This is a genomic window from Pseudobacteriovorax antillogorgiicola (assembly GCF_900177345.1).
GTDB classification, from domain to species: domain Bacteria; phylum Bdellovibrionota_B; class Oligoflexia; order Oligoflexales; family Oligoflexaceae; genus Pseudobacteriovorax; species Pseudobacteriovorax antillogorgiicola.
The window spans coordinates 1-56580 of the sequence record NZ_FWZT01000014.1; the positions used below are offsets into that span (position 1 = coordinate 1).

The window sequence follows — 56580 nt, forward strand, 5'->3', positions numbered from 1 at the left end:
AAAACATTCAGCATTAGGCTATCTTAGCCCCATGCAATTTGAAATAAACTGCGCTGTTCAGTAAACATTTGTCCGCATTTTTTGGGGAATTCCACGTCTATTTTATCGCCCGTGGCGAACTAAAGCATATATAGCTATTAGAAAGAACTAATGTCAGTAACTCTCGGTCTGATTCTGCCGGTGCTAATTCTCAGGTCTTCTGGCTTTGAAAACCCCTATAAGAACTCACTGTGAGCATTTGTTATATCCATCATAGTAACTCTAATTTCAAGGTTTAATTGACCTAATTCGACTAGCAAGATTTTTAACAGACCTATGACTAATGCAGCATTTATTCCATGATGCTAAATCTCTAATATTACTTGAGATCGTAGAGCTGAGCGGGGAGAGACGCAGAGATAGTTCTAGGATTTAGTAAAAAGATTACTATGGTTTGAGAAGCCATATCGCCACATCCTTACATAGAGACTTCGACTAGGAATAGTTTTTTAACCTTCGATCAAAAGAAGCATTTGGGAAGAGGCATGGTAAGAACGTTATTCCTTTATCTTAACTGGTAGCAATTCTTGGACGAGACTTATCATTAAACTGGCCTGCTCGATATGAAACCAAACAGTCTGACTCTCGATTCCAAGAAAGGTGCAATATCGGAAATGAACACTTCTATTCAATGGCAAGGTAGTATCGATGTCAAAAACTAAGAGTCCATTCTAGGTCGATATTCAGCTTCATGTTTTTAAGAAAGCTGAGCTTCTTCTCTTAGCGTGACAAATCTCAAATAACTGATGGGTAGGGATAAAAAGGCGCGAACGCAAAAAAGCCGCTAATCAAATAAATTAGCGGCTTTTTTGATGTCTCTCAATGGTCGGGGCGACAGGGATCGAACCTGCGACCTCATGCTCCCAAAGCACGCGCGCTACCAACTGCGCTACGCCCCGTCGAGAGATTAAGCTTGTAACAGAATTTCAATTTGGTAGTCAATGGGTGATGTGAATTTTTTTGTATTTTTTGGGGTGAAGGATCATGAAGGGCGATAAAGAACTCGGTGTGTTAGTAAAAACGGCGGATGGGAGCCTGACGATTCGCAACCCTGACATAGATGAAGAGTACCACTCAACTGCCGGCGCTGCCTTCGAGTCGTTGGAACTTTATATCAGGCAGTCGTGCTGGCTCACAGCCATTGAAGAAGCCCAAGATCTCCGAGTCCTCGATGTGGGACTGGGGCTTGGCTACAATGCCCTAACCACAATTGATAGTTGGATGTCCGGTAGTGGCATATGCAATGTAGACATGGTTAGCCTAGAGGTCCAAGAATCCCTTGTTCGGCATTTGGCTAGTGGCACGGCGCCATGGATCGAGGGCTGGTCTAGCCAGTGGCTGACTTGGGCTCAATCCCTAAAAGAGCAAGGTGATGGCACCTGGGTGGCTCAGATTCACCACACATCAGGTAAAGTTTGCCATTGGACGGTGATCGTTGGTGATAGCAGCAAGATGGAACTACCTGCTAAGGGCTTTCACTTTGTTTGGCAAGATGCATTCTCTCCAAAGAAAAACCCTGAGCTTTGGTCTGCCCATTGGTTCTCCAAGCTTGCTGCAGTGTGCGACAAGAGCGTGGAGCTGTTGACTTATAGTGTGGCTCGGGTCGTGAAGGATGGGTTGACTGAGGGGGGCTGGGACTTTGAGAGAATCCCAGCTCCGGGTAAGAAAAAACACTGGCTCAAGGCTCGCCTGTCCCCCTGATCGATGGCTTGGGAGTCTCCCTATCAAGCGTGGAGACTCCTCAGTAGGCCCCTAGTACCACTTAAATAGGCGGTTTGATACCACTGTGCCCACAACCAAGTAGACGGCTAGGACTCCAAGCTCAAATCCAACTTGGGCCAGTCCTTGCCCCTCCAATGCAATCTTGCGCAGGGCATCGTTGAGAGCGGTTAGGGGGAGAAAGTCGATAATTGTTTGGAAGCTCTCAGGGAAGTTGTTCTTAGAAAAGAAGACTCCCGAAAGCATCATCATAGGCAAGGTAATAAGGTTCACCACACCACCAATGGTGGGAATGCTCTTGGTTCGTGCTGCACAGGTGAGAGAGATGGCGGTGAATGCCCCGGCTCCCAGTATGGCGACGAATAAATAAGACCCTAGGTTGCCAAAGACCTTGAAATCGAACAGCAGAAAACCGCAAATCATCACGGCAGAGAACTCAAACGCCAGCACCATATACCGGCCAAAGATATGAGAAACAACATATTCCCAGGGGCGCATAGGAGTCGCGATATATCGCTTGAGAAGGTTCTCCTTGCGGTTAGAAACAATCGTCATGCCCACCCCAAAAAGGCTGGAGGTCATGATACTTAAGCCTAGGAGGCCGGGTATCAGAAAATCAACATAGCGACTCCCCTTGGCGATGATCTCCTCGTTGGCAGCGGGCAAGGGGTCGGTGCGTCCGGCTTTTTGCTGGACGATATTGTTGACGAAGTCCCTGGCTCGTTGAGCTTCGGGGTTGCGAGGATCGAATTGATAGACAACCTGCTGGCCATCCCATTTGGCGATCAGTGACACGTCACCTCGTTTGATCAAGGTCATAAGAGTCGCTTCATCAAACATCTTGAGGCGCACCTGAGGGTGATCGGCAATAGCCTGTCGGTACTCTTCGCCGCTTTCAGATTGGGAGTTGGTAGACCAACCCACACCATAGACTTCAGGTTTAGGCTCTGAAAATGCAAAGCCTAGAGCTACCATCCAGAGAATGGGCATGAACATGACCCAGAAAAATGCCGAAGGTTCCCGGCGAAACTCCCGCCACCGGCATTTAATTTGTTCTTTGAGGCTAGGGCTAAGCATCGCGAATGCTCCTTCCAGTGAGGGTTAAGAATACATCTTCAAGAGTCGAACGGCGCATTTCAATGCCAGCTAGTTTTAGTGAAAGTTTGCTTGTGGCTTGGGTCAAATCGTGGATGGCCGATACCAGATTTTGAGCGATAAACTCATAGCGGTTTTGCACCTTCTTGACCTGTTTAAACCAAGCAAGGTTTTCTTCAAGAAGGTTTTCATGCCGGGCATCGGTATCCTCGAAAGAAAAGCTCAGCACCTGCTCACCACAGTATTGTCTGATCAGCTCTTCGGGGCTACCCTCGGTGATAATCTTGCCGTGATCGACAATGGCCACGCGATCAGCCAGGTATTCTGCCTCGTCCATATAGTGGGTCGTAAGCAAAATACCACGGCCCTTACCCTTTTCCTTATCTAACAAGTCCCAGATCATGCGACGGGATTGTGGGTCTAGCCCCGTGGTCGGCTCATCTAGAAATAGTAGCTCCGGCTCGTTCACCAGAGCACAGGCCAGAAAAGCCCGTTGTTTCTGGCCACCGGAAAGCTCTTCCAATCTAGCGTTTTGCTTATCCTCTAATTGGACAATCTGAATCGCTTGTTGAACGTCGAGGCCCTGCTTAAAAAAGCTTCGAAACAAGCTTAAGGTTTCCTTGACGGTGAGCTTTTTATAGAGGTTGGTTTCTTGCAACATGACGCCCACCCGTTGCATCAAGTCTCGTTTCGAGCGCGGGGTCATATCTTGGCCAAACAACTTTACCGTTCCAGAGTCGGGAGACTGAAGGCCTTCCAATATCTCTACAGTTGTCGTCTTGCCGGCACCATTGGGACCAAGAAGGGCGAGACACTCGCCAGGAGCAACATGAAGTGATATATCATCAACCGCCGTGAGGGTCTGAAATTTCTTTTTTATATGGAGTGCTTCCAGTAGAGGTTTCATCCTAAGTCCTCAAGTGATAAAACCCCATTCTAGCGGGGCTTGTAGCAGTTTTCAACGGCCGGTATCAGCACTTTTTCCAGAACCGAGAAAATTGACGTGCCTAAGGAAATTGCCTAATATTCAGTGTTAAGGAGATCCGCCCATGGAACAAATATATGACATAGCAATAGTTGGCGCAGGCTTGGCTGGCTCCTTAATGGCGTCTCGCCTTCACGAAGATCATCCCGAGTGGCAGATCTTGCTTCTTGAAAAAGAGCCCGCCCCAGGAGGGCGACTGCGAGCCACCGACCGCAAAAAAGGTCTTTGGTCTTACGGCTTGAATGCTGTTAGTCAGGAGCTTTATGAGTTTATTGACCATTCTCTGCGGATGAATCCAGAAACTCCCGATCTTGATGATTTGCTCGCCCATCATCGCAAATCCCTAGGCGTCCTAGCTGCAAATAAGATCAGTACCACCCCCTTGGCGGAATCTTTTTCAGAAAGTGGAGCCAGGGCGATCGCTGGTGCCGCAGCAGCCCGTGACTGGACGCTAATCGATGAACTGGCGAGTCGCGTCAAGGATGGCAAGAAGGGTGAGCAGGCCTTTGCTAGCAGCTGGAAGGGAACTCGAAAAAATCCATCTGCCATCGCCTTGGAGCACCTATCTCGTCTTTATGGAATTCCGGATGTGTGGTCGACCGCTGCGAAGGATGTGGTTGGCAAGGTGGATGAGTTCCATAAAACAGCAACGATTGGTCATTGGGAAAGGGTCTGTGAAGAGTTTCTACAAAAAGGTTTGAATGCAGAAGCCATCGACTTTCGCACCCAATGCCGGATAGCTGATGCCAGTTTTAATGAGGATCAGTGGCAGCTTACGAGCACGCAAGGTTCGTTTGTAAGCAAGCGCCTGGTGGTGGCTCAGAATCCTTGGGATGCAATTCAGTGGCTGCCAAAGCAACTCTGGCCCTCGAAATTGGTATCGGTGCCGTCTAAGGCCAAGCCAGTGAGTGTGGTGTTGCTCACCGATGAAATTGAAACCAAAGCCGACTTGCCAGATGTTATCATTGTGCCTGCTGAGGGCGTTCAGATTTTTGTTGATGATTCGTCGATCACGATGCAAGCCACGTTGAGTTTTGAACTAACCCTGAGTGCTCCTGAAGTTGTAAAGGCTGTGAAACGCCTGAGGCGAGCTCGTAAAAAACTTCTAGCGGCTGTACCCGAGCTTAAAGTTGATGGCGATCACATCGCGCTCCTGCCGGTGGCATGGAGCCAGCCCCTAGCGCCTAGTGAGCGAAAAATGATGGCTAAGCTGCAAGACTACGGCTTCCAGGGAGACCAGCTCGTATTCTGTGGTGATGCCTACGGACCTCACCTGCAAGGGGATCAGAATCTGATTGAGTCAGCCATTAAGGCATGCGAGGCCCTCTCCTAGGTTGCAGAAATCTGCAGCCTTCTCAATTCCCAATTGACCTTCATCGTAAAAAGCACTATGGAGTCCCTGCAATCTGCATCACGATGGGGAGCTTTTCTTTCTTGAAGCATTCGATATCACTTCGAACAAGCTTAGCCAAAAAAGGCATGATATCCCGCTGCGCGCTCCCACCCACGATACCAAAGACTTTTTCAACCCTATATATCAATCTCTTATGAGGACTTAGCCATGTCTGCCAAGGTCATTGACGGAAAAGCGATCGCTCAAAATATTCGGCTCTCTATTAAGGAGCAGATCGAAAAGATTCGAGAGGATGGCAAGCGGGCCCCGTGTTTAGCGGTCATTCTAGTGGGGAACGATCCTGCTAGTGAAGTGTACGTGGGTCACAAGAAAAAAGCCTGTGCTTCCATTGGCATTGAAAGTCGTTCCCTTGAATTACCGGGCGACATTAGCCAAGACGAGCTATCGAAGCATGTGAAGGCTTTGAATGATGATCCCGCGATTGATGGGATCTTGCTCCAGTTGCCGTTGCCAAAGCACCTGATCCCCGAAATTGCGATCGATCTCATCGATCCTGATAAGGATGTGGATGGCTTAACAGCTATGAACCAGGGGCTTTTAGTATGGAAGCGGCCTGGGCTGGTATCTTGCACACCTGCTGGAGTTATGGAGTTGATTCGCTCAACCGGAGTTAAGGTGGAAGGTGCACGGGCGGTGGTCATGGGGCGCAGCGTCCTAGTTGGGGCTCCCATTGCTACGATGCTTTGTAACGCCGGTGCGACGGTTAACTGTCTCAATTCAAAAACGGTCAATGGCCCTGAGCTGACCCGGCAGGCAGATATTCTAGTAGTGGCAACGGGTGTTCATAGATTGGTAAGAGGCGATCATATTAAGCCAGGCGCGGTCGTTATCGACGTTGGGATGCATCGTCATGATGGGAAGCTATCCGGGGATGTCGTTTATGATGAAGCGAAGGACGTCGCTGGCCACATCACCCCCGTTCCCGGTGGTGTGGGGCCTATGACAATTGCTATGTTGATGCGCAATTGCTTGACGGCTTATTCTAAAAACAATCTTTAATTATACCAAGCGGCGACAGCCGCTTACTTCTTTTCTTCCTCGTGAAGGCAGACAATCAGTTCCGGCTTCAAGGCCTTGACCTTGTAACAGTTCTCTTGACCAAGAAGATACCACTTGCCGTCATTGAGGGTGGCAATCCCTACTTTACCGAGAGACAAAACTCTTTGTAAACCTGGGCTCACGTGGATCACCTGGATCTTAGTGCTATTGGGATCGCGAAAATAATAGGGCACACGGCCACCAGTTTCCGCTTCTCCCTCGGAGTATACAATCGAGGTCGCCTGATAGCTTTTTTGATACTCCACCAGTTCAAGGTTACGCTGGCGATCAAGCTCTTTTTGTCTTTGCTGATCCTCTTCGATTTTCTTTTGAATATCGTCTTTTTGCAAAACTTCGGCGTCAGTCTCGCCCTTCGCCTTGGCTTTTTGCTTCTTATGTTGATTCTTCTTTGCGGCTCGTGCAGCCTTTTTGGCCTGCTGCTTGCTGGCGAGGCCTGATTTCAATAACTGATCTCTTAGACTCATTTACATTCCCCCCAATCCAAAACCCTACCATGTATAGCATTGCTCAAAACATTGATGAAAGGGTATTTTTTACTAGGGATTATTGCCAGTTAATGGAGTATCGCGCTTCGCGAAGACAAGTACAGCCAAGGATTTTTGCGGGGTTGTCTGAGTCGCGAGGGAAAAGTGGGTGGCTCGGGGACTCATCAGCAGGGATCGATGGCGGGGAGAATTCCATAAGAGCCAGGCCATATCATTGGTGGAGCGGGCTTGCACGCGATTCTCACCCAGAAACTTGATCTGATTTTTCTTAAGGAAGGTTTTCTCTCGTTTGATAAGCCTTCGATCGTGGCTTACGGTCATCTTCTGGCTCAGTCGCTCTCCCGTTTCTTGAAGCGCATCGAGCTGGTCGCTAAGGGGTGGCAAGCCCTCTCGAATACGAATCTCATTGACCCAGGCTTTGAGGGATGAGGGGCTTTCTTGGATCAGGTTTCTAGCAGGAAGGACTGGCTTCATATTGTGAACAGGATATAGCGCCCATAGCTCGGGCCCACGGTATTTATTCTTGGGCTTACAGGTAACCGACAGTGTTCCTGGTGGTAAAAACTTTGGCTCGATAGTTAGCGTGGGGCTGATGGCTTCATGTTGAGGCCATCGGTAGAGGGCTCTTGTGTCGCCGCCATAGGTGGCTGCAAAGTCGATCCGAACGGCACGGCAAGCTTCGGTGAGAGGTGTGAGTTTTATCTGCACAGAATGGTCAATGGTTTCCATAAGGGGTTGAGGTGCGGGAGTTGTGATCACCCAAGCCACTCGATTCGGGCAGATTCCAAACGCATAACCCTTGTGCCCAGAGCGGGTGGCAATCTTCTGGGCTGCTTGGGACAGCTGCTTGATACTTACAGACACATTGGTTTTAGGGCTCACACTTTGTATCTCAAGAGAGGTATCAAATAAATCCGCTTGCCAGATCGCTTGACGATCAGGGATCTGCTGTTTCGGGCAGAATGTTTGGTTCATAAACTGTTGAAGTTCGGGGCGTAGGTGAATATCTGGGGCTGCAATAGCTAAAGAATGGGAAAGAAGGAGCAGTGCTCCTCCTGCAATAATGTTAAGAGTATTCTTTTTCCATGAGCTTGAAGATTGTTTGTAGCTGCATGTTAGACGTGCCTTCATACAGCTTGCCAATCTTGGCATCGCGGTAGAATTTTTCTGCTGGGAATTCTTTGATGAACCCATAACCACCATAAATCTCTAGGCCTTGAGACGCGATTTTTTCGGCAATTTCCGACACATAATACTTAGCGATCGCAGCTTCTCTGATAAACGGTTTGCCGGCATCTTTTAGTCTTGCGGCGTTGTATACGGAAAGTTTGGCTGTTTCCAGCATCACTTCCATTTGTGCCAATTGGAACTGAATCCCTTGGAAGCCTTTGAGAGGTGATCCGAACTGTTCCCGTTCACCGGCATACTTCATTGCTCCCGCTAGAGCACCACCTGCGAGTCCAAGCATTTGCGATGCGATGCCGATACGACCTTCATTCAAGGTTTCGATCGCAATTTTATAGCCTTTACCAATTTCGCCAACGACTGCATCTTTAGGTATTTTAACATTATCAAAGATAACTTCACAGGTGGAAGAAGCGCGAATGCCGAGCTTAACTTCCTTCTTGCCGAGGCTTAATCCAGGGTTATCCTTTTCAACAACAAACGCGGTGATGCCTTTGTAGCCTTTTTCTGGGTCTAGGTTTGCGAAGACCACAAAAATTTCAGCTTCTTTGGCGTTGGTGATAAAGATCTTTTTGCCATCGATACGGTAGTGGTCGCCTTCATCATAGGCTCTTGTTTTCAAAGCGAAGGCATCAGAGCCTGAGTTGGGTTCAGTAAGGCAGTAGCAACCGACCTTACTTGTGCAAAGCTCCTTCAGATACTTTTGTTTTTGATCCTCCGTGCCCCAGTTGAGGAAGATGTTATTCACCAAAGTATTCTGGACATCGACCATCACAGAAACGGATGGATCAACTTTAGCGAGAGCTTCAATGGCGAGAACAGCCAGGGTAAAGCTGGTGCCCGAGCCGCCGTATTGTTCAGGGACTTCGATGCCCATAAGGCCCATTTCAAAGCACTGTTTGATGATTGCGGGGTCCATCAGCTCGGCCTCGTCCATTTCTAGGACTTTAGGGCCGATTTGGCTTTTAGCGAATTTTTCGACTTCGTCGACGAACATCTTTTCATCGTCGGTGAGAAGTGTGACTGGTGTTACCATATTGGCTCCCCATGTTTCTATTGATCGATTTTATGACACATGTCCGGTCGTTGTTTTAACCTGGCTGCTGTTTTTTTTCAGCAAAATTGGTGACGATGCCTGGCTAAGAGGCATAGCTCTCAATGCCAATTTAGATGCGGTGGATTCCAAATGCCTTATTTTTTTTAAAGAATCTTTGATTCTTCGAACTTTACCGGGATCAAATTGCGGCCGAGCCAAGCGATCGTTATGCTCCATCAATGCGCGGCATTCGTCCATAATGGATTGCGACTTGCGATTGAAGTCTCGGCTAAGGATTTTTAGCTGGGTGGCTTCCTGAATTTTTGGGTTCGCCTTGAATGCAATGCCGAAAATGAGCTTTTCGATCTCACCGAGAATAGGGTTTCTCTGGGCTTTAACAGCTCCGATACCCCACTGTTTTTGTAGTGAGTGGCCAGCGAGAAAGTTTTGCTCTTCCGTTTGTAGTTGGTCGTAGGTGAGTCTTAGCTCTTTCTCAGCTTGTCGTAATTGAAAGTTCTTCTTATGAAGGTAGCCTTCCATCTGTTTGAGGGATCGGTAGCGCTCGCTTAGAGTTTCAAGTTCAAGGTCATCGATAAGATAGGATTTGCTTTCAGTGCCGTCGCCGAGGAAACGAATTTTGAAAAGTTGAATCCACATGTACTGCCGAAGGTATGCTTCGTAGTGGTTGAGTAGCGATTGGCCTTGATTCGAAAGCTCGCTGGCCCAGTACACTAAAGCTTTGGCCTTTTTTGGCTCTTGAGGCATGCTTTCGCCGAGCCGCTTATACCTTGTCTGGAGTCGATCGACATAGTCTTGAACTTGATGGACAATTCTATATTTTTTTGCAACCTGGCCAATAAAAGTTTGTGCTCTGACATTGATTTTCCCTTCCACGGCTTTGATATCTTGGCAAATATCTTGAAATTCAATGTCCCAAAGATCAATCTCCATCGGCAACTCCTTGCTTGGCAAGGTGGTCCCACTGGGCGTATTTTTTAACGTAGGAATGAACATAGACACTAGCTAAGGTGAGGCGCTCCTTCGATCGATTGAGTTGGTCGATACCATAGATTTCCATGTGACTATTCAGTTCTCGAAGGGAGGAAAACTCAGGTGGTGGCTCAGGAACCTTTCGCCTGATATTGGACCGGGCTTCTTGGAGCCAGTTTTTCATATAGTGAATTTCCTGTTTTTTCTGGCTAATCTTTCGCTCTAAGCTTGATATTTTACGGCGCAGGGTGTCTGCACCATGAAAGGCATCCGATATCTGGCGAGTTAACGATGCTTTGGAGTTAAAGCTTGGCCCCAAAGTTATCTGGGCGAGCTTTTTAAGAAGCTTTCTCTGGAGCTGAATATCCAAGTGAACCTTGCGAGTCTCGTCCTTCAGTTTGTTGCGATAGCTACGAATCCGAGCAAGGCGAAATACCCCTTTAAAGCGGGCTTTACCAGCGACTGCATCCTCGACCCAAGGAGCCATCTTTGCAATGTTTTGATACATATCTCGGGCGGTCATGAAGCGGCCGTTGAAGTAGTCCTCAACAGCACCAGCCTCCAGAGGGGCAAGGCTTTCAAATTGAGGAAATCCCAGCCCTATGGCATCTGATGATATCTTTGATTCATACTCCAGCTGCTGCTTCATAGCTCGGATTTTTTGCTTCTGATTTTTAATAGCCGCAGCGCGACGATTGAATTGCTCGCGGCTAATTTTTTTGAAGGACCGAAGCTCTTGTAGGGAGATTTCCAACGCGCTGATCTGCTGCCATATATGATCGAGTTTGCGTCCCAAGCTGCGATGCTCTTTTTTTGCCTCGCTAATTGTCATGAGCACGACCTAAGAATAGGGTCTTCGGGATTCGATATTCTTTTCCTCGATTTTCTCATGGTAAGCTTGTACTTGTCTAGGCAAGGGCTAGGCAATTATGTATGATGCGTCGGCGGTCGCCAGGCCACTGCAAACGCAGCTTCCCGTGATCCAAGAAGGGCTCTGGCCGGGACGGAACCCAATGAAAAGAGGAGATCGATCAAGATATGACCACAAAACCTATGATAGAAGCGGCATTCGGACGGCCAACAAAGCGTAAGCCCATCTGGTTCTTGCGGCAGGCAGGTCGCTACCTTCCTGAGTATCGCGAGGTCCGCAAAAATGTCGAGTTTACCGAACTCTGCAAGACTCCGAAACTGGCTGCTGAGGTCACCCTGCAGCCGTTACGGCGATATGATCTGGATGCCTCCATTATCTTTTCCGATATATTGGTGCCATGCATGCCAATGGGCCAAGAGCTCACTTTTGGCAAGGGCCATGGCCCTCAATTGAATCCTCCCATCCAGTCGGGAGCAGCACTGGCCAAGCTCAAAAAGCCAGATGCTGAAAAAGACCTAGGCTATGTAGGCGAGGCCTTGCAGCTGGTGAAGGATCAGCTTCAGGATCACCAGACGATGATCGGCTTTGCAGGGGCGCCTTTCACAGTAGCGAGCTACATGATCGAGGGTGCTGGCTCGAAAACATACACCGAGTTGAAAAGATTGAGGTACCAAGAGCCGGAGGCGTTCAAAGGGCTTTTAGACCTGCTTGTAGAGACTACTATTGATTACTTGATCATGCAGGTCAATGCTGGTGCCGATTGCCTGATGTTGTTTGATACATGGGCCAATCAAATGACGGCCGTTGATTACAAAGACTTGGTCTTTCCCGCTGTTAATAAGGTGATTCGAGAGGTCAAAGACCGTTGCGATGTGCCTCTGATCTACTATCCGGGGCAGGGCACAGATCTATACTTCGAGCTGCAGGGATATGCTGGAGACGTGATTGCTGTGGACTGGCGGACGAGACTGTCTCGGGCTATTAGTTTTCTTGATAATGTGGGCCTTGATGTGAGCGTTCAAGGGAATCTCGATCCTCAGGTGCTCATCGCATCGGAAGATGTTGTTAGGGAACACACGCGACAAGTCTTGCAAGAGGCTGGTAAAGCTCGCGGACACATATTTAATGTTGGGCATGGACTTCAGCCCCACTTAAACCCCGAAGCGGTCAATTGGGTGATCGACGAGGTTCGAAAGTCCGAGAAGTCCTAAGTAGAGAACACAATGAGCGAACATTTATACACCTATGATGACCCTCCTTCACAACGAGATTTGGACAAAGCTTGTGCGGTCTTGGAGAAGGGTGGGGTCATCGGGGCTCCCATGGGGCCTAACTGGTCATTTTGCTGTGATGCAGCGAACCGCAAAGCCTTGGATCGTATCCGAAGGCTGAAGCCATCCCACCCCAAAGACCGACCTTTTGCGTTAGTTTGTAGCGATATGGCTATGGCATCCACGGTCGGCAATATCGATCATCAGCTTTATCGCTATCTAAAAAAGGCTTGGCCAGGCCCGTTCACGGTCATTGTCAAACGCAACCGCTCTTTACCCCGGCAGATCAAGGACAAGCGGCAGGTGGTAGGGATACGAATACCTAAATGTGACATGATATTGGCCCTTGTAAGTCAGTTTGGAAGGCCGCTGGCTTCCAGCTCAATCCCCGACCAAGCGGATGGCGCGAAGCTCGGGATGGGGTATCAGATTTTCGATACTTACGGTCACGGGCTTGACTTATTGCTGGATCTAGGCGAGGAGTTGCCTTGTTTGGAATCGACAGTTATCGATTTTAGCGAGGGCTTTCCGGTGCTAGTCCGGGAAGGCGAGGGAGACCCATCGTTGTTTGGTGAACTTGCTGAGCCAGAAGACTAGAGCCCAGTTTGAGCGATTATTTCGAGAATAGCGCGGAGACTTTGTTTTCGAGAGTCTCTCAATTAAGGCAATGACCTGATGACACATAAAATTGTCCATGAAGACTTTCCGTCTATTGACTACCTGCGGGCGCTGGAACGTCAGCACGAGCTTCATCAAATGGTGCTTGCGCAAGATATTGATGCAGCTTTCATGACCCTTCAGCATCCCCCGGTGCTGACTCTTGGCAAGCATGCAAGCTCTGAGAATTTTCTAAGAGATCGCCAGGCCATTGCCAAAGAGGGTGTGGCAATTGTAGAGACGGATCGCGGCGGTGAAGTCACAGCTCACATGCCGGGGCAGTTGGTTGTCTATCCCATCGTTCCATTGAAAGCATTTGGATTGGGGCCCAGGGCATTGGTTGATGATGTGCTCCTAGGATCTGTGATCAGGACTCTGAGAGCTTATGGAATTGAAGGTCGTCTTGATTGTGACAACCCAGGGGTTTGGGTAGAGGATCGGAAAATCTGTGCCGTTGGCGTTAGGATTAGCCGACGAGTTTCTACCCATGGAATCGCATTAAATGTTGATAATGACATGTCACTGTTCGATTGGATCATTCCCTGTGGAATTTCTAATAAAGGAGTCACATCCATGAGCTTGGAAAAGAAGCAAGCTGTGTCTCTTAACGAGGTCCAACAGGACTTATTGTCAAACATCTACGAAAGTCTTGGTATAACAACCTCTGAGGCTTGAAATGCTCAGATGAACTTCGTATGATCATCCTGTTATCTTATCTGACTCTGGAGGAGCTATATGGACGTTGTTGAGTCCACAGATTTTCGTTCACCTACACCTGGTCCTGCTGAAACTGGGGAACCACAAAACGGCCAACTTCTGAGTTGTTGTAAGCACACTATTGATATGCATGCTGCATACAATTCAATGATGGTATGCTCTGATTGTAAGCAAATTATAAAATGTTTTGATGATGAGAAGGCTTTTAAAAATTATCAACGGTTCTGTGCGTCACGTCATAGAAAGATTCTAGCCACAGAGCATAGCGATCGATTTGTTGTAGTATTCAGCTCCTACGACACGTACTCTACCTAATCAGCATGCATCGACGCCTCGTGGCTCATATAGGATAAAATCACTGTGATCCTGAGCTATGAGGCTGTTCCCTTCTAAAGCTTGTTATCAATATCATTTTTCGATTTGATCCGTTTCCAACCTCGCAGGTAAGTATAGGCGACTTGCAATTGGCGATCGTTGCGGAAGATGTAAGGCCACTGGCTGAATTCTGACTGAATACCGCTATCGCGAGCCATATCGCTCAAGTCTTCGCCCTTGATATGCCCCTTAAGGTCGGATTCTTTTTTCATACGTGGCTTTTGATCGACTGCTGCTGAAACATAAACATCAGGTGCGATGCCCTTAGCCTGGATGGATCGATCCTTGGGCGTGAAGTAACGGGCTACCGTAATCTTCAGGCCAGAGCTATCAGGCAGTGACACAAGGGTTTGAACAGAGCCCTTGCCAAATGATGTTGTTCCCATGACGAGAGATCTTTCATGGTCTTGCAAAGCACCTGCCACGATTTCCGAAGCACTGGCGCTTCCGCCATTAATGAGCGTCACGATAGGGAAGCTGCTAAAGGTCCCTCGCTTGTGGGCAAATTCCCGCTCAATATCCTTCTTGGTGCGGCCTACGGTAGAAACGATCAATCCACTTTCGACGAACATGTCTGTAATCCGCACAGCTTGGTCCAACAAGCCCCCAGGATTATCCCTAAGATCAAGGACGATACCTTTGATTTTATCTTTGTTTTTTGTCAGTGTGCCCTGCATTTCATCGGCCGTGTTGTCTTGAAAACTTGCGATGCGGGTATAAAGTATACCTTGGCCCAAAAACTCAGATCTGACTGACTTAACTTTGATAATTTCACGGATGATCGTGAACTCCAGGGGCTCCTTTTGCTTTTCTCGCTTGATGGTCAGATTTATTTTTGTGTCGGGCTTGCCGCGCATCATCTCAGTGGCTTGGGAACCTTTCATATCTTCTACTTTTACGCCATCAATGGCGATGATCTCGTCTCCTGACTTGATCCCTGCCTTGTGCGCTGGAGTATCCTCGATCGGCCGAACAATGATGAGCCTTTTGTTTTCAGTGGACACAATGATCCCAATTCCACCAAATTTCCCTTGGGTGTCGATCGTCAGCTGCTTGAAGGCCCGGCGCGGCATCACTACCGTGTGAGGGTCTAGCTGTGTCACGACTCCTTTCATCGCCTCATAGACCATATCTTCATAGACGACTTTATTGGGGTCTACATAAAGATTTTCTAGGTAGAATAGACCTTTTGCTAGGGTCTCTATAGACTTATAGCGATTCCCTGAAGGGTTTTTTTCCGCGGCAGAAACGCTCAACGCAAGGCCGAGAGTTACTGCGAGGCTCAAATTCTTAAACATAAGTTACTTCGCCAAAAAATGATGTCATCACGATATTGCTATTGGGAGCAAAACCTATAAGACAAGGCTTGCTCAAAAAACTGTGGGAAGATTGTACAAATCGTCTAGAGACGATTTTTTTGAGCGTAACGAAGTGTGATAGGTTTTGCTCCCATAGATAATTATATACATCTAAAACGATTTTGGGGATGATTTTTGCTTGCCATTATTTTCAGCGCGGTTTTTCCGCGCACGAGCATTGGCCATGTCACGCTTGGCCCGGCTGCGGGCGATCTTCTTTACCATAGTGATCAGTTTTTCAGCTTTTTGACGACCATCGTCTGGGATTTCTTTCTTATTAAGGTATCGGCGGAGAATGATGTATGCTGACTTGTGTTTTCCAGATGCAACAAAGCCCATGGCAAGGGCATTCACCGGATCGAAACATTTGGGGCATGCAGACTTAGCTTTACTAAATGTTTTCTGTGCGTCTACCGGGCGTTTGGTGCGTTCGTAGAGCTGGCCGAGTCTCATCAGTGATAAATAGTAATTGGGGTTCTCGCTCAGCGCTACTATGTAGTACTTTTCCGCCATGCGATTGTTTTGGTTTCGCTCTGCAGCCAGGGCGATATTGTGGAATATCCGCTCAGGATGTTGATAGTTCTGAGAAACTGGATCATCTTTGACTTTTTTCAAAACTTGAATCGCCTTGGCAAAGCGACCGGCTTCTATATAGGCAGAGCTAAGATTTAAGGCTACGGATGTTCGGGGGTGCACTGTATACGCCCGGCGAAAATATTTGATGGCTTGGTTGGGGTTTTCCAGTGCTAACTGTGTGAGTCCCATAAGGTTAAGGAAGTCTGGGTCTTTGGGGTGAAGTGTCAGCAAGCGCCGAAGTTCCTTGAGAGCCATGTTGGGAACTCCTTTGTTGAGAAAGTTTACAATCAAACTCTTTTGTGAGGCTAAGATCGCTTGCTCTTTCGACTGCTCTTCCTGGTTTTTGTGGATGGTTTGACAGCCAAAAAGAGGTATAATAAAAGTAAATATGACGCATAGAAGACGATGTTTCATGTGGTTTCCTCGCTTGGAATGCTGAGTAGACTTATTAATAGTTTAATACTCTTCAGGTTCTGAGGAAAGGTAACCCCAAAGAGAGGTAAGAATATGACGAAGCCGGAAGACAAAGGTCAAGAGCCTGCCGAAGAAAAAACCCTTTCTCCTGCTGAAGAACTTGCCACCAAGCTCTTAGAGTATCGTCAGGATCGAGGTCTTTCAATAGAGCAAGTTGCGATGTCGACTAAGATTTCTCTGCCGTTTATCGCAGCTCTTGAAAAAGCGTCAACCAAAGATTTGCCTGAAGAGGTTTTTACAAGAGGTTTTGTAAGAAACCTAGCGAAGCTCTACGATAAAGATCCCCAAGAGCTGTTACATCTTCTAGACAAAGCTTTAAAGCCTCAATCCACTCCCAAGTCCAATCAAAATCATGACAGAAAACCTTCTTTTGCAAAGTCTGCTAAACGGGCTAAGCCTCGCACCTTGGGAGTGGCAAGATCACGTTTTTCAGGGGTTAAACTTCTCAAGCCTGTACCCTTTGCTTTGCTCGCCGTGGGCTTGCTACTGGGAATTGGTGTTACCTATTGGGGAGTGACGCAGAAAGATGATGGAGCAATCACCACAGAATTCAAGCCCAAAACCAGCCCTAATACAGCAGCAAAGCCTTCTGATAGCGAGCCTGTCAACCCATCAGCACCTCCGGCTGCAAGTCCGCCACCACAAGAGTTGGTAATTTCGAAAAGTAAGCAGAAAAGCCAGGTGAAAAAAGTCTTGAATAAAGACAAGTCCGATCCCAATGGGCAGGTTGTGGAAGTTACAGTTCGAGAGAAAGTTCGTCTTCGGATTGCTAAGGATGGTGGTGCTTGGGTCACAGAAACATTAGCGCCCGATTCCTATAAGTATCGATTTCAAAATCAAATGCGGATGTTTATCTACGACGCGGGAGCTGTCGACGTCTCTTACAACGGAGATCCTCTAGGAAAATTAGGTGTCAAGGGTGATATTCGCCGCCTTGCATTTAAATCAGACAAGAGCAAAGGTATCGAATAGGCCCTCACTTTTTGCAGGGATTGTGTTGTTTCCCAAGTTTGATCTCGCCTGAAAATTGACGCTCAGACTAAAGGTTTGTCCCCAGTAGCCGAACAGAAAAATGAAGATACACTCTTCAATTACGAGAAGGACGAACCTGCTGGGGTTCATACGGAGTCGAGGGAGTGTGCAGGCCCAAGATGGGTCCCAATTGCCAAGAGGGCAGTTGCTCTTTCTCCTTACCTCTCTTTTCCCTATGTCGAATAGCCTTAGAATGCCTGTCTAAATTTTTAAACAGCTAGAATAATTAGAATTTTACTTCCTGACTTTGATTGCCTGCATTTTGGAATGCGTGTAATACTAGTGGTCTTGTGATTTATACACCGGGCCGGAGGAAAAATTTGTCCATTCGAAGCTTTATCGATCCCGTCGAGCTACGGCAGGAAATTGCAAATCTCAAGAAAGCAGGGGGGAAGATAGGGTTTGTACCAACAATGGGCGCCCTTCACCAAGGTCATCTTTCTCTTCTCCAGCAAGCGAAATCTGAGTGTGATTACGTGGTGGCGAGCATCTTTGTCAATCCCAAACAGTTTGGGCCAAACGAGGACTTCTCTAGCTATCCACGGATGATTAAGGAAGACTTGGAGAAGCTTGAAGAGCAGAACGTTGATGCTGTGTTTTTACCCAACGCAAGGGATATGTATCCCGAGGGCTTTCAAACCTATGTGGATAACGAAGAGATGTCCCAGGTGCTGTGTGGAGCAAATCGCCCAGGGCACTTTCGCGGGGTTTTGACAGTTGTGATCAAGCTTCTGAATCTCGTTAATCCAGATCTCGCCATATTCGGTAAGAAGGACTACCAGCAGCTCAAGGTGATTCAAGCGATGGCCCGAGATCTACATCTGCCGATGAGCATTGTGGGTGGTGAGATTGTGCGGGAGCCAGATGGCCTGGCGATGAGTAGCCGAAATCTTCGCCTGTCAGCAGAGGAACGGCAGCAAGCACCTCGATTGTACCAAGCTCTAGAAGGTGTTAGAGAAAGCTTCAACACAGGCAATCGCGAGCCTAAGTCCTTGCTAAGGAGCTTTCAAAAGCAAATGGAAGGGACTGGGTTTCGCTTGCAGTATGCAGAGATTCGCGACCAGGAGCACCTGGTCGAATTCACAGCTGAAATCGATAAGCCTGCAGTGCTTGCGGTGGCAGCGTTTTTAGGCTCAGTAAGGTTGATTGACAATATCGAGTTAGGAATATGAGAATGAGTTTTGTTCGGCACCAAATATCCCAGCTGTGGACCCTGTTGCTAAAGCCTATGATGCTCTGGATTGTCAGTCGTGCTAATCCGGAAACCCCCGGCAAGGAGTTCGATTCTAAGGAAGCCTTGATTGTTTATATTCTGCCGAAGAAGTCCTATCTCGATCGGATGGTGCTTGAGAACATGTGTCGCAAGCATAAGCTACCCATCCCAGAATATACCCTAGACGTGAAAAAGAAGCGCTCAGCGACCGTTGCCTTTCTATCCAATCCTGGTTTGTTCCGAAACCGTGTCACCCGTAAGTCCGGTCAGGATATCAAGACGATTGTTGAGCTTCAAAAGAAGTTTCCAGATCGCAAGATTCATTTGGTTCCTGTGTCCCCCTTCTGGGGTAAAAACCCAGGCCGTGGGGAAAATTCCATTTGGAAGCTCTTGTTTAACGATGACGAGAGTGCTGGTCGCTTGCAACGATTTTTGATCGTATTATTTCAGGGGCGCAACAATGTTGTCTATTTCTCGACGCCGTTTTCCTTTGATGATATTGCTCGTGGGGAAACTGATGTTGAGCGCCTGAGCCGTAAAACCAGGCGTGTCCTCCGGGTGCACTTCCGTAGGCAGCGCAATACAGTATTGGGCAAAGAGTTATATATCCGTGAGCAAGTGGTCACACGGGTGGCCAAGGGCAAGATGGTGCGCACCGTCATCGATCATGAAGTCAAGACCAAGTCCAGCCGCTCAACGGCACGGTCTTTAGAAACCAAAGCGCGCCGCTATACCCGAGAGCTTGCCGCAGACCAAATGTATACGATGGTCAGGGTCTTCGAGATCGTCCTCGGAAGGCTCTGGAACAAGCTCTTCGATGGCGTTGAAATCCAAAACTTGGAAAATGTGCGAACTCTCGCTGAAAAAGACTTTGAGATCGTGTATGTGCCGACTCATCGAAGTCACTTAGACTACCTCTTGACTAGCTATACCATCTACCAAAGTGGGATGCCTTCACCCCATATTGCGGCTGGGATCAATTTGAACTTCTGGCCTTTGGGGTGGTTTCTCAGGCGTGCCGGGGCATTCTTTATTCGTCGCTCATTCAAGGGTAACAGGCTCTACACTGCAGTAGTGAATGAGTATATTCACTACTTGCTGACCCATGGCTACCCGATGACTTTCTTTCCAGAAGGCGGGCGTAGCCGCACCGGTAAGCTATTGCCTCTGAAGACGGGCATGCTGGCGATGATTGTGCATAGCTTTGTCAGAAGCTCCCAACGGCCTGTAGCTTTGGTACCTGTTTATCTTGGCTACGATAAGGTGATGGAAGTTGGCAGCTATATGAGCGAACTCAGTGGTAGCAGCAAGAAAAAAGAATCGATTTTTGCGCTGCTCAAGGCCAGGAAACTCTTGCGATCTTACTATGGCAAGGCTTATGTCTCCTACGGTGAACCCATTGTGCTTTCAGAATATCTCGATCAACACCAACCTCAGTGGCGTGAAGTGGGTGACGAGGTGGAACGCCCTGACTGGCTTCCCCGTTTAGTCCAGAATCTGGGCTATGAGCTATCGGTTCGTATGAACCAGACAGCAGTGATGAGCCCCATTTCAATGGTCTCTCTCAGTTTGTTGTCGTCTTGGCAAAAGGCCTTACCCAAATCTGGAGTGCTGAGCTTTATCGATACCTTGATGGAGCTTCAGAATCATCATCCATACCATAGGAATCTCAAGTATCCGACCATGACGGCAGAGCAGGTTCTAGAGCAGGTGGGTAAGCTTAAAATGCATTCAGAGTTCAAGCACGCCGGCGGTGATGTCTTGCACTTGAGCGAAACGGAAAGCATTTTGATCTCCTACTACAGAAATAATGTGGTTCACTTGATTGCGATTCCGTCGTTGATTGCTCGGTTTTTCAAGCATCAGGAGCGTGTTCCACTTACTGAAATTGCTGAGGGGTGCTCTGAAATATATCCCTTCCTGAAGGAGGAGTTTTACCTTTCTTGGCCAGAATCTGAAGTTGTCAGCGTTGTTGAAGGGTATGCGGATGTGATGGTGAAGGTTGGGCTTCTGATGCGCGATGGTCCAGTGTTGGTAAGGCCGGTGCCGAGTTACGATCAGTCAGAAAACTTGAGCATCTTGGGTAACTCGTTGGGCCTCACCTTTGAGCGCTATACAATTACAGCAGCTCTTCTCGCGAGACATACCAAAGAGGGTTACGTGGATTCGAAGGCCTTTGAAATGCAGTGTCAAAAGATGGCGCAGAGGCTGGCGATATTGAATGGAGTTAATAATCCTGAGTTTGTTGAAAAGTCTTTTGTGGCCAAGCATGTGGCACTCCTTAAAAATAAGGGGCTTTTGAAACCCCAGGAAGACGGTAAGCTTCTCATCGATCCAAAAGTTTCTACTTTGGCTAGAAACGCGATGAAGCTGCTTAGCTACGATGCTCGGCATAGCATCGATCGTATTTTTGCAGGAAAGTAGATGGCACGTTGGAAATATAATAAAAATCGCGACGACGAGTACTTTCGCTATGACAAGATTCGCCGTGGCAAAGATAAGCGGAAGAAGAAGCAAGACGGCGAAGAAAAGTTCGTTCTCGACGAAGTGCAGTGGAAAAAGGAAGATGGTTGGTTCCGAGCCCGAGTGGTCGAGGTCCAGAAGCGATATGCCTTCGTTGCTCCTCAAGATGATGATGGCACGATTGATACCAAAGATGTTTGGTTGGGCACCGTCGCGAGAAAGTATCTTCAATCGAAGCGTATGGAACGCAACTCAGTTGCTGTAGGGGACGTTGTTCTGTGTCGCCCAACCGATGATCGAGAAGCTGATATCGAGACTGATATTCCCTGCTGTGTGATTGTAAACCTCGCTCCCCGGCATTCAGAAATCTCTCGCCGTGATCCTACCTCTCAAGAACGAAGTCATGTATTGGCAAGCAATGTGGATCAACTGCTCGTAGTTGCTAGTTATCAGTCCCCCCTTGTGAAATGGGGCTTGGTTGATCGCTACCTCGTGCTAGCTGAAGAGCAAGGAATCGAGCCGATCATCGTTCTCAATAAAGAGGACCTTTTAAAAGAAGAGTCTGAGGAATTTCGGCAACGGTGTCGGGAAGAAATCGAAACCTACCGGCGGTTGGGCTACCGGATCTTTTCCCTTTCCGTGCTTACTAATTCTAAAGACCCTGCCATCACGGAGATTGGTGAGTTAATGAAGGATAAGGTGACGATCTTGAGCGGCCATTCCGGGGTTGGAAAGTCTTCCCTAGTAAATATGTATCGGCCGGAAATTGTTCAAGAGGTGGAGCCGGATGCTGATATCTTTTACAAAGGTCGCCATACCACCACCTATGCGAGCTTTATAGGGCTCGACACCGGGGGTTATGTGATTGACACTCCTGGCATTCGAAGTTTTTTGCTGGGTGATCGCAGTAGCATCGACCTTTCCTACAGCTTTCGAGAGTTCCGGCCCTATATGGGGGCGTGTAAGTTTCGCGAATGTCGGCACATCGATGAGCCTGGCTGTGCAATTTTGGATGCCTTGCAGAAAGGTGAAATAACGAATAGAAGATATCGATCCTACAAAGGATTACTACTGGGTGATACAGGGCGAGAAGGGCGTACTCGCGATGATGAACTAGAAAAAGGATAGAGGTGAACTATGTCATACTCGTTTGCGGATTCTGAAGAAATCAAGATGTTGCGTGAGTCAGTGCGAGACTTTGCGGAAAAGGAAATTGCACCCAAGGCACACGATCTCGATGAAAACGAAGAGTTTTCTGTTGAGCTTACCAAAAAGATGGGTGAGCTAGGACTTTTTGGAACTGTAATCCCTGCCGAGTACGGTGGCCAGGGGATGGACTACATCCAGTATGTAGTAGCAGTTGAAGAATTGGCCCGTGTAGATGGCTCTCACGCGGCGACCATTGCTGCTCATAACTCTCTGGGAGCAGCGCCCCTTTACTACTATGGTAACGAAGAGCAGAAGAAAGAATATCTGCCAAGCTTGTGTGACGGCAATGGGCTTTGGGCTTTTGGGCTTACAGAAGCTGACGCCGGTAGTGACGCTCAAGCAAGTAAGACCAAAGCTGAGTATGACGCAGCCAATGACGAGTGGGTCATCAACGGCTCTAAAATCTGGATCACCAATAGTGCCAGTGAGCTGACCAAAGGGATCACTGTTCAGGCTATTACCGGAAAGCGTGATAATGGCAAGAACGAGTTATCCTGCTTTATCGTTCCGGCAGATGCCAAAGGGCTAACGCGCAAGGTCATGCATGGTAAGATGATGTGGCGAGCTTCGAATACAGGTGAGCTGTACTTTGATAACGTTCGGGTGCCTAACTCTGCTATGCTAGGGAATAAGGGGGAAGGCTTTAAGCAGATGATGGAAACTCTCGACAATGGTCGCCTTTCCATCGGTGCTATGGGGCTTGGGCTTGCAAAAGGAGCCTTGGATCTCACGATTAAATATGCCAATGAACGACAAACTTTTGGGAAACCGATTGCCAAGCATCAGGCAGTGGCTTTCAAATTGGCTGAAATGGCAACTCGTATTGAGGCAGCAGAAGGCCTGCTTTACAAAGCAGCCTGGCTTAAGCAGGAAGGTCGCGACTTCCAAAAGCACGCGGCGATGGCGAAGCTCTACTGCTCAGAAGTTGCTGAATATTGTGCTCGGGAAGGCCAGCAAACCTTTGGTGGCTATGGATTGATGAAAGAGTACCCGATCGAACGACACTATCGTGATGCAGCACTACTACGGATTGGTGAAGGCACTAGTGAGATTCAAAGACTTGTTATTTCGCGATATATTGGCTGCTAGCTTTAAATGGAGCGCATGGATTGCGCTCCTCTATACTTTGCTTGGGTGCAGTCACTTTGGTGTTGGAACCCAGGCAAGCTACGATGATCGTTCGATCTCGGTTCTTACATCAAGTCTTTTCAATCAGCGGCTCTCCCCGCGCTACTCAAAACAGTCTTGGAAAGGTGATTGGCTTTTCCGTCGAGAACGATTGGAGCTGATCGATCGTGACTTGCAGGCCGTGCGGCCGGATTTGCTGGTTTTCCAGGAACTCCTTGCCCGACGAGGGAGCCCATCGGAATCTGATCGTAGTATCCTCTCTTATGGGGCTCTAGATGGCTATCAGTGGGAGATGCAGCTTGCTCGCTTTTATGAAGACACCCAGGAAGAGCAGTTTTTTGCTTTAGCTATGGGCTTACCGTTGCGACCTGGAGATCGATCGAAGTCGTCGGTTTTCAAATTAGGGGTCGATGGTGCTTTTTCTATTAGCCAAATATTCCTTGAGGATGAGCCCATTTGGGTGGTGAATGTTGAGATGCCTCAGGACGCTCAGAAGGTCGACGTCTGGTATGATGTTCTTACCAAAAAGCTGCGCGAGTATGGAGCTAAGGAATCGATCTGCGAAAAGCGGCTGATTGTTGCTGGCTATCTTCCAGGGCGGCTATCGTGGCCATTCTACCAGAGGTTTCTTCGTCAATTTAATCTGAAAGATACCTCCACTGGTTTCTGCGAAGTAGCGACTGACTGTCAAACGGGAACCCCAAGCAATGAAATTTTCCTCAATACCTCGGAAGGAAAGTCAGGAACTCAGGTGGATCGAATTTTAGCTCACGCCGAGTCTGTGGTGTATGCGAGCAGCGCCGAGCTAGATAATGCTGATAAGGTTACAACCCGCGGAGAGGTTTACGGTCTCCATAGTCATTGGCCCACACGGAGATTTGCTTGGAACTCAATTTTGCGGCTTCCAAAATGCGTAGGAATTCTTTGACGTTTTAGCCCAAGTGAGGCTTAAGGGTTGCTATGAGATCATCTGGATCGAGAAACGGCTTGTGCAGTGCGGCCTGCGCGCCTATCGACAGGGCTGTTTGCACTTTGGGGTGCGCATGATCGTGACCCGTGCTGATGAAAATAGGGATGTTGTCATTGTTTTCGCGAACGGTCTTGATGATATTGATCCCGGAAATGTCAGGCATCTCTAGATCAGTAATGATGGCCGAATACTGATTCGTCTGAATCTTGTTGAGCCCTTCCTCGCCGCTGACAACATACTCACACTCGAATTCGTCTTCCAGAAGAGTTGCCAAGATCTCGGCAATATCCCCTTCGTCATCGATAATTAAAAGTGATTTCTTTTCAGTCATTTGAAGCCAGTCCACGCAATCCCAATTGAGCCTTATTATAGCGGAGTCTCTAGTAAATATCGCCTATTTTTTGAGTCTATAGCTAATACCCACGGCAACTTCAAAGCCGTGAAGCTTATTGGTTTTGGTGCCGCGCCAACGATCGATACGTAGGGAATAGACAAATGGGCCTTGGATGTGAGCCAAACGAGCCGCGACCCCCACCCCAATTTCGGTTTCAAAATCAGGCTCCTTGACCAGAGGAAAACGGGATTTTTCATTGGGAGTCATGTAGATAAATTTGGTTCCCAACATCAAGTAGGTGGGGTGATACAGGCGAATGACATAAAGCGAATGATTGGATACCGAAAGGAGCGCAAGCTCCTTATTCAAAGCATCACGATAGTAGCTTTTGAAGCCAAGGCTGATACCCACGTTCCAGTGTCGATTGAGATAGTGATCGTAGCCGAGAAACCAAGTTTTTTTGTAAGGAGAAAATAGCTCCTGCGATCGAGCGATGGGAAAGTTTCCAGCAAGTTCTAAGGTTACATAGTCTTTGTCGAAGGGATTCAGTGGATCTGGTTTGCCAGATTTCCCGAAAAGGTTATGGTGGAACAGAAGCCCCCATAGGAAAAAGCAGAGGTATATTCGATAGGATCGCGAGGTTTTCATGTCCAATTCATCTTTCTCTAGTCATAAGGCCTGTGCGTCTGTGCCTTTGGCCCCCTGGGAAAATATTCTACTAATTCTTGCCGTATTTTCCATGGTATTACCACCTGCTTTTCAAGCAATCTCGACGGGGTTTGTGGCACTCTGGTGGCTATTTAGGCGTGGTTGGCGCCAAATTTTCCCCGAAGGTGAAGGGGTTGAGTCATCCGATCGGGTGCTCCACCTGATTCTAAAAGTGCTCCTCATAGGTCTTTTGGTATCCATCGCCTTTCGCTTGGCGTCGATGGTTGCAGAAATCCACCAGTACGGATGGAGCAATGCAGCGACTATTATTCAGCAGAATCTGAAGCTTATGGGAAAGTACGGCATTTGGGGGAGTTTTTTAGTGCTAGCCTTCCAGTATGCTGTGAGTCGCGGCTGGTCGATCGACGGCATCGTCAAACCTTTGGCGGTGTTACTCTCCCTGCTAGCCATCTACATGATTGCGCAACGCTACACTGGCATTCATTGGGTTCACGGTTTTAGTGGAACCTTGCCGGAGAATCGCTTTGCCTATGGGGTCTATCGAGCCTCGGGCTTTATGGCTCATCCCTTAACACTGGCCTATAACTTGATGCTAGTCATTTCTTTGTGCTTCGGCCTCGCCACTTTCCACCCTCAACGCCACACAGCTCGATACTGGTATCTTTGCGCCCTGATGGGGCTGGTTTGCCTATTTTTGACCAATTCAAGATTTCCGGTAATTCTGACCCTGGCTATGATTGCCATATATTGTGGGATCGGCCTCCGGCGCTCCATGCGGCTCTGGGCCATTGGAGGCTTTATTGTGCTTAGCCTTCTCGCTTCTTGGAGTATCAAAGATCGGTTTGGTGAGATATTCGATGAGCAAAGATCCTTGGAAGACCGCATCCCTCGTTTAGTTTTCTGGGAAGTCCACTGGCAAATGTTCAAGGACCAGCCTGTTTTCGGGGTTGGTTATGTCTTCAAAGACCAGCAGACTGTGGCCTACTACAACAAGCTTGGGTACAATGATCTAAAGAGAAAGTATTCGGCTCACAATATCTATCTGCAAACCTTGGCGGACTCGGGTATTACAGGTCTTCTTTCAATGTTCTCAATGATTTTAGCCCTTGTGATCGTCGCTTGGCAGCTATGGTATCGGTGGCACCTGCCGACACTAGGCATCATTGTCCTCTCCATGCTCCTAGCCGGTATGATGCAGAATATACTAAGGGACAGTGAGTTTCTTTCCGCGCTTTGGATGTCCTTAGCGCTCCTTTTAGTTTTCTTTAGGGAACGTATCTTTGCAGCAGGAAGTCAAATCAAAGATATCCAATCCTGACCGAATCATTCGCATCTTTATGCGAATGTGCGAAGGGGGAATGTATGCCTTAATTCGCACCAAAGCCAATTCGAAGGTAGGGATTCGCTGCAACTTCAATACGGTTGATCCTGGTAGAAGCCCTCCTCAGGTGTTTTTCTCGGGTGTATCAGAATTTGGTCTTTCAAAACTCAGAGTTGGTGAAGTCGTCCGCTTTGAGGTGATTGGAATGCCGTCGAAGGTTATTTTTCAATCGAAAATTAGCGGAATGGGCAGCGGCTCAATCTGTTGCGATCTACCTAAATCTCTGGTGAGCATTGAAAGACGTTCGGCGGCTCGGTCGAGTACGAGACGAAATTTGATGGCTTATATGAAGCTAGGCATCTGGAACCCAGCCCAAAACGAAGCTGGCGCGCCGCCAGTATTTGATCACCATCACGAAATATTTAATTGGATTCCGGTGTTTGACATTAGCATTGGTGGAGTTTGTCTGCGCACGCACTTTCCATCGGTTCTGTCTTCATTGATGGCCGTCGACAGCGATCGCAATGCCCAACTTATCCTGCCTATGAACGAACCACTTATGATACCGTCCACGTTCCGTTGGCAACGACGAATCAAGAATCGCTTTGTAGAGGCTGGTGAGGAACGGTATCAATTAGATTTTCGTATTGGAGTTGAATTTAATCATCTGCGTGATGAGCAGCTGATGAAAATCAAACAATTTATTCGTCAACTCAGTGTGGCTGATGCCATTTAAAGGGAGGTCGCTATCTTGCAAAAGCTAGCAATCATAATCTTCAGTATCATCTGGAGTGCTCCAGGCTGGGCTGGCGATGACCTTGAACTCAAGCTTGCCAAACTTTGGGGTAAGATTGACGAGCTAGAAATTAAAGTTCAGAGGCAGGAAGAAAAAATACGGATTCTCGAACGAGGCTTAATGCTAGGGGTGATCCCGGAAGAACTACTAAAAGGCAAGCTTAACTTTGAATCTGAAACTAGGCCCCCTATTGCGTGGGATGATCACCATGATAGGCAAAGCCATTCGGTAAAACCAGAACCATCGGAGAGGACGGATAGCCCTCCTCAGGCGCAGAAGCTTCTAGACCAAAAGTACACTGAAGCCGACTATAGTCGTATGATAAAGGAAGCGCAGAGCTTGTTTAGTAGTGGCAAGTATGGACAGGCAATTACCATTTATCAAGAGATTGAAAGGAGCTTTCCTGCTCGTAATGGAGAAGGACAAAGCTTCTATTGGATTGGATTGTCTTGGTACTATCTCAAGGAGTATGACCTCGCTGAGGCGAGCCTGCTCAAATTAATAGCTCACCATTCCGATAGTCCTTGGATTCCTAGTGCCCGCTTGTTTCAGGGTAAAATCCTTGTTCAGAGAGGGCTTCCTGAGCAAGCTCTGCAAGCCTTTCGTCGAATCATCGACGCCTACCCTGAAAGTGATACATCTGAGATGGCCCGTCACGAAATCAAGCTGATTCGTGAGAGGATCTGATCCATGGCTAAGCTCATAATCTTCCCTCTATTGCTTCTCATCACCACTCATGAACTCATGGGTCAGAACCAAGAGATCAACGTCGGTGAGCTTGATAACTTGGAGCAAGGGTTTGATGACGATCAACAGTTTCAGAACCAGCAGGAAGGGCAAGATCAGTTTCAGAACCAGCAGCAAGAACAGTTTCAAAATCAAGGGAACGGCTTTGAAAATAATGGTCCCATTAATTTCGGCAATCAGGCTAATTTTGGTGATGGTAACCCTCTGAATTTTGGTGTCGAAAATGGAAGCCAGGGAAATAATCTAAACTTTGGCAATGGCGACGATTTTCCCGATAATTCTCCTGCTCAAGCTGCATCGGAGCAAGGGGCAATGGATGAAGGGTTTAATCAAGAGATGAGCGAACAGAACTTCCTCAATAACAGCTTGAACCAGCCAGCTGATCAAATGAATATGAATACGAACAACACGATGATGAATAATCCTGCGTTGGATATGGAAGATGTGGCCACTTCGGAGTCTCCTATGAATCAAGCGACTCCTTTTCGCTTGCGGGGGCCTCTCATCAAAAAAGTAACGGAACCGAATCTATTCTCAGGGGCGCCTCCTTTGCCAGGAACGATGAGACAAATGGCTGTGGGTGAAGCGCCCGAAGAATATCCGGTGGAGGTTGGTGATACGCTGTTCGATATCTGTGACCAACTCATTGATGAGCCAGGCTACTGGCCAAAACTTTGGGCATTGAACCCGTATATCCGAAACCCGCACTTTATCTATCCCGGAATGAAACTGCGATTTTACCCAGGCGATGAGTCAAATCCTCCGTTTTTGAGGGTTGTCACCGAGGATGATGTGGTGCCGGTCGACCGGGGAGCGATAGTTGAAGATGAGCTTCTAGCTGAAGATGTCACCCCGCTGCTAACAAAGGCTGAAAAGCCCAATAGAACGCCGGTGATCTCGCCAGATGAATTGCGGGAGTTTCCCGAGCTTGACGAAGCCTTCATCCGTGAGGGAGATGTCTTTCGAACAGACCACCAGAAAGTGATTATCCCAGCCTTTGTTTTTGAAGAGGAGCAAAAAGCACTGGCAACCATTCGAGGTGGAACAGCGGGCTCTTTTCTCCTTGATAAGGGGCAAGATATCGTTATTGAAAAGGAAGAAGGTGTCGAAGTAGGAGCGACTTTATCAGTGATTCGTCCCTCAGGAGCAGTGATCAATCCAGCTACCGAGGAGAGGGTGGGGTATCGCTATGAATTTGTAGGTCATATCAGAGTGTTTCGCCAGTTCCCTGATGATGAGGATCTCTATGGAGCTAAAGTTGTCTTTAATCGCACAGGAATTAGGCCCATGGATCTTGTGGTGCCATTCCTATCGGTGAAACGCAAGGTTCCCTACGACTTACAATCAAGGGAAGCAGGAGACCACTTAGTTGTTGGCTTCGACTTCCCCTACTCCTTTTTGGGAGGGCGTGGTTCATTTATCTTTCTAGAACAGAAAAACGGAAAACTTGAAGTCGGTGATACGATCAAGCTTTTTCAGGACGTAAGGAAGGCGTCATTGGGAAGTGAGGCTAAGAATCTTCCATTGTTTCAGAAGTTTGTTGCCGAAGCGCATATAGTCGACAATCGTGGCACCGCAGCGACAGCTTTTGTGATACGAGACATGTTCGAAGTGCGTCTTGGTGATAGCACCAAAAGTCAGGTCCTAGAGCAATAAGTCTCTCGTGACGATAAAACTGCTTTGATATTCAAGCAACCAGGAGGTTGCTGATGAATATTCTTGATACAACCCTTTGTCACATTGTTTCACAGCTCACATATAAATGGATTCCGATCGGTGATGAATGGGAATCGACGTCAACGGATGTGCTTCACACAATACCCTGGTTGGAGTGGAGGCGTTATATTCGTTGTGAGCAGAATCGAGGGACCCCATGGGGACAGGTTCTTCATAAGCACCTTGACGGTGCATATGATGTCGTATTGAAAGAACTAGAAATCCTCATGACTTCCATAAAACAAGGGTATCACTATTTATCCATATGCGATCCGCGCTATCCCTACTTATTACGTCAAATTAAAGATGCCCCTTTTGGGCTCAGCTATCGAGGAAATCTTGATGCGTTGCATAACCCATGTCTCGCTATTGTTGGCTCACGGAAAGCGGCAGTCGATGCTGTTCGTGAGGCGCAGGATTTGGCAATGCGCCTTGCCTACGAAGGAGCCACGATTGTGAGTGGTGGCGCCATCGGTTGTGATACCGCAGCCCATCTTGGAGCCCTTTGTTCTGGTGTAAGACCGAGTCCCACGATTGCCGTGATGGCTGGTTCCATCGATAAGCTTTACCCCCGTTGCAATGATGTCCTGTTCCATAGAATATTGGAGTATGGCGGAATGATTATCAGCGAGCGTTTAACAGGGACGCAGCCAAGACCGATGGACTTCCCCATTCGGAATCGCATCATTTCGGGCATAGCCAATAGGGTATTGTTGATGCAGGCAGCGAATCGATCTGGAGCGATGTCTACTGCAAATCTAGCATTAGCCCAAGGACGAGATGTCATGGTGTATGAACCCAGACGCACAGACGTGCGTTTTACAGGTAATCAGGCGTTGATGGAGCAAGGCGCACCTTGGTTCTCTTCGGCAGATGATTATTTTCAATTGAAATGGGAGTGATAATCAAACCTTGATTATTTTATTTTGCTTTCCGTAGGACAAAGCTTTAGTCTTATTAAGAGAGTATTTCCAACTAGGCACATATCGCCCAATGTCTTTGAGTCTAAGCTCGAAGTTCCTTGGAGGAGATCCAGATGAAGAAGGCTGCTGGTAGCCATCCCCATTGGTGGGCTGTTGTAAAATCCATGGCTGATTTGGTCGCCTCTGGCTATGACGAGCTTGAACTTACTGAGCACTATGTAAAGGATGAACTCATTGGCAAAGGCTTTGACGAATCTCAGATCAACTTAGCGGTTACATGGGTTGAGAAAGCTGTTAATTCTGGAACGGTGAACGAATGCTTAGCCATGTTGCAAAAGCAGTCTGAAGGTGTTCGAGTGATCAACCCTTTGGAGAAGGTTTGTTTTTCTTCCTCGATCTGGTCGCGGCTTGAGATTTGTCGCCAGAAGGGCTTGATTTCTGATGAAGCCGTAGAACGGATTTTAGAAGGAGCGAGGGTCATCGACACAAGAGACTGGGAAGATGATGAAGTTTCTAATCTTCTCGCTGAAATGCTATTCACCTTCAATCCGAACAATACAGAAACAGAATATTTGGAAATGCTGCAACGATGTGTCCCACAATTCTATTGTTAACAACGAAATATTTGACTTTAAAAGTCTTTATCACAGCCTGACAGTAGGATGTCCTTAGGAAAGCTTCCCTTACGCAAATCTAAAAGGGAGCTTGATGCGAACTATCCAAACATTGATTGATCGTATGATCGATGAGTCTTGGCAAGAACTTTTGGTCAATGGCACAACATCCATGACCTTGATTGCCCAGGATCAGAAAGCGACATGCACGGCATCGCCGTTCTCAGACGCGTATGATATGAGTCGTTTGATCCAAGATTTTGCGAGAAGTCACAAGGTGCGTGTTGATCCTATGCGACCCGCCGGCGGCGGCATCATTGACATCGATGGCGATTGCTCGGTTCGCTGGCACGTGATGATGCCTCCGGTGGCATCAACAGGCCCTCAATTAAGCCTTCGGCAATTAAGCTGGAGTCACATCAGTTTATCTAGCTTCCATCACCTGCCTGAGAATCAAAAAATGCTTGAGGAACTAAGGCACAGAGGGTGTGTTTTTTTCTCTGGTCCGACTGGCTCTGGCAAAACAACTCTCATGACAAAGCTCATTGACAATAGTTTTTCTGAGGAACGATTATTTATTCTGGAAACATTGCCAGAGATTCCCCTTTTATCAGACCGCTGGGTGCGGTTGGTGGAGCAGTTGCCTAATATGGAAGGGCAGGGTGCGTTTAGCCTGACAGACCTTCTTCGTGAGTCTCTCAGGATGAGGCCTGATCGCTTTGTGCTGGGCGAAATCCGTGGGCAGGAGGCCCTAGCTCTATTTCAGATGCTGATGGCATCTCATGAGGGGGTCTGGGCTACCATTCATGCTTCCGGCCCCGACATGCTAGTGCCGCGTCTTTCGCAATTGAGTGGGGTCCATGAAGCCGAATGGCAACAGCTTTTTGAAGGACTGAAGCCTTGCTATGTGCAAATGCAAAGAAAAAAGCCCCGCGTGGCGGGGCTTTTTCAATTTGAAAATGGAACGTTTCATCCTATTTTTTTCGACCAAAAACCAGCTTGAGGAACTTTTTGACCACACCACCCAATGACTGGTTTTGCTTGGCTGCTACTTGTGGCTCTCTGGTTTTTTCTTTCACCCTTTGGCGATTACGTTGTTGGTTGCCCTTCTTACCATCCTTTCGGTTGTCGTGGCGATCCTGAGGCCGCTTGCGCCCCTTATTCCCTTGGTGGGTCGATTTTTTCTTACGGGTATCTTGCTCATCCGAGCGGCCTTTGCCGCGGCTATGTTTCTTACGGCTACGATCTTGGCCGTCTCTGCCTTTAGCAGAGCTAGCGCCTTTGCGATTGTCTGGCTTTCCGCCACGCTTGTTGCCGCCCTTGCGGTCCTTGTTGCGATCACCGGAGCCAGCTTTTGTGACTGAGGTAGTGCCTTTGAATTCAGGGTCTTTATATGGATTCAAAGCCTTGTCTTCAATGGCGAGGTGCTCCTCATCAGCCATAGTGACTTTTATGTCTATCTGGGAGCCTAAGTACTCCCGTATGGCTTCCAAGTTGTGGCCATAGTCTTCGCAGATGAGAGAGTAGGCGGAACCCTGAGCGCCAGCACGTGCCGTACGTCCGATACGGTGAACATAGTTGGCAGCCTCTCCTGGGAGGTCGAAGTTATAAACGTGGGTTATGTCCGAGATGTGTAGCCCTCGACTTGCTACATCAGTGGCAATGAGTGCCTTGACCTTGCCCTCTTTAATTCGCTCGATCAGATTGATACGCTTACGCTGAGGTAAGTCCCCTGTAATCAAATCTGCTTCAATGCCGTTGTTGACAAGTTTGTAGTGAACCCATTCGGCAACCAGTTTTGTATTGGTGAAAATGATCGAGCACTTGGGTTGGTGCTCCCGAATCAGCCCAAGTAATACTTGCAATTTTTCCGTGGATTCGCAAACGATCGCCTTTTGATCAATGCGTTCTGGAGTCATGACTTCAGGGTTGACGGAAATGTATTTTGGATCTTCTAAATACTCAAAGGCCAGCTCTTTCACCTGGTCATTGGTGGTCGCTGAGAATAGGAGCTTTTGGGTTTCTTCACCGAGGTGGCGTAAAAAGAACTCCACATCTTCGATAAAGCCCATATCAAACATGCGATCAGCTTCATCGCAGACAAACTGAAGACAGTGCTGCAAAGACAGGATCTTCTTCTGGCGATAGTCTTTCAGTCGGCCTGGTGTGGCAACGATGACGTCTACACCATCCTTGATGGCTTTGGCTTGCTTATCGTAGTCGACCCCACCATAGACGGCCATAGACCTAATATTGGTAGCTTTGAAAAGCTCTTCCGCATCGGAGTGGATCTGTACTGCGAGTTCCCTTGTGGGAACCAGAATAATAGCTAAGGGATCACGACTTTTGATTTCGCCCTTTTTAAGCTTGCTGATCTCATTGGCAATGGAAATCAAAAAGACTCCGGTTTTGCCTGTTCCGGTTTGGGCAAAGCCAGCTACATCGCGACCGGGGATCGTGTACGGCAAGCATTTGCTCTGCACTGGTGTAGGGGCTGTCCAGCCCATCTGGCGAATGGCGTCGAGAACCGTTGGCTCTAAGTTTAGGGTCTCAAAACTGCCTACCTCTTCCGTGCCCTCGTCAGAAACAAGCTCGGCTGACTCATCCTCGAAATCGGGATCATCATCCTTGTCGGCAAGATCTTTATCGGCAAGATCTTCATTGTCGAGTTGGGTTTGCTTAAGGTTTTCGTCGGTTGCTGTTACAGTTTCTTGGGTGGTTTCGTCATCTGAAGCGATGCTTAAGCCGGTGTCGTTATTTTCTTGGTTTTTATTCATATACTTCTTTTACTCAATTCGAACATTTTTGAAGCCCGAAGCGCTTAATCTTTGCGAAATCGATCCGATAAAACTGACAAAAAGTCAGGTGTGCCATGATAGACAACGAAGACCAAAATCCTAGTGACGCAATCGATTCCGAGGAATCGGAGTCTCCGCAGCTTGATCAAAAGACTACGGATGATAACCCAGAATCGGCTTCTCTCCAAGGAGAAGAAGCTATAGCCAGCCGATCTGAGCCCACTGAGACTGCCAGTCCTGATGAAGATGATAACAAAGATGACGGTAGAGTCCACGACAATGACGAAAATTTGGCAATCGATGAACCTGCTGACCTACGGGATGTCTTGTCCGAATTGGCGCAGTTTAGTCATGCGACCGAGGACTACCTTCGTTGGAAAGAAGAGTTGAAGCTATTGACCATGGATGCAGTCTTGAATCTTCCTTACTACGAGCTATGGCGTGCTGAAGCCAACGATTGGTTTAGACGATCAGTTATACTAAGATCTCGAAGACGAAAATTGGAGAAGAAGAAAGGAGCCTAGTTTGTTCGGTTACAAAGCGCAGTTGTTGGTTGTGGTTTTCGCTCTTGTTGGGTGCGTAACTCCTCAAGAGGAAAGACAAATCAAAGAGGATATCGCTCGGCTCCAAGCTCAGTTGGTGCAGATGCAGAACGACTTTCAAGACTCAGATTCCAGCCTTAAGTCGAGCACCAATAAGCGTGCTGCCAGCACCAACTCGCGACTTGAGCGGATGACCATTGATATTCAGAAGCTTAAAGGTGAGGTTGATGCTCTAAGAGTGGGGGTGATTACAGGACAGTTACCAGGTCAAACCGACGATGAAGGCCCCTCCATGGCAACCAAACTCTTGGCGGTGATCGAGCGTCTTGAGGCTCTTGAGGAGCAACAAAAGAAGATCATGACGGCGATCGAGAAGGCAGGTAGCCCTTCTAAAAAAGTAGAGTCGAAACGTTCGAGCAAGGTGGCCACCAATATCAAAGGCTTGCGTCGGGCATTTAAGGAAAAACGCTACCGACACGTGAAAGAGGATGCCCCCGCTGTGATTAAAAAGCTCAAGAAAGGCACCAAGCTCCGCAAAGAGGCCCAGTTTTTATTCGCGGAAAGTCTTTACAAACTCGGCGATATTAAATCAGCGGCTCTCGAATTTGACGAGTACCTCAAGTCAGATCCGGACAACAAGGTTGCCCATGCTAATTTGCGCCTGGGAGACTGTTTTCGTCACCTCGGAGACTCAGCTACGGCCAAGATTTACTATGACGAATTAGTGAGTCGGTATAGCAGTAGCGAAGAGGCTCGCATTGCGAAGCAGCGACTTGAAAAGCTTAGTATTTGAGTCGAAGCTTTCTGTGTTATCCGACAAGCTATCCTTCCAGCTTGATAAAGCTTGATCCATCTCCTATAAGTACTGTGTAGTTTTGTAGCGTCAATTATACGTGAATCGAACATGCTAGTACTAGGAATTGAGTCAAGCTGCGATGAGACCGCAGCGGCAGTTGTTGAAGATGGTCGCAAGGTTTTATCCTCGCAAGTCTTTTCCCAAATAGAGACCCATAAGGTCTTCGGCGGTGTGGTGCCAGAGATTGCAGCGCGGGAGCATCTGAAGGTTATTCAACCGATGGTGCAAGCTGCCTTGGATGAGGCTTCGTGCACCTTGGAAGATATCGATGCCATCGCAGTGACCCAAGGCCCAGGCTTAGTTGGAGCCCTTTTAGTCGGCATAACCTACGCCAAGGGTCTGGCATTAGGAACAGGAAAGCCACTGATTCCGGTGAATCACGTTCATGCCCATATTCACGGCGCTCTCTTGGGCCTCGATGCTCCATTGGAGTCGCTATTTCCAGGCTTAGCGCTGGTGGTATCCGGCGGGCATACCAACATCTACTATATGGCAAACCCAACAGACTTTGAGCTTCTAGCGCAGACCATCGACGATGCCTGTGGTGAAAGTTTTGATAAAGTCGCCAAGCTTTTTGGTCTTGGATATCCTGGTGGGCCAAGGATCGAAGCCCTCGCAAAACAAGGAAATCCAAACCACTTTCAAATGCCGAGGATGGTCGAAGAGAAGAAACGCTTGCTGTTTAGCTATTCTGGATTGAAGACACATATGGTAAACTTACGTCACAGGAACAAGGGAGTTTTTACCGATGAAGAAACTGCCGACCTGTGTGCTGCGTTTCAGGAAGAAGCTTTAGGGCAGCTTGTTCGCAAGCTGGAATCAGCCCTTGCTTTGAAGCCAGCATCATCCATTCTGGTCGCTGGCGGCGTAGCAGCTAATCAGCGGTTCCGGGCTATGGTGGATGAAGCCATCAATGTTCCGGTTTATTTTCCGCACCTGCGGTATTGCTCTGACAATGCAGCTATGATCGCAGCTCTGGGATACCATCAATTTAACACTCAAACCCATCCTCAGTCAGTCTTCAGTGACTACGATTGGGATGCATTTTCCCGCTACCATCGGTAGTGGCAGGCGCGGTTGATGAACTTCTGAAAACGAGGAAAAATGGGCTATGGGTCGGCGACAGCATTCGGGGCTGGTACAGAAAAAATCGTTAGGACAGGTGTTTCTCAACACCGATTGGCCGGTGCAGAAGGTCGTGGATCGCTTGCAAGAGTGGGGGGTGCGACGCACCATCGAGATTGGACCAGGACCAGGTATTCTTACGCGAGCGCTTCTTGAAGCGGGCTTTGACGTAACAGCCGTTGAACGTGATGATCGCTTCGTCGAACGTCTAGCGGACTACAAGCGTGCCCGGGGTGATAACCTCAAAGGCAAACTCGAAATCGTTGGCGAAGATGTTTTGAAATTCGACTTGGAGGCTTGGGTGGGCTCGTCCCACGAGCCCGCAGCGGTCTGCGGAAATATTCCGTACAATATCTCATCGCCAATTCTCATGTGGGCCTTACCCCATTTGCCTCAGCTGAAAGGCATCAATTTTCTCACTCAGCTAGAGTTTGCCGCTCGCCTAGCAGGTCAGGTAGGGACCAAGGCTTATGGTAGTTTAAGCGTGTTTGCTCAGTTGCGAGCTAAGGTTACCATGGACTGCAAGGTTGATCGCAGTTGCTTCACGCCGGTTCCGAAAGTCGATAGTGCTCTTGTTTCTCTCAAGCCCAAATCTATTGGGATCAGTGATGAGCTACTCAAGCAGGTTGAAACCCTCACGAGGGGCGCATTCACCCAGCGTCGTAAAATTCTAAAAAATGCGATCAGTCAGTTTCTAAGTGAAGAAGATTTGATCAAAAACTGCCCAATCGATTTAAATCGTCGCCCCGACTCTTTACGTCCGGAAGAGTATGTGCAAATCGCAAAGTACATTTTCGACAATCGCTGATACATCCCGTTGAGGAAGGGGTTTTCCCCTTTCGATCTGGATTCGGTACACTATTATAGCGGACTGAATTCAGGAGGTGTTCATGCCAAGGGTAATATTCAAGCCAAGTGGCAATGTTTCTGAGGTGCCCGAAAATACAAAAATACTGGTTGCTGCCAATCGCATCAAGCAAGATATTGAATTCGGCTGCGCTTCATGTCGCTGTGGTACTTGTGGGGTTCGTATTCGCGGCTCCTTAAGCCCAATGAAAGCCAATGAAAAAGATCTACTGGAAAAGATGCATCTTTCCCTTGATGGTACGATTCGCTTGGCTTGCCAGGCGCGGGTATTGGATTCTGATGTGGAAGTTGATCTTGATTTTCAGAGAGAGTACAGCCCAGACCAAGGCTCCTGAGGGACTCGAAAAACTCTTCGTGTGCTGCGTTATGCCTCGCTTGTGAAATCCTCACGCACCTTTGTGCGCTGCGTTTTCATAATCGAGCCATGCCTTGCCCCCGAAGTTTTTTCGAGCCCCTCAAACCTGAGAATCTTCGTGTGCTGCGTTATGCCTCTATACGGAAAGGGCGAATTCCCTTAGCACATCGTTTAGTGATGTTTTGAGGTCTGTGGACGGCTTCCGATCGCCAATGATGTAGGCACAGGATGTGTAGATCTTACCACCTGGAACCTCTTTTTCCTTTGTCCCTGGAACTACTACAGACCGTGCTGGAATACGGCCTTTGCTCTCTTTGATCTCGCCACCACGGATGTCGATGATTGGAGTCGATGAGGTGATCGTGACATTGGCAGCGAGAACCGCCTCATTGCCGATTTCAACACCTTCTACTACGATCGCTCGTGAGCCGATAAATGCACCGTCACCAATGATGACTGGTTTTGCTCCGGCTGGCTCTAAAACACCACCAATGCCGACGCCCCCTGATAGGTGAACATTTGCCCCGATCTGGGCACATGATCCAACTGTTGCCCAAGTATCAACCATTGACCCTTTGCCAATATAGGCTCCAATATTTACGTAAGAAGGCATCAACACTACACCCTCTTCCATAAATGTGCCGTACCGTGCAGTAGCTGGTGGCACAACCCGGACCTTGAGGTCTTCGAAATTGGTCTTCAATGGGATCTTATCAAAGTAGGTAAACGGCCCCACCTCGATTTTTTCCATCTTGGTGATTTTGAAATATAGTAAGATCGCTTGCTTGATCCAGGCATGGGTGGTCCACTCATCGCCATCACGGGTGGCTACTCGAATGGCACCGGTATCGAGGAGCTTGATTGCCTCATGTACATACGGTTCCACCTGCGACAGAGCATCCTGCTGACCGCCTTCTAAGGCTGCAACGGCATCTTCAATTTTGGCTTGAACGGTTGAAATTTCCATTGTTTGACTCCTAATATCTCTTGGTAACAAAAGTTTCCATAATGTCCATAGCTGGTTTTAAATCTTGTTGGTCGGGGACCATTGCAAGGCGAACATAGCCCTTAATGCCTTCACTCAGCCATTGAGAAGGGCTAGTAATAACGCCATGCTTAGCAAGGTCCAAGCTGAAGGTAATATCGTCGTCATCCTCCCGCAGGGGGCACCACAGATAAAAGCCAGCCTGAGGTCGATCTTGGATCATGTTCATTTTTTGGAGGCGCTCGAAGCAATAGTCGAGGCGCTCGGTAAATATTTTTCGCCTTTCGGCTACATGCTCGTCATCATTCCAGGCAACCGTCGCAGCGGCTTGAATGGGCAGGGGAGTACCCACTCCGAAATTAGCCCGTGCCTTGCGGATCGAGCCGATCAATTTACGATCACCCAGGATAAATCCACTGCGATAACCGGTGAGGCCGGATCGCTTTGAAAGGCTCATGAAAGATAAGATATTTTTGTGACCATATTTTAAGATGTGATGAGGTCGCTCACCGCTATTATCCCAAGAGCTATGATAAATATCGGTATAGCAGTCGTCGGAAAGAAGGATCACATCTCGCTTTTGGCACCAAGCAATAATCTCTTTCAGGTATCCCTCATCGGCAGTAGAACCCGTAGGGTTATGGGGGTAATTAATCCAAAGTGCAGCTGCATCAGCTTGAACGCTCTCTGGCAAGTCCCAAGGCTTGATTTTGAAGCCGTCGTCGGCATCTAGGTTGATGGGTACCGGAGTCCCTCCTGAAAAAAGGATTGAGCTTTTGTAAACGGGGTACCCCGGATTGGGATACAGGATACTCTTGCGGCCACCGGCACGACCAACCAAGGATAGAGCTATATGGAACACAGCCTCCTTGCTGCCATTCGTCGGAATCAAGTCGAGGTCATCGCTTTCCTGGTAAGAAAATCGTCTCTCGCAATAACCCCAGATACTTTTTCGTAGCTCCGGGCTACCGTTGATACTTGGGTATTGACTGATTTCCGGAATACTATCTTTCATGGCCTGTTTGATAGGGGCCCAAGTTGGGATACGGGGGTCTCCGGTCCCAAAGTCAAAAACTCTTGTCCCGGCATCCACCAGGTCCTGACGAATTTTGGCCAGGGCTTCCATTGGGTAGGTCGGTAAATTCATGGTGACATCATTGAGGGTCATGGGTGATCCTTTATCAATTGAGCAGGAGGTCGTCTCGACCTATTTTTTGACACCGAGTTGATTACGAACGTTCCATATTTCGGGGAACAATGTTTTCTCTAAGGTCGTTGCGAGGTACTTCGCCCCTAGAGAGCCTCCCGTGCCCGTTAGAGAGCCGATCATCCGGGAAACCATTAACATATGACGATAACGCCAGATTGTAAATTGCTCATCGAGGTCGACTAAGGACTCTAGAAAACTATATATTTCGTAATGGTTTAAGTGGTTTCTGTAAATGTCTTCGAAAATATCTACGACTTTGGGATTCGCCTGGTGAGGCTGGGTAAGATCTCGCTGGAGAACCTCTTCGGGGACCTGATATCCTTGGCGTGCTAGAAATGCAAAAAAGGAGTCGTAAAGGCTTGGCTCCTTCAATGTCTTCTCTAATTTGGCCAGAGTGTCAGGCTCATGTTGGTGGTATTTGAAGTAGCCCTTATTTTTTAGCCCTAGCTTGTATTCTAAGATTCGAAACTGATGAGATTGAAAGCCACTGGCCGGATTGAGTCTATCACGAAAGCGATTGAATTCATCCGGTGCCATAGTTTCTAGGATGTCAACCTTCTGTATGAGGACCTTCTGGATGGTGTCAATCCGCTTCATAGAACGCAATACTGGCAGTATCTCATCTCGGTCAAGGAGGCTTTGGCAACGGAGGACCTCGTGTAGAATTTGCTTAAACCACAGCTCATAAGATTGGTGAATGATGATGAAAAGAGTCTCATCATGCTCCTTCGGCTCGGAAAGCTCCTGCTGCAAGGACAAGAGTTCGTGAATTTTTAGGTATTTGTCGTAGGTCAGTGTTTTTTCGTCTGGTTGGATCAGACGATCTTCATTCGCTCGTTCCATAAGCATCCCCTTGTCATGATTTAGTCTGACATTCATACGAAGTCAGCGCTCAAAAGACAAGGGGAGCCTCGCAGAAGGGAGTCGGCCCTTTAGTTTAGGACCGCAAGCCACTCCATCTTATCGGTGAATGGAAACATATCGAAGGCATCGAGCTGAACGACACGTTTGCCGGTGCTCTTGAGGTCGTCGAGGTCTCGAACGAGGGTGTTGATATCGCAGGAGACATAAATAAGACGGGATTGAGACCGAGCCATGGTTGACTTTAGAAACTCTCGAACAGAATCCGATAGCCCTTTTCTCGATGGGTTGACTACAATCAGGCGAGGCTCTTGAGCCCAGCTTGGAAAGTTTTCTGTAATCTCTTCGACGCGCCCAGCTACGAACTGAGGGGTATTTTCTACGCGGTTCCGCACCACATTTTTTTGAGCATCGCGGGTCGCCTGTGGGTTCTCTTCGATACCAATGGTACGATACCCGGCGTTGGCGAGAAGCATGGAGATTTGGCCAGTGCCACAGTAAAGATCCCAGGCAACCGAATGACTGCGATCGGGCCCCGCGATTTGCTCCACACGGCGATAGACATTTTCAGCCTGCCATGGGTTCACTTGAAAGAATGACGTTGGGCCAATCTCAAAGCTCAGATCACAAAGCTCTTCACGAAGGCGATCACTTCCTGCAAGCCGTTTGGAAACGCCACCAAAAATAGTATTAGTTTGTTCCCCGTTGACGTTCAGATGAGCGGCGCTGATGGTGTGGCCTAAGTTGCGAAGCTGAAGAATCATGCTCTTCAGTTCGAGCCTCTTGCTATCGTTCATGCAAATAAATGTCACCATCACTTCTTCAGTGAGATGAGAGGCACGAATCGCAATGTATCTTAGATCCCCAGTATGGGTTTCTTCGTCATATGGAGTAAGGCTAGAGTCATTGAGAGCTGGTTTTAGATCCCGAATTAGGCGATTGATGCTGTTTCGATGCAGTGGGCAGAACGAAATATCAACTACCTTATGTGACTTGGGCTGGAATAACCCAATCGCGAAGCGACCGTCTTTGGCATGAGGAGTTACAGATTTGGTCGCCGGTCTAACAGCAAGCTTTGCATGGGTTCGGTAGGCTTGGCTTCTTGGCGATGGAATCGGGGACGTTACCTGGGTTCCCTGGAGAAGCGTCTTATCCGTGAGCTTTTCTAGGCCAGCCCTATATTTGATATCCAAACTGTTCTGATAATCCCCATTGATGAACTGGCAAGTTCCACATACATCCTTGATACGGCAGGTCTTTTGCTCAATGGGTTTAACGCTGCGACTATGGTCTTTCTTCCAACGCTCACTTCGGTAGACAATAGTCTTTGAATTTGGTCTGTTACGTTCTGCCATGGGTTGATTTACATCCTATCGTGGGATTTGACGGAAAATGCCAAAGGAAATTGTAAATACCATCCTTTTTGGCAGAACAAAAGGCTTAGTTTACATTCCCTTAAAAAACTGATTTTATTGCTGATTTAGAAGATCCAATCCGTCAAATCTTCTGGGGTGGACTTAATTTTCCGGCCGTGGGCACGGCGGAAGACTCGGACGCCTAGATTTTTGGTATAACGCTCCCAGGTACCCCACTCTTCATTGAGTGTTTTTACGGTATAAGGGGTATTGGGTGATTTACTTCCTTTGGAGAAGGTGTATTCATCAAAAAGGTAAGTTGCTGTGTGGCGAATCCAACGGAAGTTGACCTGGCTAGGATTTTCTTTTGGAATATTGAAAAAAACTAGCATATCTCCATATTTAAGTTCGGACTTTTTAGGGTCGACCTCATAGAAGTGGCGATTGATAGCCCGCCATAGCTCATCATAGTTTATCATCGCCCGGTGGTAGCCTTTTTCCCGTTTGACATTGATCGACGATGAGCGAGTCAGGCTCTGGCCGTGGAACGCTAGAGCAGCATGAAAACAGTTGGGTCCACGAAACACGATAAAACGCTTTGCCATCTTCCGCGCAAATCGGGGAAGAAGGTCATCGTGGACGATAAGGTCCTCGTCTTTTTTTAGTTTTCGGACGATACGGATTCGCTCCCGTGTGCTTAGGAACAGCTTCATCTGGCTTAGAAACTCTCGCCTTTGCCTTGGGTTATCATTGAGCTTTTCAGCGAGGACTTTGACATTGTGGTGGCCGCGACTCATTTCATGGGCGATTGCTTTGAGGCGCATGAACTTTAAGATGCTTAAGTCAAGGTCGACAAGAACCCTCTTTTTGGTGGGTTTCGCTTCACTTAATTTTTTGCGGTAGAACTCAAGAACTTCTTTGGCTCGGCCTCGCTTAGCTGTCTTCTTTACCAGTTCTATAAGCTTATCTTCATCACGATGAACGTAGATCTGAACGGGATCAATTCTCTCGTCGCGATCGAAGTTACGGGCTCGTACACGAAGTTTCTTAAGTGGAATTTCTAAATCTTCTGACTTAGATTCAGTTTCGATGCTGAGTGATGACTTTAGATCCTTGAGTGAGGTGGTAAACCTTAGCTCAATATCCTTATACTCGGTAACAGCAGATGCTGACCAAGGTGATAGCAGAATGTATGCAGCAGCTAAGAAAATCAATTTCGGAGCTAAGGTCATATGCTTCCCAAAAACATAAGCTCAAACAATTTGGATTGTGATCTGTAAACCAGCATCCTCATCGGCCCAATTTCGCTTTGCTTTAGCTTGATACTAGCAAAATAAACTAGGCAAATACTTCGTATTGAATCGGAGTATAATAGCTCTAGGCACTATCAAAAGCTTCGATCCCATGATCGCTAGTGTAAGGAGACCTTGATGACTACCGTACTGATCGTTGATGCATGCAAACCCAGTCTGGTGATGACCTCTGAAATCTTTAAGGATAAGATGTCTGGTACCATTGTAGATGTGGCACAATCTGGGAAAGAGACTCTTGAATACCTCAATGATAAGAAGCCAGACCTTTGCGTGATCGACTTTGATTTGCCGGATGTTGATGGCCCTGCTTTAGTAGAAGCCATGCGAAAGGTTTTTCAAGGGCCGATTCTCATGACCGCATATCCCGAAAGAATGGTGGAAGAGGCAGTTAGCGATCACTTGTTTGCCTTCAATGATGCGAGTGCTTGGGTTTCAAAACCAATCAAGTCGGAAGAATTAGAGCAAAAAATCGATAAGTTTCTACTCGATGGCTATCGGTTGGGAAAGCGATTTGCCAGCGACATGGAAACCCAGCTCGTTGGCAAAGCAGCAGGTCGTGGCAAGAGAGCCCCGAAAGCCAGTGGTCGCATCATTAATCTGAGCCTTGGGGGGGCTAAGGTTAAGCTCGAAGGGGCTCTCAAAGTTAAAAAGTCCCAGGAGCTTACACTTACTCTGGCTTTACCCGTAGCCGATCCCCGCAAAGGTGGGAGTCGCGTGGCAGCGGGAGAGACCAAAATCAAGGCTACCATTGCCTGGACCAACACCAGCCAAGGGGAGTTGGGTCTCAAGTTTCTCCGGCTAACTGAAGTTCAGAAACGGGGTTTAGAGAATTTTTTTCGTGATAAACAACCGGTTTAAGGTGGGAATATCATCGCAATAGTTCTGACCTTCAAAGCCTTCAGCTATTTTTCCGTAGTGCTTCATCAAGTTCTGCCAGGTAGATCCGAAACCCCAAGGGAAACGGTCGCGTTGAAACATGGGTGAAAATCCTCCTGGGATAATAACGGATGATGAGCAACAATCGAGATCTCCTGAACCAGTTTGAAATTGGCGGTAACTTCTTCGAGCTGATTGAGTTTTCGCTAGTCCGTCGCATCAGTTCCGACAAGGTGTATAAAGGCACTTATGGAGTGAACGTTGCGAAAGTTCGTGAGGTCGTTCATATGCCTTCCATCAACCCTCTTGCCTCGTCTGTTTCTGGTGTTGCCGGAGTATTTGAACTTCGTGGTATTCCAATTCCGGCAGTGAACTTGTGTCAGATTCTGGGGGATGTTGAAGCCCCGATCACCAAAGAGCAGCAAATCATAGTCACCGAGTTTAGCCAAAAGCGTGCTGGATTCATTGTCAATTCCACACATCGGATTCGCCGCGTTTCGTGGGATAAGGTGTTGCCGCCATCATCGGACTCCTCGTCTTGTATGACAGGTATGATATTAATGGATGATCGTGAGTTCTTGTTCATCTTAGATCTTGAAAAGATTCTAGCCAATATTGAATCACGTGGTTCTGGTCAGGTATCGAACATCTATCGTGGAGTGCCCAATCAGGAACAGGGCAGCTTGGGTGCTAGCCTTAAAGGTGACCCACTTGCACCTGGAGTATTGGTCGTCGACGATTCACGTCTCATTCTAAATAATTTAGAGCGAGTTTTGACGAACAAGGGCTACCGCGTTCTTACAGCAGATAATGGCCAGAAGGCCTTAGAGCGGGTTCTGGAAATTCACTCCGGGCGAAATCGCAATTTTGGCCGTGTTCATGCCATCATTACCGATGTGGAGATGCCCCAGATGGATGGTATCACATTCGTTAAGAAGGTCAGAGAGATCCGAGAGCTTCAAGAGTTGCCGATTCTGCTTCATTCGTCACTGGATGGCGATGCAACTAAGGAAGCGGCTCGTAAGGTTGGGGCCAACGGTTATGTCGTTAAGAACGACATAACCAATATCATGCAATCTCTAGAAGATCTGATTTCGAAAGCTCCTATGGTGCTAGGTGCCTAGCCTGCTCTCTTGGGCTGACTATACTTACGTAGCCATTGCAACTCTTCCCAAAGCATGTGCTTTAGAGACTCACTCGCTCGGTATCCATGACTCTCATTAGGAAACATGACAAGACGAACGGTACCTCCCAAGCCGCTGATGGCATGGTAGAGTCGCTCGCTCTGCATGGGAAACGTTCCTGAGTTATTGTCATTGGCGCCGTGTATGAGCAAAAGTGGTTCGTTGATTTTGTGGGCATTTTGAAAGGGAGACATGGTGTTGTAAATGTCAGGAGCTTGCCAATAGGTTCGTTCTTCAGCCTGGAAACCGAAGGGGGTAAACGTACGATTGTAGGCACCACTTCGTGCGATCCCACCCACAAATAAGTCGGAATGAGCTAGAAGATTTGCGGTCATAAAGGCTCCATAAGAGTGGCCTCCTATAAATGCCCGTGAAGTGTCGATGACTCCGCTCTCAGCCGCCGTATCCAGAGCGGCCTTTGCGTTGGCAACCAACTGTCGGACAAAGGTGTCGTTGGGTTCATCACCACCTTCTCCCACGATAGGCATCGCGACCCGATCCATAACTGCAAAGCCTTGGCTTAAGAATGGTAGTGGCCCCCAGTAGGAAACGCGGTTGAATTGGTGAGGAGATGTTCTGATCTGCCCAGCGGCTTTCTTAGATTTGTACTCTCGTGGATAGGCCCATAGAAGAATGGGAAGCTTTTGAGAGGAGCTTGCGCCCTTAGGCAAGTAAAGGGTGGCGGATAGATCAAGTCCATCATCACGCTTGTAACGCAGTTCCCGTCTTTCGATGTCTTTGAACTCAGGGTAAGGGTGTGGAAACTCGGTCATGGCCAACATTTTGTCTTTACTGCGGTTCATGCGGAAGTAGTTTGGTGGCTCTAGATTAGTTTCCCGGCGAACGAGAAACCTCTGGCCTTTCTGGTCGAGAGGGGCGACGACACGGCTATAGGTTTGTGCTGGGGTTTGCCAAATTTTCTCTAATTCACCTGACTTGAGGTCAAGCGTTTGGAGGAACGGCAGATTCCCTTCTGATGAATAACCAATACTACTTAAAAATATTTTTCCATCAACCACGGGAACTAGTGACTCACCTGAACCAAGATTTATTTTCGTAGGATTGCCAGGATCGGTATAGACATCCTCATAGGAGCGCTGCCAAAACGTTTTCTTCTCCAGGCTCTTCAGGTTTAACAGATAAGCTGCCTCTTGTCGGGAAGACCACCAGCGGTCCTCGACGTATGCCTGCATACCATCTAGCCAGGAAACGTCAGAAAAGCGGAACTTAAGATCAAGTGCAGCTTCTGGCTTTTTGTGAAGCCCTCGCAAAATCATCACTTGATCTCTGACTTTTACGTTATTCTTCGGATCCCCCTGATCGCGCGCTTCCACCCATAGCAACCAGTTGTTTGATTTGGGAATCCACTGCACCGATCTCGGGCCTTCGTAGGTTGCAGAAAAGCCCTGTGGAATATCATCGCTAGCCTTCAATCTTGCGATATTTCTCGCCACTTTCCCGTCGCGATAGACATTGATAACTTTGGGAAAGCGATAGTAGGGGACAAGATATGAAAAAGGCTCTTGCAGGATCGTAGCGAGGATCTCTTCTCCTTGAGGGGCAGGGTAGAAGCTTTGGTAGAGATCTGGTTTTAGGAGCTGTTGATCGCGACCCTTGAAGTTGACTTGCCGAATTTCAGATTCAAATAGGTAAGTGAAATAGGCTTCATCTGATGGAGTTTTAAGCAGGTCTTGGTAAGTACGGACAGCCGTTTTAGTATTCTTACTTTCTTGGATCACGGGCTGAAGTTTGCCGGCTTCTTGGTTGAATTTGTTTCTGACTCGGGCCATGTAAAGCAGGTGTTTGCTGTCTGAAGACCAATGATAGCTTCGTTCTCCATGAAGGGCATTTAGCTGCTTCGTCTTTAGCAGCTTGGTCTTAAATTTAGGGCCTTCTGCTATGAACAAGCTTGCCTTGTTATCTTGTACGAGGATATAGGCCAGTTTTTTACCGTCATGAGACCATTTAGGGTAGGCGATCTTAGATTTTTGAGGAGCCTTGATTGTTGCTAAAGTCTTGTTGCTCTTAATATCTAAAACACTCAATTCCTTGTAAGACTGTCGAATCCGACTTGGCGTAAAATTTTTGGGATTGATGCGCATGCCACCAAGTCGGACTTCATTCTGAGCGAGGTCCTCTACGGATGGATTGGCAACGCGAGTCATCAGCAGAAGGTAGGTCTCTTGTGGTGAAACGAGTTGGTTGGGAAGCCTGGGGGCGTCGATCAGCTTTGATAAAGCAGGAGGGGGTTCTTTGTAGGCTGCCAAAGCAGCTAGGGGACTGCCTAAGATCGCGAGGATCAGGGTTAGTTTTCGTGCCATATCGACTCCTTCTGCTGGGATGCGTGGGATTGAACTGACTGAGAAATATGTCATAGGATGAGAAGGCATCCAAGAGGCATTTTGCGCCGGAACGTTGCGGGATCGAGCCTTGGAGAGGATTCCTCCAAGGCTCTTGGTTTTTTTAGGCGAATATTTGCTTAGTCGAGTTGCGAGCACATCTCTTGAGTGACACGGTAGTTGGCGAGCTTGTCTTGGCTGTCACAGCCAGTATCACCGTCCGAAAAAGCATAGACACCCACAGTGATGGAAGGAAATTTATCGGCATCGATAAATCTCATCCAGGCATCACAGGCCCCGCGCTCAATCTGCGATTTAATATCGACATCCTCAGCAGTGTAATGCTTCACTTTTGAGCTGAGGCAAGCATCAGGAAGAAGGTCACGATCGTACTCCTTCCAAGTTGACCAGCGATCGGCCCAATGGGTCTTGAGACACTTCATGATCTGCCTTTTGGCTCGCCGTCTCGCCTCGTTAGGTCGACCGGTGGGAGCATCCCCTTTCACTGTAAAATCTGATACTAGCTTCTGAGTGGGCAAGTATTGAATACTGCTTGGTGGAACCCATTTAAGCTTAACCGCGCCTGCGCAGTGTCGATAGACCCGAGCTGAAGCGACTTCTGTGAGGGACAAGGTGGCAAACATAATGGCTGCAATTTTTGCTTTGTTCATTTCTCATCTCCGATTGCTATGGCTTAATGCCAATAAGGTTGATTTCTGTTCTGAAGGCAAGCTACTTCAGATTGAGAACGGAGTGAGAGAGGAAAATGCTGATCGTGGCTTTTTCTAGGTTACAAATTGTAGCGGGCCAAGATGCAGTTCCGACGGTGTGAAAAGTGGGGGGTAGCCCCCCACTTTCGGAATGTCTAGCCTTAGTATTTCACACTACAGCCATAGGGTTCTGTTTTGCTTGGGTTCACAGACTTGCTTGCCATAAGATTGCCAAGCCCATCGGAGACATAGTTTTGCAGTCCATCAGCTTTGAGTGCTGCTAAGCGTGGTGAGGTCTTGTTATCGATAGCACCGTCGTAGCGAAGGATCCCTTGCGGGTCGATGATGAACATATGTGGAGTCGTCTTGGCGTTATACATCCTACCTACGGTACCCTTAGGGTCCAGAAGGATCGCTGTCATGTGAGCCTTGCGTGCTTCCTCCTTAATCTTCGTGGCTTGTGCAGCAGTGAGGTAACCCTGCTTGCCTGGTGCAGACGAAATGATTGCCAGCCAAACAACATCTTTTTTACCGGTCCAATTTTTTTGCAGTGTTTGCATGTTGCGATACTTCTCGTGGTAATGCTTGTCCACATAGGGACAGTCATTGTTGAACCACTCTAGGACAACGTGCTTGCCTTTGAACTTCTCTAAGGAGTACATCTTCCCATCATGGCCGGGAAGAGAAAAGGTTGGGGCAGGTTTGCCAACGACAGCGCTGGCTTCAGCCCTGTGGGCTAAGATGCTCTGAGAGAGTAGCAAAGCTGTAACAACGGAAATGAAACGCTTCATCGGAATCTCCTATCATAGTGATATGGAATCAATAAATATTTTAGGGCTAAGAACCTCTGGAAGAACCTGAGCTGTTCGTGACCCTGAGGGATAAAACAAGTAAAGTGGCACCCCCGCGCGATCATAACGGGCTAGAAACTCAGCGATGTGTGGATCACGGTTGGTCCAGTCAGCCTTGAGCATTTTGATCTCGTGTTGATTGACATAAGACTTTATTTTTTCCGTTTGAAATGTCGTTTTCTCATTGACTTGGCAAGTGATACACCAAGCAGCAGTGAAGTTGATAAAGACGGCGCTTCCTTCGTCAAGCTGGGACTCCAGGGTTTCTGCCTGGTATGGCGTCCAAAGATCATCAACCGCAAGCGCGTCTTCTGGGTTGGGTGTGCTTTGTAAGGTATACACCAGCACTGCAAGGCCTCCAATGCTGGCTACGGAGGATAAAACCCATGATACCGGACTTGTTAGTGACCGATAAAGCCACATGGCAAACACCAATATCATCAAGCTGAAAAGCACTCCAATAATGGCCATCATGGATAACTGTTGCCCGAGTACTGTGAGCAACCAAAGGCAGGTGCCCCAGAGGGGAAAGGCCATGAACTCCTTGAGGCGAACCATCCACAAACCCGGTCTTGGCAGTAAAAGGCTTACTTTAGGTAGCAAAGCTGCAATGATATACGGTGCTCCAAGGCCCAACCCTAGCGCTGTAAAGACACTTAAATTGACGAGCCAATGCTGGCCTAAAGCATAGCCAAGAGCGACTCCCATGAAGGGCGCGGTACAGGGTGAGGCGACGACTACAGCGAGTACCCCGGTAAAATAAGAACCGAGCCAACCTTTTTTCTCTGTAAGGCCTTGGCCAGCACCCGTCCAACGACCAGCGATTTCAAAGTAGCCAGCAAAGTTCAAACCAAGAAAGAAGAACAAGATGATCAGAACGCTTACAAATGCTGGAGATTGAAGCTGAAAGCCCCAACCAACGACGCTTCCCGCAGCCTTGAGTGCCATGATCCCAAGGCTCATAATCCAAAAGCAGCTGAGTATTCCAGCCAGGTAGATTAACTGGGAGCGGATCAAAGCGCCACGATCCTGGCTCGCTGCTTTTGCAAAACTAAAAAGCTTGAGTGTAAGGATGGGGAAGACGCAGGGCATCAGGTTGAGGATCAAACCTCCTAGAAAGGCGAAAAGTAGCATTTGACCAATGGCAGGACCGCTTTTCAGCTTGGTTTGGAGGACGATCCCGTTGGTTTGATCAGTGTCAGCTAGCTTACTGATCAGCAAGAACTGAGGTAGCTGCTCCGTATTGGAAACATCGGAGCTTTGGTGAGTGATAATCCAGCTACCAGCACCATTTTGGGTGATCATCGGCATTTGATGATTCACTCCAGAACCGGGAAAGGGGAGGCTGTCTAGAATCTGAACTTCCGTTGGAAGCCCAGATATTTCAAGCCTCATAGTTTTTTCCTGATGCTCTAATTCAGCTGTGTGAGTCTGCGAAGCGATCGTGGAATCATATTCGGTAAAGAGAGACATATGCTCAGTTGCAGACGCTGTTTCTGCGATGGGCAGTTCAAACTCGAAAAGCTCAAAGGCTGGTATACATTCCTCCTTACAAACCAGCCATTCAGCATCTAGCGCCAGAGATCGTCGTTCTCCCAAGTGAGCCGATTCAGAAGATGGGATTTGAATGGTACTACTGAGTAGGACCTCACCTTCGTATCCAAAACTCATTAAAGGACCAACTGGAATTCTCTGGGGTAAGGGGAACTGGATCGGCGAGGATTTATAGCCATCAGGAGTTTTGAATGCGAAAACAGCCGAGCTAGCTGAGTCCCCTGGATTCTCCCAGTATGTATGCCAGTGGTCCTCCAGTTTGATCCACACTCCCAGTCGCAGGGAGCCCCCCGGAACCAAAGCTGACTTATCCATGATTAAGCGAGCTTGCGAATGGTCTTGCTGTCGCCAAGCTGACTCTGATGCGTGGCTTACGGAACTTATTATGGTTAGAAGAAGGACCAAATACTTCATGGGTGAGAACCTTTTAGGGAGTTTGAACGCATATGTTATCCTAGATTAGCTGCCTTGCTAAGGCATAAAATGGAGCGGTGCCGCCGTTAGGCACTTGGCGTATAAAGATTTCGTCTAGCGAGAGGAAAAGGTTTCGTTGCACCGGCAGGATATTTTAAAAACCGTTGGGCTATGGTGCGGAGTTTCCTTAATTTTGGGGGAGCTTTACTATTGGGTAAGAGAGTTGGGGGGCTTGCCCGCAGTTCCGGCTTCGGCTTTTCTATCCTCTTTTTTCGCGATTGCTGTTGTGATCTGGTTTTACCAAAAGGGTGACAGAGAGGTGTTCTCTGTGCTTGGTGGCCGATGGTTCTGGTGGTTGCTGGCCCTAAGCCCAGCGCTGTTGGCTGCCATTGTCGCTGGCTTAAGTGGTTTGAACTATAATAAATCTATTGCTCCTAGCCTTCATCAGCTGCTCATCAGTGTGTTTTGGGTGCCTTTGGTCGAAGAGCTGATGTTTAGGCTGGGCTTGACCGATCTATTGAAAGCGAAGAGTCCGGTGCTCTTTGCTGGGTACGGCTCTGGCATCATCTTTGCCTTGATGCACACCGGATTCAGCTGGAGGCATCTGGTGAATCTAGAGTTTGGGCTCCCCTTAGGCCCTTTGCTGCTGGCTTGGGCTAGCTCATGGCTCCTTTGGAAGACGAATCGCATTTGCTTTTGTGTCATTTTTCATGCAAGTTGTAATGGTACAGTAGCCATATTTCAGTACCTCGATCCACGCTGGCTATCATGGCTGAATATGCTTTATATCAAGGGATAAAATCCTTTATTTACTGGGTTTTTGATAGAAATTAACAAGTAAGCTGGGATCCAAAGAAGTTTTGATGACCGATCAAGATGATAAAAAAACACCGGACAAAGCCAAGATCTTGTCGCGCGTGGTTTGCATATGCAAGGGTATTCCCCTATCTAAGGTGCTTGAAGGCCTAGAAGGCTCCGACACTGTGGCTGATGTTAACCGCAAGGTTGGCACAGGTTGCGGTGGCTGCAAAGGCGAGCGGTGCGGTCCTAGGATCAAGACCCTGTTAAGAAAATACAAGGATCAGAAGCAAAAAGACTAGATACTTTTAGCGTTTGTGGAGCATAAGCATCTGATATGCCTTGATAAATGCAATCCGATGTTGCCCGTCGTCAACATATTCCTGACATGCCTCTTCTTCTCTCCTAGCCTTGCCTCGATTCAGTCAGACCAGCTACCGTGTTCCTAAGATCAACAGCCCCTAAGTCGCTGTTAGGATAATCTCCACTGCCTCAGCAAAGCTAGTGACGAGACCAAAAGCCTTTTCATCCTTAGGATACTGCCCTCGATCGATCTGTATGCCTCGGATACCCGCAGCCCGACCACATTCTATATCAGAGGCTTTATCACCAATGATGAAACTCTTGTCCATTACCGTGCCGAACTCTTTATTAGCCTGCTCAAGTAATCCAGGCTTTGGCTTGCGGCAAGAGCAGGTGACGTTCCAGGGGGCCGTGTTGCCTTTTGGGTGATGAGGGCAGATGAAATAGCTGTCGATAGTCACGTCATGGGCTTGCAATTGGCGGTCTATTTCGTCATGACAACGGTGAACAGCATCAATTTCAAAGTAACCCCGTGCGACTCCCGACTGGTTCGTCACCACCAAGAGTCGAAATCCCTCTGCTCGAAGGGCTTTCAAGCCTTCTGCCACATCTGGGAAAAGCTTGACGTCTTCGATGCGGTGAACATAACCGAAGTCTTCAATGAGAACACCATCTCGATCTAAAAAAATGGCTGGTTTGCTAACGTTTTTCACTTCCATGAAGGTATAACCATAAGCGATCATCTTCCTTTGTGGCATACTGCGCACAGCTTCGAAGAACTTTCCGGTAGGCCGTAACAATCTCGGAGGACGACTCACCAGCAGAAAGCAGGTAGTTCACCTCCTTGATATCCTCCTCAATATCCCAAAAATTCCGGATGGGCAGCTGCAGCTCGATGACTTTGCCAATTTCGCTAAATCCTTCGATAATCTGCTGTTGCAGATAAAGCTGTTGCTTACCGCAAACCAGGAATTTTCGGATCAAGAGGCTCTCCTACTTGGCGGCCTTTTTCGCTGCCTTCTTCTTAGCGGCCTTCTTCTTTGCCGCTTTTTTCTTGGCAGGCTTCGTTTCAGCCTTTTTCGCTGCCTTCTTTTTAGCAGGCTTAGGCTCGGCTTTTTTGGCAGCCTTTTTCTTAGTTGCTTTCTTTTTGCTTGCTGCTTTCTTTGCTACCGGCGTTTCACCGTCGTCACTTGTGTCTGACTCTTCGTCTTCATGGCTATCAGCTGGGGCATCCGCACTTGGGGCATCCGCACTTGGCGCCTCCTCTGAGTTACTTTCTGCTACTGACTCTGCAGCGTTTTCATCGACTTCAATTTCGTTCATTATAACATGATATAGCCGCTTCCAAAGGCTTTTATCTTTTCTGAGCCAAGCTTCGAACAGCTTCCGAGCGGGGCGATTGATAAGCGCTTCTTGCATGAAAAAGTTGGCGAATTTTTTAGGCTCACTAAGCTTTTTTAGCTCGATAATATACTGGGGTAGGATGAGCAACTCAGAGCCTCTAGCTCTCAATACTAGGGATCCTTGTACAGGTATAAGTTCAACTGGGCTCACGATTCGATTTCCTTTCCGTAACCTCTAGGGATTTAGTTAAAGCGTTATTTTCGACTTTGACAATTAGCGTCTTCACCTGAAAAATGACCTTCCGATTCAAGTCTGCCAGCAGCTGCATGGCGAGAACGATAGACTTTGAATGGGTAAAACAGCCCTTTCTCCTTCGGAGTGTAGCCAAGAATCTCTTTGAGAAAGAAGCCTTTGAAGAAGCGAATCATACTATTGAATTCCTCCTCCATATCCTGGCTGAATTCAAGCTTCGAGCAATCGATCAAAAGATTCCAGGCGGAATGCCATTGCATCAAATTATTGGTGATTTTGCTTCGCAGAGCCATGACCTTATCTTTGCTATCGATATGGACAGGGGCTTCGAAGGATAGCTCCATAACGTGCTGCTTGAAGTGATTTTGCAGAGTGATGGCGGATCGAAAATCCGTCGCTACTTTGGGGCCTGTGTCGCGAACACCGGCCAGCTTGTAGGCTTCGTCCTTGTCTGCGGCAGGCTCAAAGGGGAAAAGGGCTTGATCATCGTTGGGCAGGCCGTAGATGACAGCCTTTTTCAGGAAGAAGCCAGACAAGAGCTTAGCCATGCGCTCCAGAGCGTCCTGAATCTCCTGGTGATTGCTGTCAGGGTCCACCCTAATGCCTTCGCCATTGATGATGGCCTTGTATGGGGAATGCCAGGAGCTAAGCCCGGCAAGCCACTGCTGCCGAAGTTCCATAATGTCGTCACTACTACGAATCGTCAGCGGCTCTTCAAAGCTGATTTCTAAGTACTTTTGCTGGTAATGGTGCTCAAACACAAGCTTCATATTTTAAAGGTCCAAGTGCATAAGGATTTGACTGCGGATGGCCTCATAGGAGCGATTACCCGCGGGCATGCTATTAATAAATATGGCTGGCGTTCCTTGGATGTTTAGCTGCGTTGCTTGCTCAATGTCAGCTTGGATCTTTGCTATGATATCTTTAGAGCTGAGGCACTCGTTGAGTTGCTCTTTGGTGATACCCATTTCAAGAGCCCATAGCTCTAAACGCGAAGCATCGATTTTTCTCTGCTCAGCGAAGATGCGGTCATGCATGGGCCAGAACTTTCCATAGCGACCTGCGCAACGTGCGACAACTGCCGCCTTACAGGCGTGCTCGTGAAGATTGCCGCCGATATTCTTGTTGCAAGAGCCGTCGAGGGGGTAGTTCTTGAACACCACGAGAACCTGGTTGCCGAACTCTTTATAGATCTGATGAAGGGTCTGCGAGGCTTGCTGGCAAGCAGGGCATTGGAAATCCGCAAACTCGACAATGGTGACTTTAGCATCGTCGCCACCTTTTCGATAATCCTCACCCATCCCCGAATATGCCGAACGATCGACTTTGATCTGTGGGACCTTCATATTTTTTAAGATCTCACGGACCTCTTCTGCAGATTTGGGAACATCTGGAGTGAAGTTATTCTGAGGCATTGGCTCCACAACCTGATAACCACCAATAGCGCCAAGCAGGGCGATCAGCATGTAGAATCCACCGTTGTAGAGACCCTTCAGGCTCCACGAACTTGGGATCTCGTCTCTGAGGAAGAAGGTGACAAGGCCTTGGATGAGGCAAACCGTATAAACGCCGATGCAGCTTAAACAAAGAGCGCCAACTTGAAAGTATGAGATGCCAAAGAGTGCCAGTGACGAGACAATTCCCAAGCCAGACATCAGTGCATAGGTTGGTAAAGTGTCGCGGCGATACTCGTCCTTCACCATAGCGGCGATCAGAAGGAGGATCAGTCCTAAGAAGTAGGCGATGCCCCACAAGCCGAGTGGGTTGCCAAATAGCTCGCTGTACTCGCTATTGGCCACATCGTCGCAGCTGAATGTGGCATTGATATTACAAAACGCATCGGTCTGGCCGACTTGCTTGACTTCAATGTGATGTATCAGAGCGTAGGCGCTGATGGCTAAGCCTATCACTGCCAAAATGATACCTAAAATGGGTAGATTATTTTTAGGTGCTGTAGGGGTTGCCTCTGCCATAATTCCTCCGCAAGTATGAGCACAAGGTGCTATCCTAATTAACTCGTTCAGCAAGTTCAAGCTAAGCGCGAAACGGCCTTATGTTGTGTGAGGCTCCCTTGGAACCCAAAAACTTAATCCCGCTAATTTTGCTAGCTAATTCAAAATGCCAACAGTCTCCCAGGCAGTTCTAGTCTTTACAGCAAAACACATCCACAAGAATCTTCACTTTTTTGGAAGAGAGTCTCTGGTTTTCCTATTTTCGTGCTTCATAAAGCTTGACAAAGAAATGATG

The 56580-nt window shown here is 48.0% G+C and carries 54 protein-coding genes and 1 tRNA gene; 28 read left to right on the forward strand and 27 right to left on the reverse strand.

Annotated features, from left to right (window positions below; genetic code table 11):
• Positions 1 to 862: 862 nt before the first annotated feature.
• Positions 863 to 938 (reverse strand) — tRNA-Pro (locus tag B9N89_RS17585).
• Between the two features lie 85 nt (positions 939 to 1023).
• Here B9N89_RS17585 and B9N89_RS17590 point away from each other — a divergent pair.
• A complete protein-coding gene (locus B9N89_RS17590) occupies positions 1024 to 1740 on the forward strand; it encodes an MnmC family methyltransferase (RefSeq protein WP_132321602.1) in 717 nt (238 codons plus the stop codon).
• Between the two features lie 51 nt (positions 1741 to 1791).
• On the opposite strand, the gene B9N89_RS17595 is transcribed toward B9N89_RS17590, so the two are convergent.
• Positions 1792 to 2835 (reverse strand): ABC transporter permease, encoded by a 1044-nt coding sequence (locus B9N89_RS17595; protein ID WP_132321600.1) that lies wholly within the window; start codon positions 2833 to 2835, stop codon positions 1792 to 1794.
• On the reverse strand, positions 2828 to 3760 hold the full coding sequence (locus B9N89_RS17600; protein WP_132321598.1) for an ABC transporter ATP-binding protein: 933 nt from the start codon (positions 3758 to 3760) through the stop codon (positions 2828 to 2830). Before B9N89_RS17600 ends, B9N89_RS17595 begins: the two co-directional genes overlap by 8 nt.
• Positions 3761 to 3902: 142 nt before the next feature.
• On the opposite strand from B9N89_RS17600, the gene B9N89_RS17605 reads away from it, so the two are divergent.
• Both B9N89_RS17605 and folD read left to right on the forward strand, forming a co-directional pair.
• A complete protein-coding gene (locus tag B9N89_RS17605) occupies positions 3903 to 5171 on the forward strand; it encodes an FAD-dependent oxidoreductase (RefSeq protein ID WP_132321596.1) in 1269 nt (422 codons plus the stop codon).
• Positions 5172 to 5399: 228 nt separating this feature from the next.
• Positions 5400 to 6251, forward strand: a complete 852-nt coding sequence (gene folD / locus B9N89_RS17610) for a bifunctional methylenetetrahydrofolate dehydrogenase/methenyltetrahydrofolate cyclohydrolase FolD (RefSeq protein ID WP_132321594.1) — start codon at positions 5400 to 5402, stop codon at positions 6249 to 6251.
• Between the two features lie 23 nt (positions 6252 to 6274).
• Here folD and B9N89_RS17615 read toward each other — a convergent pair whose 3' ends face one another.
• The 5 genes from B9N89_RS17615 to B9N89_RS17635 form a co-directional block, all read right to left on the reverse strand.
• Complete coding sequence (locus B9N89_RS17615; RefSeq protein ID WP_132321592.1) at positions 6275 to 6775, reverse strand: DUF2058 family protein; 501 nt, start codon at positions 6773 to 6775, stop codon at positions 6275 to 6277.
• 72 nt (positions 6776 to 6847) lie between these two features.
• Positions 6848 to 7927: a CAP domain-containing protein gene (locus B9N89_RS17620; RefSeq protein WP_132321590.1), complete on the reverse strand. Its 1080-nt coding sequence runs from the start codon at positions 7925 to 7927 to the stop codon at positions 6848 to 6850.
• Positions 7863 to 9017 (reverse strand): acyl-CoA dehydrogenase family protein, encoded by a 1155-nt coding sequence (locus B9N89_RS17625; RefSeq protein ID WP_132321588.1) that lies wholly within the window; start codon positions 9015 to 9017, stop codon positions 7863 to 7865. Before B9N89_RS17625 ends, B9N89_RS17620 begins: the two co-directional genes overlap by 65 nt.
• Before the next feature lie 30 nt (positions 9018 to 9047).
• On the reverse strand, positions 9048 to 9968 hold the full coding sequence (locus B9N89_RS17630; protein WP_132321586.1) for a hypothetical protein: 921 nt from the start codon (positions 9966 to 9968) through the stop codon (positions 9048 to 9050).
• Positions 9958 to 10839 carry a hypothetical protein gene (locus B9N89_RS17635; protein WP_132321584.1) on the reverse strand — a complete coding sequence of 294 codons (882 nt, stop codon included), beginning with the start codon at positions 10837 to 10839 and terminating at the stop codon, positions 9958 to 9960. Before B9N89_RS17635 ends, B9N89_RS17630 begins: the two co-directional genes overlap by 11 nt.
• Positions 10840 to 11045: 206 nt before the next feature.
• Between B9N89_RS17635 and hemE the strand changes: the two genes are divergently transcribed.
• The 3 genes from hemE (at position 11046) to lipB (ending at position 13481) form a co-directional block, all read left to right on the forward strand.
• Entirely contained in the window at positions 11046 to 12089 is a 1044-nt protein-coding gene (hemE, locus tag B9N89_RS17640) for a uroporphyrinogen decarboxylase (protein WP_132321582.1), read from the forward strand.
• A gap of 12 nt (positions 12090 to 12101) precedes the next feature.
• The gene (locus B9N89_RS17645) at positions 12102 to 12746 is read left to right on the forward strand and encodes an L-threonylcarbamoyladenylate synthase (protein WP_132321580.1); all 645 of its coding nucleotides are present in this window, start codon (positions 12102 to 12104) and stop codon (positions 12744 to 12746) included.
• A gap of 78 nt (positions 12747 to 12824) precedes the next feature.
• Complete coding sequence (gene lipB, locus B9N89_RS17650) at positions 12825 to 13481, forward strand: lipoyl(octanoyl) transferase LipB (RefSeq protein ID WP_132321578.1); 657 nt, start codon at positions 12825 to 12827, stop codon at positions 13479 to 13481.
• Between the two features lie 431 nt (positions 13482 to 13912).
• On the opposite strand, the gene B9N89_RS17655 is transcribed toward lipB, so the two are convergent.
• Positions 13913 to 15196, reverse strand: a complete 1284-nt coding sequence (locus B9N89_RS17655) for a S41 family peptidase (RefSeq protein ID WP_132321576.1) — start codon at positions 15194 to 15196, stop codon at positions 13913 to 13915.
• Positions 15197 to 15367: 171 nt separating this feature from the next.
• A complete protein-coding gene (locus B9N89_RS17660; RefSeq protein ID WP_132321574.1) occupies positions 15368 to 16246 on the reverse strand; it encodes a tetratricopeptide repeat protein in 879 nt (292 codons plus the stop codon).
• A 93-nt stretch (positions 16247 to 16339) separates the two neighbouring features.
• Between B9N89_RS17660 and B9N89_RS17665 the strand changes: the two genes are divergently transcribed.
• From B9N89_RS17665 to B9N89_RS17690, 6 genes are all read left to right on the forward strand, one after another.
• Complete coding sequence (locus B9N89_RS17665) at positions 16340 to 17278, forward strand: helix-turn-helix domain-containing protein (protein WP_132321572.1); 939 nt, start codon at positions 16340 to 16342, stop codon at positions 17276 to 17278.
• Positions 17279 to 17664: 386 nt separating this feature from the next.
• Positions 17665 to 18510, forward strand: coding sequence for a pantoate--beta-alanine ligase (panC, locus tag B9N89_RS17670; protein WP_132321616.1), 846 nt, complete (start codon positions 17665 to 17667; stop codon positions 18508 to 18510).
• A 2-nt stretch (positions 18511 to 18512) separates the two neighbouring features.
• Positions 18513 to 20975, forward strand: a complete 2463-nt coding sequence (plsB, locus tag B9N89_RS17675; protein ID WP_159455451.1) for a glycerol-3-phosphate 1-O-acyltransferase PlsB — start codon at positions 18513 to 18515, stop codon at positions 20973 to 20975.
• Entirely contained in the window at positions 20976 to 22142 is a 1167-nt protein-coding gene (gene rsgA / locus B9N89_RS17680; protein ID WP_132321567.1) for a ribosome small subunit-dependent GTPase A, read from the forward strand. It abuts the gene before it with no gap.
• Positions 22143 to 22151: 9 nt separating this feature from the next.
• A complete protein-coding gene (locus B9N89_RS17685) occupies positions 22152 to 23312 on the forward strand; it encodes an acyl-CoA dehydrogenase family protein (protein WP_132321565.1) in 1161 nt (386 codons plus the stop codon).
• Positions 23269 to 24279: a hypothetical protein gene (locus tag B9N89_RS17690; protein ID WP_132321563.1), complete on the forward strand. Its 1011-nt coding sequence runs from the start codon at positions 23269 to 23271 to the stop codon at positions 24277 to 24279. Before B9N89_RS17685 ends, B9N89_RS17690 begins: the two co-directional genes overlap by 44 nt.
• 4 nt (positions 24280 to 24283) lie before the next feature.
• On the opposite strand, the gene B9N89_RS17695 is transcribed toward B9N89_RS17690, so the two are convergent.
• Both B9N89_RS17695 and B9N89_RS17700 read right to left on the reverse strand, forming a co-directional pair.
• Positions 24284 to 24652 carry a response regulator transcription factor gene (locus B9N89_RS17695; RefSeq protein WP_132321561.1) on the reverse strand — a complete coding sequence of 123 codons (369 nt, stop codon included), beginning with the start codon at positions 24650 to 24652 and terminating at the stop codon, positions 24284 to 24286.
• A gap of 63 nt (positions 24653 to 24715) precedes the next feature.
• Complete coding sequence (locus B9N89_RS17700) at positions 24716 to 25303, reverse strand: hypothetical protein (RefSeq protein ID WP_132321559.1); 588 nt, start codon at positions 25301 to 25303, stop codon at positions 24716 to 24718.
• Here B9N89_RS17700 and B9N89_RS17705 point away from each other — a divergent pair.
• The 7 genes from B9N89_RS17705 to B9N89_RS17735 all read left to right on the forward strand — a co-directional run bounded on the left by B9N89_RS17705 (position 25302) and on the right by B9N89_RS17735 (position 32444).
• A complete protein-coding gene (locus B9N89_RS17705; RefSeq protein ID WP_132321557.1) occupies positions 25302 to 26642 on the forward strand; it encodes an O-antigen ligase family protein in 1341 nt (446 codons plus the stop codon). The genes B9N89_RS17700 and B9N89_RS17705 overlap by 2 nt on opposite strands.
• Positions 26643 to 26682: 40 nt before the next feature.
• The gene (locus tag B9N89_RS17710) at positions 26683 to 27381 is read left to right on the forward strand and encodes a PilZ domain-containing protein (RefSeq protein ID WP_234996126.1); all 699 of its coding nucleotides are present in this window, start codon (positions 26683 to 26685) and stop codon (positions 27379 to 27381) included.
• A gap of 15 nt (positions 27382 to 27396) precedes the next feature.
• Positions 27397 to 28128 carry a tetratricopeptide repeat protein gene (locus B9N89_RS17715; RefSeq protein ID WP_132321553.1) on the forward strand — a complete coding sequence of 244 codons (732 nt, stop codon included), beginning with the start codon at positions 27397 to 27399 and terminating at the stop codon, positions 28126 to 28128.
• Between the two features lie 3 nt (positions 28129 to 28131).
• Complete coding sequence (locus B9N89_RS17720) at positions 28132 to 29844, forward strand: LysM peptidoglycan-binding domain-containing protein (protein WP_132321551.1); 1713 nt, start codon at positions 28132 to 28134, stop codon at positions 29842 to 29844.
• A gap of 53 nt (positions 29845 to 29897) precedes the next feature.
• Positions 29898 to 30806, forward strand: coding sequence for a DNA-processing protein DprA (dprA, locus tag B9N89_RS17725; RefSeq protein ID WP_132321549.1), 909 nt, complete (start codon positions 29898 to 29900; stop codon positions 30804 to 30806).
• Positions 30807 to 30940: 134 nt separating this feature from the next.
• Entirely contained in the window at positions 30941 to 31441 is a 501-nt protein-coding gene (locus B9N89_RS17730) for a DUF494 family protein (RefSeq protein WP_132321547.1), read from the forward strand.
• Between the two features lie 94 nt (positions 31442 to 31535).
• Positions 31536 to 32444 carry an ATPase, T2SS/T4P/T4SS family gene (locus B9N89_RS17735; RefSeq protein WP_132321545.1) on the forward strand — a complete coding sequence of 303 codons (909 nt, stop codon included), beginning with the start codon at positions 31536 to 31538 and terminating at the stop codon, positions 32442 to 32444.
• On the opposite strand, the gene B9N89_RS17740 is transcribed toward B9N89_RS17735, so the two are convergent.
• Complete coding sequence (locus B9N89_RS17740; protein WP_132321543.1) at positions 32416 to 34218, reverse strand: DEAD/DEAH box helicase; 1803 nt, start codon at positions 34216 to 34218, stop codon at positions 32416 to 32418. The two genes, B9N89_RS17735 and B9N89_RS17740, sit on opposite strands and share 29 nt — an antisense overlap.
• A 95-nt stretch (positions 34219 to 34313) precedes the next feature.
• On the opposite strand from B9N89_RS17740, the gene B9N89_RS17745 reads away from it, so the two are divergent.
• The 5 genes from B9N89_RS17745 (at position 34314) to B9N89_RS17765 (ending at position 37964) form a co-directional block, all read left to right on the forward strand.
• Positions 34314 to 34763, forward strand: a complete 450-nt coding sequence (locus tag B9N89_RS17745; RefSeq protein ID WP_132321541.1) for a hypothetical protein — start codon at positions 34314 to 34316, stop codon at positions 34761 to 34763.
• A 1-nt stretch (position 34764) separates the two neighbouring features.
• Positions 34765 to 35574, forward strand: a complete 810-nt coding sequence (locus B9N89_RS17750) for a tetratricopeptide repeat protein (RefSeq protein ID WP_132321539.1) — start codon at positions 34765 to 34767, stop codon at positions 35572 to 35574.
• Between the two features lie 111 nt (positions 35575 to 35685).
• Positions 35686 to 36702, forward strand: coding sequence for a tRNA (adenosine(37)-N6)-threonylcarbamoyltransferase complex transferase subunit TsaD (gene tsaD / locus B9N89_RS17755; RefSeq protein WP_132321537.1), 1017 nt, complete (start codon positions 35686 to 35688; stop codon positions 36700 to 36702).
• A gap of 46 nt (positions 36703 to 36748) precedes the next feature.
• Positions 36749 to 37570: a 16S rRNA (adenine(1518)-N(6)/adenine(1519)-N(6))-dimethyltransferase RsmA gene (gene rsmA / locus B9N89_RS17760; protein ID WP_132321535.1), complete on the forward strand. Its 822-nt coding sequence runs from the start codon at positions 36749 to 36751 to the stop codon at positions 37568 to 37570.
• An 82-nt stretch (positions 37571 to 37652) separates the two neighbouring features.
• Entirely contained in the window at positions 37653 to 37964 is a 312-nt protein-coding gene (locus B9N89_RS17765; RefSeq protein ID WP_132321533.1) for a 2Fe-2S iron-sulfur cluster-binding protein, read from the forward strand.
• Between the two features lie 156 nt (positions 37965 to 38120).
• On the opposite strand, the gene B9N89_RS17770 is transcribed toward B9N89_RS17765, so the two are convergent.
• The 5 genes from B9N89_RS17770 to B9N89_RS17790 all read right to left on the reverse strand — a co-directional run bounded on the left by B9N89_RS17770 (position 38121) and on the right by B9N89_RS17790 (position 43627).
• A complete protein-coding gene (locus B9N89_RS17770) occupies positions 38121 to 38951 on the reverse strand; it encodes a 2,3,4,5-tetrahydropyridine-2,6-dicarboxylate N-succinyltransferase (protein WP_132321531.1) in 831 nt (276 codons plus the stop codon).
• Between the two features lie 10 nt (positions 38952 to 38961).
• The gene (locus B9N89_RS17775) at positions 38962 to 40137 is read right to left on the reverse strand and encodes a pyridoxal phosphate-dependent aminotransferase (protein ID WP_132321529.1); all 1176 of its coding nucleotides are present in this window, start codon (positions 40135 to 40137) and stop codon (positions 38962 to 38964) included.
• Positions 40138 to 40176: 39 nt separating this feature from the next.
• The gene (locus B9N89_RS17780; protein WP_132321527.1) at positions 40177 to 41022 is read right to left on the reverse strand and encodes a tryptophan 2,3-dioxygenase; all 846 of its coding nucleotides are present in this window, start codon (positions 41020 to 41022) and stop codon (positions 40177 to 40179) included.
• Positions 41023 to 41111: 89 nt separating this feature from the next.
• Positions 41112 to 42395 (reverse strand): 23S rRNA (uracil(1939)-C(5))-methyltransferase RlmD, encoded by a 1284-nt coding sequence (gene rlmD / locus B9N89_RS17785; RefSeq protein ID WP_132321525.1) that lies wholly within the window; start codon positions 42393 to 42395, stop codon positions 41112 to 41114.
• Positions 42396 to 42520: 125 nt separating this feature from the next.
• Positions 42521 to 43627: a hypothetical protein gene (locus tag B9N89_RS17790; protein ID WP_132321523.1), complete on the reverse strand. Its 1107-nt coding sequence runs from the start codon at positions 43625 to 43627 to the stop codon at positions 42521 to 42523.
• A gap of 198 nt (positions 43628 to 43825) precedes the next feature.
• Between B9N89_RS17790 and B9N89_RS17795 the strand changes: the two genes are divergently transcribed.
• Complete coding sequence (locus tag B9N89_RS17795; RefSeq protein ID WP_132321521.1) at positions 43826 to 44566, forward strand: response regulator; 741 nt, start codon at positions 43826 to 43828, stop codon at positions 44564 to 44566.
• A 149-nt stretch (positions 44567 to 44715) separates the two neighbouring features.
• The gene (locus B9N89_RS17800) at positions 44716 to 45708 is read left to right on the forward strand and encodes a chemotaxis protein (RefSeq protein ID WP_132321519.1); all 993 of its coding nucleotides are present in this window, start codon (positions 44716 to 44718) and stop codon (positions 45706 to 45708) included.
• Here B9N89_RS17800 and B9N89_RS17805 read toward each other — a convergent pair.
• From B9N89_RS17805 to B9N89_RS17820, 4 genes are all read right to left on the reverse strand, one after another.
• Entirely contained in the window at positions 45705 to 48089 is a 2385-nt protein-coding gene (locus B9N89_RS17805; RefSeq protein ID WP_159455452.1) for an alpha/beta hydrolase family protein, read from the reverse strand. The two genes, B9N89_RS17800 and B9N89_RS17805, sit on opposite strands and share 4 nt — an antisense overlap.
• Positions 48090 to 48247: 158 nt before the next feature.
• Entirely contained in the window at positions 48248 to 48778 is a 531-nt protein-coding gene (locus tag B9N89_RS17810) for a hypothetical protein (protein WP_132321515.1), read from the reverse strand.
• A gap of 200 nt (positions 48779 to 48978) precedes the next feature.
• Positions 48979 to 49608, reverse strand: a complete 630-nt coding sequence (locus B9N89_RS17815; RefSeq protein WP_132321513.1) for a redoxin domain-containing protein — start codon at positions 49606 to 49608, stop codon at positions 48979 to 48981.
• A gap of 12 nt (positions 49609 to 49620) precedes the next feature.
• Entirely contained in the window at positions 49621 to 51636 is a 2016-nt protein-coding gene (locus B9N89_RS17820; RefSeq protein WP_132321511.1) for a protein-disulfide reductase DsbD family protein, read from the reverse strand.
• A 136-nt stretch (positions 51637 to 51772) separates the two neighbouring features.
• Here B9N89_RS17820 and B9N89_RS17825 point away from each other — a divergent pair, with 136 nt between their 5' ends.
• Positions 51773 to 52435 carry a CPBP family intramembrane glutamic endopeptidase gene (locus B9N89_RS17825; protein WP_132321509.1) on the forward strand — a complete coding sequence of 221 codons (663 nt, stop codon included), beginning with the start codon at positions 51773 to 51775 and terminating at the stop codon, positions 52433 to 52435.
• A 64-nt stretch (positions 52436 to 52499) separates the two neighbouring features.
• Positions 52500 to 52736 (forward strand): (2Fe-2S)-binding protein, encoded by a 237-nt coding sequence (locus B9N89_RS17830; protein ID WP_132321507.1) that lies wholly within the window; start codon positions 52500 to 52502, stop codon positions 52734 to 52736.
• A 159-nt stretch (positions 52737 to 52895) separates the two neighbouring features.
• Here B9N89_RS17830 and B9N89_RS17835 read toward each other — a convergent pair whose 3' ends face one another.
• Genes B9N89_RS17835 through B9N89_RS17855 form a run of 5 tightly spaced genes read right to left on the reverse strand, consistent with a single transcriptional unit; the run spans position 52896 to position 56306 of the window.
• Positions 52896 to 53456: a D-glycero-alpha-D-manno-heptose-1,7-bisphosphate 7-phosphatase gene (locus tag B9N89_RS17835; protein WP_159455454.1), complete on the reverse strand. Its 561-nt coding sequence runs from the start codon at positions 53454 to 53456 to the stop codon at positions 52896 to 52898.
• Positions 53437 to 53721, reverse strand: a complete 285-nt coding sequence (locus tag B9N89_RS17840; protein WP_132321503.1) for a hypothetical protein — start codon at positions 53719 to 53721, stop codon at positions 53437 to 53439. Before B9N89_RS17840 ends, B9N89_RS17835 begins: the two co-directional genes overlap by 20 nt.
• Positions 53722 to 53730: 9 nt before the next feature.
• Entirely contained in the window at positions 53731 to 54291 is a 561-nt protein-coding gene (locus B9N89_RS31725) for a hypothetical protein (RefSeq protein ID WP_200820747.1), read from the reverse strand.
• A gap of 44 nt (positions 54292 to 54335) precedes the next feature.
• Entirely contained in the window at positions 54336 to 55103 is a 768-nt protein-coding gene (locus B9N89_RS17850) for a hypothetical protein (RefSeq protein WP_132321501.1), read from the reverse strand.
• Between the two features lie 3 nt (positions 55104 to 55106).
• Positions 55107 to 56306 carry a vitamin K epoxide reductase family protein gene (locus B9N89_RS17855; protein WP_132321499.1) on the reverse strand — a complete coding sequence of 400 codons (1200 nt, stop codon included), beginning with the start codon at positions 56304 to 56306 and terminating at the stop codon, positions 55107 to 55109.
• Positions 56307 to 56580 lie beyond the last annotated feature (274 nt).

Bases quoted from the DNA above. Each gene is read 5' to 3' on its own strand.
- B9N89_RS17590 (WP_132321602.1), top strand. From the start codon at position 1,024: ATGAAGGGCGATAAAGAACTCGGTGTGTTAGTAAAAACGGCGGATGGG.
- B9N89_RS17595 (WP_132321600.1), bottom strand. From the start codon at position 2,835: ATGCTTAGCCCTAGCCTCAAAGAACAAATTAAATGCCGGTGGCGGGAG.
- B9N89_RS17600 (WP_132321598.1), bottom strand. From the start codon at position 3,760: ATGAAACCTCTACTGGAAGCACTCCATATAAAAAAGAAATTTCAGACC.
- B9N89_RS17605 (WP_132321596.1), top strand. From the start codon at position 3,903: ATGGAACAAATATATGACATAGCAATAGTTGGCGCAGGCTTGGCTGGC.
- folD (WP_132321594.1), top strand. From the start codon at position 5,400: ATGTCTGCCAAGGTCATTGACGGAAAAGCGATCGCTCAAAATATTCGG.
- B9N89_RS17615 (WP_132321592.1), bottom strand. From the start codon at position 6,775: ATGAGTCTAAGAGATCAGTTATTGAAATCAGGCCTCGCCAGCAAGCAG.
- B9N89_RS17620 (WP_132321590.1), bottom strand. From the start codon at position 7,927: ATGAAGGCACGTCTAACATGCAGCTACAAACAATCTTCAAGCTCATGG.
- B9N89_RS17625 (WP_132321588.1), bottom strand. From the start codon at position 9,017: ATGGTAACACCAGTCACACTTCTCACCGACGATGAAAAGATGTTCGTC.
- B9N89_RS17630 (WP_132321586.1), bottom strand. From the start codon at position 9,968: ATGGAGATTGATCTTTGGGACATTGAATTTCAAGATATTTGCCAAGAT.
- B9N89_RS17635 (WP_132321584.1), bottom strand. From the start codon at position 10,839: ATGACAATTAGCGAGGCAAAAAAAGAGCATCGCAGCTTGGGACGCAAA.
- hemE (WP_132321582.1), top strand. From the start codon at position 11,046: ATGACCACAAAACCTATGATAGAAGCGGCATTCGGACGGCCAACAAAG.
- B9N89_RS17645 (WP_132321580.1), top strand. From the start codon at position 12,102: ATGAGCGAACATTTATACACCTATGATGACCCTCCTTCACAACGAGAT.
- lipB (WP_132321578.1), top strand. From the start codon at position 12,825: ATGACACATAAAATTGTCCATGAAGACTTTCCGTCTATTGACTACCTG.
- B9N89_RS17655 (WP_132321576.1), bottom strand. From the start codon at position 15,196: ATGTTTAAGAATTTGAGCCTCGCAGTAACTCTCGGCCTTGCGTTGAGC.
- B9N89_RS17660 (WP_132321574.1), bottom strand. From the start codon at position 16,246: ATGAAACATCGTCTTCTATGCGTCATATTTACTTTTATTATACCTCTT.
- B9N89_RS17665 (WP_132321572.1), top strand. From the start codon at position 16,340: ATGACGAAGCCGGAAGACAAAGGTCAAGAGCCTGCCGAAGAAAAAACC.
- plsB (WP_159455451.1), top strand. From the start codon at position 18,513: ATGAGTTTTGTTCGGCACCAAATATCCCAGCTGTGGACCCTGTTGCTA.
- rsgA (WP_132321567.1), top strand. From the start codon at position 20,976: ATGGCACGTTGGAAATATAATAAAAATCGCGACGACGAGTACTTTCGC.
- B9N89_RS17685 (WP_132321565.1), top strand. From the start codon at position 22,152: ATGTCATACTCGTTTGCGGATTCTGAAGAAATCAAGATGTTGCGTGAG.
- B9N89_RS17695 (WP_132321561.1), bottom strand. From the start codon at position 24,652: ATGACTGAAAAGAAATCACTTTTAATTATCGATGACGAAGGGGATATT.
- B9N89_RS17705 (WP_132321557.1), top strand. From the start codon at position 25,302: ATGTCCAATTCATCTTTCTCTAGTCATAAGGCCTGTGCGTCTGTGCCT.
- B9N89_RS17700 (WP_132321559.1), bottom strand. From the start codon at position 25,303: ATGAAAACCTCGCGATCCTATCGAATATACCTCTGCTTTTTCCTATGG.
- B9N89_RS17710 (WP_234996126.1), top strand. From the start codon at position 26,683: ATGTATGCCTTAATTCGCACCAAAGCCAATTCGAAGGTAGGGATTCGC.
- B9N89_RS17720 (WP_132321551.1), top strand. From the start codon at position 28,132: ATGGCTAAGCTCATAATCTTCCCTCTATTGCTTCTCATCACCACTCAT.
- dprA (WP_132321549.1), top strand. From the start codon at position 29,898: ATGAATATTCTTGATACAACCCTTTGTCACATTGTTTCACAGCTCACA.
- B9N89_RS17730 (WP_132321547.1), top strand. From the start codon at position 30,941: ATGAAGAAGGCTGCTGGTAGCCATCCCCATTGGTGGGCTGTTGTAAAA.
- B9N89_RS17735 (WP_132321545.1), top strand. From the start codon at position 31,536: ATGCGAACTATCCAAACATTGATTGATCGTATGATCGATGAGTCTTGG.
- B9N89_RS17740 (WP_132321543.1), bottom strand. From the start codon at position 34,218: ATGAATAAAAACCAAGAAAATAACGACACCGGCTTAAGCATCGCTTCA.
- B9N89_RS17745 (WP_132321541.1), top strand. From the start codon at position 34,314: ATGATAGACAACGAAGACCAAAATCCTAGTGACGCAATCGATTCCGAG.
- tsaD (WP_132321537.1), top strand. From the start codon at position 35,686: ATGCTAGTACTAGGAATTGAGTCAAGCTGCGATGAGACCGCAGCGGCA.
- rsmA (WP_132321535.1), top strand. From the start codon at position 36,749: ATGGGTCGGCGACAGCATTCGGGGCTGGTACAGAAAAAATCGTTAGGA.
- B9N89_RS17765 (WP_132321533.1), top strand. From the start codon at position 37,653: ATGCCAAGGGTAATATTCAAGCCAAGTGGCAATGTTTCTGAGGTGCCC.
- B9N89_RS17770 (WP_132321531.1), bottom strand. From the start codon at position 38,951: ATGGAAATTTCAACCGTTCAAGCCAAAATTGAAGATGCCGTTGCAGCC.
- B9N89_RS17775 (WP_132321529.1), bottom strand. From the start codon at position 40,137: ATGACCCTCAATGATGTCACCATGAATTTACCGACCTACCCAATGGAA.
- B9N89_RS17780 (WP_132321527.1), bottom strand. From the start codon at position 41,022: ATGGAACGAGCGAATGAAGATCGTCTGATCCAACCAGACGAAAAAACA.
- rlmD (WP_132321525.1), bottom strand. From the start codon at position 42,395: ATGGCAGAACGTAACAGACCAAATTCAAAGACTATTGTCTACCGAAGT.
- B9N89_RS17790 (WP_132321523.1), bottom strand. From the start codon at position 43,627: ATGACCTTAGCTCCGAAATTGATTTTCTTAGCTGCTGCATACATTCTG.
- B9N89_RS17795 (WP_132321521.1), top strand. From the start codon at position 43,826: ATGACTACCGTACTGATCGTTGATGCATGCAAACCCAGTCTGGTGATG.
- B9N89_RS17800 (WP_132321519.1), top strand. From the start codon at position 44,716: ATGATGAGCAACAATCGAGATCTCCTGAACCAGTTTGAAATTGGCGGT.
- B9N89_RS17805 (WP_159455452.1), bottom strand. From the start codon at position 48,089: ATGGCACGAAAACTAACCCTGATCCTCGCGATCTTAGGCAGTCCCCTA.
- B9N89_RS17810 (WP_132321515.1), bottom strand. From the start codon at position 48,778: ATGAACAAAGCAAAAATTGCAGCCATTATGTTTGCCACCTTGTCCCTC.
- B9N89_RS17815 (WP_132321513.1), bottom strand. From the start codon at position 49,608: ATGAAGCGTTTCATTTCCGTTGTTACAGCTTTGCTACTCTCTCAGAGC.
- B9N89_RS17820 (WP_132321511.1), bottom strand. From the start codon at position 51,636: ATGAAGTATTTGGTCCTTCTTCTAACCATAATAAGTTCCGTAAGCCAC.
- B9N89_RS17830 (WP_132321507.1), top strand. From the start codon at position 52,500: ATGACCGATCAAGATGATAAAAAAACACCGGACAAAGCCAAGATCTTG.
- B9N89_RS17835 (WP_159455454.1), bottom strand. From the start codon at position 53,456: ATGGAAGTGAAAAACGTTAGCAAACCAGCCATTTTTTTAGATCGAGAT.
- B9N89_RS17850 (WP_132321501.1), bottom strand. From the start codon at position 55,103: ATGAAGCTTGTGTTTGAGCACCATTACCAGCAAAAGTACTTAGAAATC.
- B9N89_RS17855 (WP_132321499.1), bottom strand. From the start codon at position 56,306: ATGGCAGAGGCAACCCCTACAGCACCTAAAAATAATCTACCCATTTTA.